This is a genomic window from Labilibaculum antarcticum (assembly GCF_002356295.1).
In the GTDB taxonomy this organism is placed as follows: Bacteria; Bacteroidota; Bacteroidia; order Bacteroidales; family Marinifilaceae; genus Labilibaculum; species Labilibaculum antarcticum.
This window is the reverse complement of record NZ_AP018042.1, coordinates 1,730,145-1,787,815: the sequence shown is the minus strand read 5'-3', so window position 1 is coordinate 1,787,815 and position 57,671 is coordinate 1,730,145. Positions and strand designations below refer to the sequence as shown.

The window sequence follows — 57,671 nt, the reverse complement described above, 5'->3', positions numbered from 1 at the left end:
GGGGTCTTTCGAAAAATCGGTCAGCTTAAGAACAACAATATTGTTTTTTGCAAAGCCAAGAGGTTTATCGAGCAGGTATGAGATTTGTTTGTTGACCAAAATTGCAGATGAAATGAGCACAATTACGATCATGATTTGAAAAATCATTAATGGTTGTAAAATGTGCCTGCCACTTAAAGATGTGTGGCCTTTAATAATATCACTGGTTGAATTATTGTTTAAAATAAAAAAGCGCACAAAAAGAATACTTAAAATCCCACTAAATAGTAGAACAGCCAATGCTGCCGTATAAATTATCGGTTCGGAATAGAAAACATCGAATTGAATTTCATAGAAATTATTAATGTAAGGTGTTATTATTTCAATCAGAAATAAGGAGATGATGACTGATAAGAAACAAAGAAGAAGTACTTCAATAAGAACCTGAGTCAATAAGTGTTTTCTGTGAGCTCCGATTGATGATTTCAGTCCAAATTCTTTTGACCTTTTGAAGAGGTTTACTGTGATTAAGCTAACAAAATTGATTAGTGAAATTAGTAATATAACCAGGGCAACTATTGTGAATAAATTGATGTTTATTTTTGTGTTGCTTTCTTTTAATTCAAATCTGAAATTGGATTTTAAGTGAATATCGGTAAGCTTTACAAGCTTGAATTTGTAATCTTTAGGTCCTCGGGTTTGTCTAAAGCTTGAATTATTGAATGTATTGAGGATTTTTTCTTCAACAATGGAAGGCGAAACTCCTTTTTTCAATTTTAGGTAGTTGTAAACCCATTGAGTTTTTCTTTCTGTTAAAGAGGTATAACGTTCTTCAAGGGAGCCTTTTTGAGAAAGTAGAATTTCGCAATTAAAATGAGTTTTGATGGGTGTGTTTTTAACGATACCAATAATTTCATATTTCCCAAAGTCTCTACCGTATTGCAAGCGCTCAACATCAATGTATTGTCCGATTGGGTTTTTATTTTCAAAATATTTTTTTGCAAATCGTTCTGAAATAAAGGCAACATTGGGTTTTGTAATTTCAGATAGGTTACCAATAAGGCTTTCAATACCAAATAGGTTCATGAAATTGGTATCGACCGATAAAATATCCTTTTGTGATACGATTTGTTCATGTATTTTAATGGTTCCTACTGGACAATGTGAAAATTGTGTTGCGTCTTCTACTTCCGGAAAATTGGAAGAGGCTTCCTTTATAAATCCTAAACTTCTAGCCCATGGATCATCTATGTGCGATGGGGTAGAAATTACCCTGTAAATATTCTGATGATCGTTGATATGCTTATCGTAGCTTTTTTCGTTTTGCACATGAATGAACAAGACAAAAAAGGAAGCAATTCCAATGCTGAGACCCAGTATGTTGGTTGCAGAAAAAGCTCTATTCTTAAGCAGGCGTAAAACGGATAATTTTAAATGATACCAAAGCATAATTTTCTTTTTTATTTATTCGTACCTCAAACTCTCCACAGGATTCCTTGTAGCCGCTCTCCACGATTGAAACGAAACGGTAAGCAGTGTAATTCCTATTGCAATGATTCCTGCCAAGGCAAATATCCACCAGCTGAGTTCTGTTTTGCACGTAAAATTTGGGGCTATAAAGAATGCTCACCCACCAAACTCTCTTCCATAACAACTTTTCCATCAAATAGATTAATGATTCGGTGGGCATAGCCGGCATCTTGAATGGAGTGAGTCACCATGATGATTGTTGTTCCTTCGCGGTTCAGTTCGGTAAGCAGTTCCATTACTTCCTGACCGTTTTTTGAGTCCAGATTACCTGTTGGCTCATCGGCAAGGATTAATCCTGGGTTGGAAACCACTGCACGGGCAATGGCCACACGTTGCTGCTGTCCACCTGATAGTTGCTGAGGATAATGTTTTGCACGGTGACTCATGTTCATGCGTTCCAACACTTTATTCACCATTTCTTTGCGGGTTTTGCTGCTGATGCGCTGATAAACCAAGGGCATTTCCACATTTTCGAATACATTCAACTCATCAATCAGGTTAAAACTTTGAAATACAAAACCAATGTTTCCTTTTCGTAAATCGGTTCGCTGACCTTCTTTTAAACCTGCCACTTCGGTGTTGTCGAAAGTGTATTGTCCTTCCGAAGGATTATCGAGCAAACCCAGAATGTTCATAAGGGTAGATTTCCCGCAACCCGATGGGCCCATAATGGCAACAAATTCGCCTTTGTTGATTTTCAGATTTACACTGTTAAGAGCCAAAGTTTCAATTTCATCGGTTCTAAATACTTTGCTTAGGTTTACTGTGTTAATCATAGCTATCTAATTTTTGAATTTATTTTTATGTGTAATTTACGCATTCGTTTTTTTAAGTTCAATACAGGAGCATTATTTAAAATCAATCCGCTCATTGTCTCCGAAAGTATCGTAGCTCGAAGTAATTACTTTCTCACCTGCCTGAAGACCTTCCAACACTTCGAAATATTGAGAATTTTGTCTGCCGATTTTAATGTTTCGCCTGGTGGCAAAGCGCCCCGATTCATCCAAAACAAATACCCATTGCCCGCCAGTGCTTTGGAAAAATCCTCCGTGTGTTAGGAGCAAGGCATCAGTCGGTTGTCCCAATTCCAGCTTGATGTGATAGGTTTGTCCGGTGCGTAATTTCTCCGGAGATTTTCCATCGAAAATCAGATCTACCTTAAAACGACCATCCCGAACCTCCGGATATACTTTTTTAGCTTTCAGAATAAACTCCTGATCGTGCCGCAGCAATGAAGCAGCTAAATTGCGGCGAACCCGGTCAATATAATGTTCGTCGACTTCGGCAGCCACCTTAAAATTGTTCAGAATATGAAGCTGTCCGATTCTCTCGCCCCGATCAATTGATTGACCGATTTCGATATCCAAACTTCCCAGCTGACCATCAGCCGGAGCTTTTATATTCAAATTCTCCAGTCGGTCCCGAACCATTTCAAGGTTCTGTTTCATATTATTTAGACTGCTGTTCATTTGTATTTTCTGATTCTCCCGAAAGATTGAATCCTGAATCATGCGCTGATATCGTAACTGACGATCTTGTAGGAGTAAGTCATAATCTTCCTTCGATCTTAGGTAGATTTCTTTCGAAACAAATCCTTTGTCGAAAAAGAGCAGGTTCTGTTCGTAATTCCTTTTTTGTCTGATGATATCGGTGTCGATGCTAAGTATTTGTTGTTTGTTGCTGATTTTCTGCTGTTCCATATTAATCAGCGTATTTCGCAACTCATTGGCCTGATAGGCAAGTGACGATTCGGTATTGAGAATTTGCAGTTTAAGATCGTTGTTGATCAGCCTAAGAATTACATCGCCTTTTTTCACCAATTCACCTTCGTCAATTAGTTTCTCAACAACTTTTCCACCTTCTTCAACATCCATGTAAATGGTCGTTTTAGGTTCAACGGTTCCAATAATCGAAATGTAATCCTTAAACTCAGCCTGCGATACTTCTGCGATGGTAAGTTTATCGAGCTCGGCACGATAGGTAGAGGTGGAACTGCTCAATAGCAACCACACTAAAAAACCAAGAAAGATGATCCCAATCAGGATATAAATATGTTTGGTTTTAAAACCTTTCTTCACTTCTATTTTACGATCCATTGACATTTTTAAGCGATTCTTTAAATTTATCAGAATAATAATATCTGTTATTTATTCATTCTATATCCAAACCTGTGCCAAGGCTTGTAAATGACATATTAATAGATGTTTGTGTTGTGGTGATGAAATTGGAGTGTAAAAAAAATGGACAATCGTTGTCTAATTTTTTGAAAAGCTTTCTACTTTAGATCTGAAAAGTAAATGAGTGAACTTGGATTGAGTAAATGAGTTTCTCATTTTAGATCTACTATCATTCCGGAAAAGTTTGGGGTATTTAAAGTTGAAAAGTGTAATCGGCTATAATACAACTAAATAATCGGTATGATTTCTAAATACTTTGTACTAATAACTAGTTACTCAAAAAAATATGAAAGAAGCCAAAATTTTAATTGTCGATGATAATAAAAGCATTCTGAGTGCTTTGGATTTGTTGTTGAATGGAAGCTGTAAAAAAGTGAAATGCTTATCGAGCCCAAATGCTTTGCTATCGGAGTTGAAAGAAGACAATTACGATGTTGTGCTTTTGGATATGAATTTTAAAGCAGGAATCAATACCGGAAATGAAGGAATTTATTGGTTGAATCAAATTTTGGAATACAATTCGGGAATGAGTGTTGTGATGATTACCGCTTACGGAGATGTTGAGTTGGCTGTAAAAGCAGTTCGCTCGGGAGCTGTCGATTTTGTATTGAAACCATGGGAGAACGAAAAAATGCTGACCACTATCGAGATGGCTTGGAAGCTAAGTCGTTCCCGAAAAGAGGTGAAGAATCTTCGTTTAAAGGAAAGTGAACTCATTGCTGAGATAAACCGAAACAAAAACCACATAATTGGCACATCATCAGCTTGGGAAAAAGTAATGGATATGGTTCGGAAAGTTGCCGTAACCAATGCGAATATCCTGATTACCGGAGAAAATGGAACCGGAAAGGAATTGGTTGCCAGGGAGATTCATCGCCTTTCAAACCGAAGCCAAAATGTGATGGTTACCGTCGATATGGGATCTATTGCTGAAAATTTGTTCGAGAGTGAATTGTTCGGTCACAAAAAAGGAGCATTCACCGATGCAGGAACAGATCGGATGGGAAAAATTGAAGCCGCAAATGAAGGCACACTCTTTCTTGACGAAATTGGAAATTTATCCATGCCAATGCAGGCGAAATTATTATCGGTCTTGGAGAACAGGGCACTAACCCGATTGGGTGAAAACTTGCCTGTTGATATTGATTTGAGATTGGTTTGTGCGACCAATTGCAATTTGGCAAAAATGATAGGAGAAGGCCGTTTCAGGGAGGATTTACTGTACCGGATAAATACCATTCAAATTGAATTACCACCCTTGCGCGATCGTATCGCTGATATTCCTGAACTGGTTGAGTTTTTTGTAAATCTGTATGTGGAAAAATACAATAAAAAGGGTTTAAGCATTTCGTCAGATGCAATTGCAAAACTACAAGCGTACCGGTGGCCCGGAAATGTACGTGAATTGCAGCATGCGATAGAAAAGGCTGTAATTCTTAGTGATACTCATCTGATTGGGACAAGAGATTTTGTTTTTAAAATGGATGAGTTTTCGGCTGTGGATGCTTATGGAGGAACACTGGAAGATATGGAGAAACAGGTGATTCTGGGGGCAATCGAAAAGCAAATGGGTAATTTGTCTGCTGTATCGGCTCAGTTAGGAGTAACACGTCAAACTTTATACAATAAAATTAAGAAGTATGGCTTATAGACATTACAATTCAGCTTTGTTTCTACGTCTTGGTTTTGTGATTTTTTTCGCAGTGCTAATTGGCTATTTTCTTTCACAGGCATCCTATTATATGGCTTTGCCAATTCTCTTGACCGAAATTGTTTTGGTATTCCAATTTGTGCGTTTTCTGAATAAAACGCACAGGCAGATGAACTATTTTGTTCAGGCCATAAAAAATGAAGACACCACCTTACGTTTTCCAATTAAAACAGGTAATGCGATTATTAACGAATTGCATCAAAGTTTGAATGAGCTCAATGGAATTTTGCAGGAGGTGCAGGTGAAAAGCAAAATTAAGGAGAAATATTTTGGAGAGATCCTTCAAAACATTGCAACCGGAGTTGTGGTACTTACCGGAGAGGGTTATGTTACCGATGTGAATTCGGCTGCTTTGGAATTGCTCGGATTAAAAACTTTTACTCATATTAAGCAGCTCAATCAAGTCGATTCAAAATTCACTTTAGGTCTTTCTGAGCTAAAAAACCGCCAGAAAAAAGTATTGGATTTGATCTTGAAAAAGGAAAGGATACAGGTAATTTCGAGATGTTCGGTAATTCGTCTGGAGAATGAAGATGTGAAGCTAATTACCTTACAGGATATCCGGGGAGAACTGGAACGAAAAGAAATTGATGCCTGGGTAAAATTGATTAGAGTACTGAGTCACGAAATAATGAATTCATTGGCTCCGGTTACTTCTATTTCTCAATCCTTACAAAGAATTTGGGAACAGAAATTGGGAGCCATATCTGATGTGTCGGAGGATATTCATGTAGAAAAAACCATTAACGGATTGGGTGTGATTACCGAAATGAGTGAAGCATTGATTCGATTTGTACAATCATATCGGGTATTGTCCAAAGCGCCGGACCCCAAGTTGGATACCATTGATGCACATTCTTTTTTCGACCGTTTGAATATTCTGTTATCACCCATAAGAGAGAGCTTTACCGGGAATCTGAAACTAATACCTCCAGCTAAAAATTATTCTTTTATTGCTGATGAACAAATGATGGTTCAGGTAATTATTAATCTGGTGAAAAATGCAGCTGAAGCTTTCAACGGACAAGCCTCTGATCTCAATGGCAACGCAAATATATCTGTGACCTCAATTAAAAAGGGTGAAATTACCGAAATCAGGGTAAGCGACAATGGCCATGGTATTGATGATGAAATTGCAGATGAAATCTTTATTCCCTTTTTTACCACAAAAGAAAATGGATCGGGTATTGGCTTGAGTTATTCCCGTCAAATAATGCGTGCCCATGGAGGAAGCCTGCTTTGCCGTTCGAAAGTGGGAGAGACCGTGTTTACGGTGAGGTGGTAGAAGAATGAAGAATTAGCTCAACCTATTGCCTTTGGCTTTAGCCAGAGGATTTGTAAGTAAGTATTTGATCATTTATTTTGTTTGAGAATTTTTGAGATGTTCAATTTCCCCAGTTAAAGCAGGAGACAAATGATGTTGTTTAAAGCGATGATTATTCATCCATTGCCTTTGGCTTTAGCCAGAGGATTTGTAGGAGTTTCATTATTTATTTTGTTTAAGGATTTTGAGATGTTCAATTGCCCCAGCTGAAGCAGGGGACAAATGATGTTGTTTAAAGCGATGATTATTCATTCATTGCCTTTAGCCATAGGATTTGTAAGCATTTGATCATTTATTTTGTTTACGGATTTTGAGCTGTTCAATTGCCCCAGCTAAAGCAGGGGACAAATGATGTTGTTCATAGCAATGATTATTCATCCATTGTCTTTGGCTTTAGCTAGAGGATTTGGAAGTAAGTATTTCATCATTTATTTTGTTTAAAGATTTTGAGCTGTTCAATTACCACAGCTGAAGCAGGGGACAAATGATGTTGTTTAAGCGATGATTATTCATCCATTGTCTTTGGCTTTAGTCAGAGGATTTGGAAGTAAGTATTTAATCATTTATTTTGTTTAAAGATTTTGAGATGTTCAATTGCCCCAGCTGAAGCAGGGGACAAATGATATTATTTAAAGCAATATTTTAATTATTAATTATCTCTGCTTTTAGGTAGAGTTTATTTAGAAAAAAGATGATCACACTAAAACCACTTACCCCCGAAAACCTCCCTCCATTTTACAAATGGATAAGAGATGAGGAAGCAATAATTTATTCCTTATCAATATTTCAGGGAATGAAAACCGATCAACAGATTAAAGATTGGTATCTGCAAGCAATAAGTGATAGCAGGAATAGTAATCATGGAATTTTTGTGGATGGTGTATTTGTGGGTTACGCAGGAATTTCAGGAATGTCGAAGATCAACAAATCGGGAGAATATTTCATTTTTATTGGTGATAAAAACTATTGGGGAAAGGGAATTGGTACCCAAGTAACCCAAATGATTGTGAAAATGGGTTTTGAAGAATTGGGATTGAACCGAATCATGCTGAGTGTTTCGGTACCCAATACTGCTGGCGTAAAAGCATACGAGCGGGCAGGTTTTGTTATGGAAGGTCGATATAGGGAAGCAGCGCTTCGCAATGGTGAGTATCATGACAAGTTTGTGATGTCGATACTGAAATCGGAATGGGAATCGTAGGGACATGCCATGGCGTGTCCGCAATTATATTGTCAATGTAATTATCATAGCAGATGAAACCAAAACAGTTAGTCGAAAATGGGTCGAATAAATAGCAGAATTCTATGATGAAGATGCTGTCAACCATCAGGTAACACAAGATCCGGTTGAAGGTAAGGAGGCCATTCGAGAAATGTTTGCCAGAGAATTTGCGCTTGCAGACATGACCTGTGTTGTTGAAAATATTTTTGAAGATGGGCAGTGGGCTATTTTAGAATGGAAAGATCCGCTGGGTTTGCGCGGTTGCAGTTTCTTTCATGTTATCGATGGGAAAATAAAATTTCAGCGTAGTTACTGGGATAAACTCACATTCCTTCGAATGCACAACTTATCAATCCATTAAAAACTCCATCGCAACCTTCCAAAGGCTACTTGACCAATATCCCCAAATTCACTTCCATCCTTGCCAAAAAATAATTGAGTTGTCAGCATTAGCTCTATGTTCTCGCTAAGAGAATAGCTAAACGTAGGATTGAGGTAATAGGAATGATCCGATGGATTGATAATCGTTGAAAAGCTGGCTGAAAAAAGAGGAGTTACCGGCAATGCGGCCTGCCCGAAAATAGAATACTTCGCTCTGGAAAGCATTTTTGCTGACAAGTTTTGGTCAAAAATAACATTTGAACCTAGCGCATCTTTTGTGCTTCCCTTGCTGTTGAACAGACCTTCAATCGAAAGGCTAAGGCTATTTTGCAGGGTGTAGTCGTAAGATAATGATGCTGCCGTTGCTTCTTTGGAGTTATTATGGGTTGAACGCGGGCTGAAGTAAGATATTTCACCACGAAATCCGCCACCCATTATATCTCCGGACCATCCGCCACCAAGCATGTAATCGTCGCCAACCCAGCCGGATAATAATTGGAAATCATAATTCCATTTCGAGAACCGGTACATTGCAGCCAAAGCCATTTCACTGGAATTGTCTGCCATTTTAAATACCAGTTCCATCGAAGACGTAACGCCCAAATAATGTCTGATATTGATAGCATCGCTGCCGGGACGTTCTTCGTAGTCAAAATCGAAATAAGAAAAGCTATTGAAAACATCATTGGGATTCCAAACCTTGCTGATTCCCCAATTGATTCTCTGACGCCCAATTCGAAACTGCCAATCGCCTTCGGTATAATCCATATAAGCCCTGTCGACTATCGAATGCAAAAACCATTTGTCAGAATAAGCACTTATCCACGATAAATCAGCATAGCCTTTATCCGTATCAACAGTTGATCTGTAATTGGGAATATCACTCACGATGTTCCCCATAATCAGCCGATTTCTCATGCCTGCGGTAAAGTTTATTTTATCGGTGGCAAACCAATTAAAATTTAACCGGTTGTGAATGGTATTTGAGTGAAAATTTGGAAGCTTTGGCCCTATTGGTGCCTGTTCGGGGTGATAAAACATATACAGATCTTTCACATAACCATCCAGATTCCACTTGCGTTCTTGCGAATAGGAAAGAATTGGAAGAAAAAAGAGAAGGATAAGGGCGCTTTTTTTCATGTTAAGGGGTACTATTTTATTGAATCAGACTCTTTTTATTTTTTACGTTCATCACTAATTATTTTTCCATCTTCAATTGTAATTATCCTGTGTGCCTTGTTCACAACTCTTTGATCGTGGGTTGAAAAGATAAATGTGATGTGCTCTTTTTTGTTCAGGTCTTCCATGATTTCCAAGAGATTCTCGGTCGATTTTGAATCCAGATTCGCAGTTGGTTCATCAGCCAAAACAAATTTTGGTTTCGATGCCAAGGCTCTTGCCACTGCCACACGCTGTTGCTGTCCGCCGGAAAGCTTATTCGGACGACTGTTTTCGCGCCCTTCTAAACCAACGGCACTTAATAACTCCATGGTTCTTTCTTCGCGTTCCATCTTTGGGCGATTTTGCAAATGCATGATGAATTCCACATTCTCCTTAGCCGTTAAAACCGGAATCAGGTTGTAAGACTGAAATACAAAACCAATGTTCTGCATTCTGAATTTAATCAAATCAGAAGATTTTAACTCACTTAAATCAGTATTGTCGATCAGTATTTTACCCTCGGTAGGTTCATCGAGACCACCAAGCATGTTTAGTAAAGTGGATTTCCCCGAGCCGGAAGGTCCAACAATAGCCGCAAATTCACCTTCTTCAAAACTAAGGCTAACATCGTTTACGGCATGTACTTTTACTTCAGAGTCGTTGTATATTTTATGCAGGTTGGTAATTTCTATGATATTCATTTCACGTTCTTTTAAAGTGTATATTAACCCAATTACTCAGTTCTTATCGCTTCAGCAGGATTGTATTTTAAAGCTTTTCTTGCTGGATATATAGAGGCAACAATTCCGGTAATTAGTACCAGAATGGCAATGGTAACCAGCGTTTCCAATTCAATTACCGGATAGATATGTGAACTGTATCCCATATCTTCGAGACCTGCTGCATAACTCGACAGGTCAATTCCTTTTTCCATTGTGGCGTACGAGGCAGCCAGGCCAATAAGAATACCTGTAAATCCTCCTGTGAAAGTAAGCAGAACGGTTTCCAGCATTAACATGCCAAATATTCGGGCCTTACTCATTCCTATTGCCATTAGCATCCCCAGTTCTTTTATGCGTTCAAGAATTACCATGAGCATGGTGTTAACAATTCCAAATCCCAAAGCCAACAGGATGATGATGACAAAAATATAGATATACAGATTCCCAATTTCATTGATATAACCCAATTCGGGCATGGATTCTTTCCAGGTCTGAACCAATAAATTTTTATGCTTGTTCTTTAGCAGCAGGCTTTGCTGATCGATCAGTTCCGTATCATCCAAATGCACCAGTATTTCGTGCGACACACTACTCTCAAGATCCAAGAGTCGGGCCAAATCAGTTTTGCGTACAAAAACATTTGTTTCTTCGAACATACCACTGGTAATATCGAATATGCCACATACTCTAAACGCTCCTCCTGTAATATTTCCCGATGCATCCTGAACGGTAATTACGACCTTCGACCTCATTTTCACCTTCAGTTTTTTAGCCAATTTGGCTCCAATTAGGATCGGATTTCTCTTCACTCCTTCGAAGTATTTTCCTTCGGATAATTTAGAGTGCAGATTGGTAACGGTTTTTTCCTTTTCCGGATCGATTCCAATAATTTTAACACCCGTTCCTGTTTCGGCTGAGGCAACCATCGATTGAATCACAATTCGCGGACTGATTCCGTTAACGTGATCCAATTTAGAAATCTCATTCACTACCAATTCGCTGTTCGGAATGGACTCTTTCAAATCGTAATTCTCTCCAAATTTGGGCTGTTGAATTCGTATGTGCGAAGCCTCGGTCTCAACCCCTGCTTCGAGTCGCTGATTCATCCACCCTTTGGTAAAAGCTGTGGTAAAAACACCTGCCGACATGCCAACACTTATTGCAGCAATAATGATTCCTGAACGAAGCGGACTGCGCCATATATTTCTCCATGCTACTGATCTGATCATATCTTTCTGGTCCTTGTTAATTAGTTCCTATTTATCAACTAACGTATTAATTATCATTTATTACTTTCGACCGTTCGACCGTTCGACCGTTCGACTGTTTCACTGTTTGACTTTCCGACCGTTTGACCGTTCGACTGTTTTCCCTGTCCTAAGCTTTCAAGGCATCTATTACTTTAAATCGGAATATCGAAATTACCGGATAAATGGCAATTATCAGGGTAATGACAGATACACTAATGGCTTGCTGGCTAAATACGTGCCACGAGGTTGAGAAGAACATGTAGGGTTCAAAACCGAATTCTTCCATCAGTTGAGCTGCTTGTCCGGTAAGAGGTATCGGATTGGCACTTTGCAGCAGCAATAAAGGATAGCTGACCAGCAAACCGGAAAGTATGCCTAATAGACCAATAAAAAGAGTCTCGAAAAAAATGACACTTGCCAATTTGCCTTTTCGCATCCCAATGGCAACCATAACACCAAATTCGCGTCTTCTTTCCATGATCATCATCATGATGGTACCTAAAATTCCAAATGCAATAACGATGTACAGTATTGCTTTCATGATTACACCGCCGGCACGATCACTTTCAATTTGTTGTACTACCTCAGGCTGCATTTCTTCCCAACTCATAATAGAGTAGGGCGCTTTTATTTTCTTTTTCAGATCATGAAAAGCACGTTTCATTACATCATTGTTGGCCACATTAATTACCAGGGAACTCAGGCGATCTTCAGCGCTAAAAAAATCCTGACATTTCGCCAGACTCATGTACACAATTGTTTTATTCAGCTCGGGCGATACATGTTTAATAATGCCACGGATTGGGAATTTTTCTGCCGCACTCACTCCGTGGTATCCCTGACTGATGATCACCAAAGTGTCGTTTACACTTAGCTGTAAATACTTCGCCAGGCCATCACCCATCAATACTCCCTCATCTTTTGCTTCCAAATATTTTCCTGACCTGACTTTATCGGCAATTTTGGTTAGCTGATTTTCGCCCAATGGATCGATGCCAAAAATCAGGGCCCCTTTTGTCAGTTCTTTTGATGAGGCCAGACCAAAAGATTCCAATCTTGGAAAAACAAATTCAACATCTTTGTTGGCGAGCAGCTCGTCTACCAATTCCTGATTGTATTCGAAGGTGTTGTTAATGCTTTTGTTTTCCCAATAATCCTCATGATGCACCTGCATGTATCCCGAGTAAAATTTCACCACAATATCAACCATTTTCGTATACGAACCCTCTTGCATCGAGGTCATATAGGCCGATAGCATAACCCCAAAAAAGATAGAGGCTACAGTAATTAAGGTTCTCCTTCTGTTTCGCCAAAGATTTCGCCAGGCCAGTTTTAAATTTGTTCTCATATTTCGATTGATCAAGCCTTCTGAACTATCTAATTCGTTTCATGTTTTGAATAGAGAAAAACGATTCCTTCAGTGGAATATCAAATTCGGTTTCGCCATAAATCAGAATTGTTTTCTGATTCTCCTCATCCGCAGGAATCATCTCCAAACGGGTAGGCATTTCTCTGTCGTCAACCATTTTTATATCCGACAAGACTTCATATTTCACTAATGTTTCATCTTCATCGTAATATTCAGCCCGCAGCCAGTGTTTTTCTTTTTTGCTGATCCACATGTAAATTTTACTCCAAACAACCGGAGCATCTTCAGTAGGAATCAATTCAATCTTATAACAATCAAAACCTTGTTGTTGTTCTTCAGCAAGCAGTTTGTGAGTATAGTCTTTTGCCAGCGACGATTCTTTTACCAAATCATCATTGGTGAAATCCGATCCCATCCATGATTGCATCATCATCGAAGGCGGAATTTTCACCATCCGCTCAATGCTGGGAATCCAGTTCCACATTTCATTAGCACGTTTCAGAAAAACCTGTCCTTTTTCCTTGGCCGGAGATACGATGTACATTAGAGAATAGTCATTGCCAATGCTCCAGGCCTTCATTTCGATGGTTCGCGACCACGATTTTCTTTGAATGGTCATGCTGAAATTAGACTTGCTCGACGTACCTCTCATTTTTTCATCGGCTTCCTGCACCCATTTTTTCACATCCAGTTCCTGGGTAAATCCCGATAAGGAGAACAAAGCAAGAAGGATTGATATTACTATTTTATTCATGCCTGTTGATTTGTATTTAAAATTAGATTGAAAACCTGATAATTGATTGAATACTTGACTAATAAACCTAAGGAGAAATACGATAAAATCAAAAAAAAATATTCTATTTTCCAATGGTTTAGTGTTGGTATGATGTGCCTTACAGGAATTGGGAGGGATGGGACGTAGATGTGTGTTAGCCCCAGCTAAAGCAGGGGACAATAGATGAATTTGGATCATCTGTAAATTCATCCATTGCCTCTGGCTTTAGCCAGAGGATTTTGAAGCATTTTTAGATATTTGTTTGCTTGCCCCAGCTGAAGCAGGGGACAAAAAATCATGAGAATCATTGTATCCATATTTTGTGATGATTCTTTGATGTTTCTAAGCATTGCCTCATTCTTTGCCTCTGGCTTTAGGCAGAGGATTTTTAAATTTCATCATCTATTTTCATCCAGAGGATATTGAATTCTATTGATTGTCCAATTTTGAATATTTTTGGATGCCCCAGCTAAAGCAGGGGACAATAGATGAATCCAGATCATTTGTAAATTCATTCTTTGCCTATGGTTTCAACCTGAGTATTTGAAAAATAAGAATGCATTGCCTGAAGGGCATATACAAAACAGCCCAGGGCAACGCCCTGGGATTGATTCGTTAATGGGAATCCGTCGCGTTAGATTGGTTGATAGGAGGAGGAATGTTATTCCGCGACGAAAAATATCAGATTCAATTTGCGAAAATTAAAGGATTTAAAAGATGCACTGAATGCATTGCCCCAGCTGAATCAGGGGACAAATGATGAATCCAGATCATTTGTAAGTTCATCCATTGCCTCTGGCTTTAGCCAGAGGATTTTAAATTTTATTGATTGTCTAATTTTGAGATATTTGTTTGCTTGCCCCAGCTAAAGCAGGGGACAAAAAATCATGAGAATCATTGTATCCATATTTTGTGATGATTCTTTGATGTTTCTAAGCATTGCCTCATTCTTTGCCTCTGGCTTTAGGCAGAGGATTTTTAAATTTCATCATCTGTTTTTATCCAGAGGATTTTAAATTTTATTGATTGTTTAATTTTTAGATATTTGTTTGCTTGCCCCAGCTAAAGCAGGGGACAATTGATGAATCCAGATCATTTGTAAATTCATCCTTTGCCTTTGGCTTTAGCCAGAGGATTTGTAAGAAGCCCATCATTTGTTTTCATTCAGAGGATTTTTAAATTTCATCATCTGTTTTTATCCAGAGGATATTGAATTCTATTGATTGTCCAATTTTGAGATATTTGTTCGATTGCCCCAGCTAAAGCAGGGGACAATAGATGAATTTGGATCATTTGTAAATTCATTCTTTGCCTCTGGCTTTAGGCAGAGGATTTCGAAGCCCATTATTCGGAGGATTAAAAAAAACTTGTTTTGTTTATTAAAAAGATGTAATTTTTTTATTGACCAAAACAGCAAGCATATGCCACATGTTAAAGTGTATATCCATTTTGTATGGAGCACAAAATATCGAGAGCCATTTCTAAAATCAAGTTTGATAAGAAAAAAAGTGTGGAAACACATTAAGGAAAATGCTGCAGAAAAAGGCATTGATATGGATTTTATAAATGGATATTACGATCATTGTCATTGTTTGGTAAGGCTTCAGCCAGATCAGACCATAAGTGAGTTGATGCAACTGATTAAAGGGGAATCTTCCTTCTGGATCAATAAAAATAAGCTGTATAAAGATAATTTCGAGTGGCAGAACGATTATTATGCCGTGTCGGTTGGTGAATCAGCTTTGCAACGAGTCCGCACTTACATCAAAAATCAAGAATTTCACCACCAATTTCAATCATTTGAGCAAGAGGAAGAGGTGATGATTGAGAAATATGGATTTATAAAAATAGTTCCCCCTTTAAAAACAGAGGGCAAATGATATTTGATTGCCGCAGCTAAAGCAGGGGACAATTGATGAATCCAGATCATTTGTAAATTCATTCTTTGCCTCTGGCTTCAGCCAGAGGATTTTAAATTCCATCATTTATTTTCATCTAGAGGATATTGAATTCTATTGATTGTCCAATTTTGAATATTTTTGGATGCCCCAGCTAAAGCAGGGGACAAATGATGAACCTAGATCATCTGTAAATTCATCCATTGCCTTTGGTTTCAACCAAAGGATTTTAGAGAAATATTTTGATGTCAGCATTTATTATTCAAAGGTGCAGATTCTTCGTCCCGATGACAATCGGGATCAGAATGACAATAGAATTTTATGGGACTCATAAAGCAGGGGATAAATGATTAGGATCATATGCAATGATTATTCATTCATTGCCTTTGGTTTCAACCAAAGGATTCTGAAATTTTGATTGTCCAATTTTGAATGCCCCGGCTAAAGCAGGGGACAATGGATGGCGTCCTATACAATGATTATTCATGCTTTGCCTCGGGTTTCAACCCGAGGATGTAAAGAGAAATATTGAACAAATCTTACAAATCGTATCCAATTTTATCCGAAGAAGAAATCACGAAGGTGCTGTTGAATCGGGTAATGTATTCTAAAGTAGAAAGTTTCTCCTGAAGAAAGAATTGAAAAGCATGCATGTCTTTCACCATTATTTTCATCATGGCATCGAAACTTCCGGAGGTAATGTAAAATTCCATAACCTCTGGCAGTGCGAGAGCATCATTTCGCAGTTGTTCTACTACATCGCGTGTGTGTTTAGTTATTGAAACAGAGATAAAAACCACCATGCTTTTATCGATTTTTTCGGGGTCGAGTACCGCCACATAGTTTTTAATAATTCCGTTACGTTCCAGTTTTTTAACCCTTTCGTACACAGGCGTGTTGCTTAGGTATAGTTTCTCCGAAAGTTCCTTAATGGTAATGCGGCAATCCTGCTGCAGCAGTTGTAAAATTTTACGATCGGTTTGGTCCAGTTTATCCATGAGAAGAAAATTTATCTGCCATTGTCATCTATATGGCTGTTGCAAAGATATAAATTCTTTCGAAATGCCGTTTGGTAGATCAGTTTACTGTATTTATTCTCTTTACTAGTAAAATTTTACTGCAATATGTATATTTACAGGGTATTTTAACAGGAATTTTAAATACGGATTTTCACAAAAATCACAACATACAACAACAAACACAAAATGGCTCCGATTCGCGTCGGGGCCATTAAGCAAAACAACAACAAACAAAATTTAGATAGATGAAAGAAATCAGATGGCATGGAAGAGGAGGACAAGGTGGTTTTACCGCTTCTCGTTTGCTGGGCATTGCTGCCAGTGTTCACGGAAGCAAACATGCTTTGGCGTTCCCATCTTTCGGTCCTGAAAGAAGAGGTGCTCCGGTTTTGGCTTTCACCAAAATAGACGACACCAAAATTCACGATCGCAGCGAAGTTCAGAACAGCGACTACGTGGTGGTAATGGATGAGACTTTAATCACTCCCGGTTTCGAAAAAGGAATCAGACCTGGTGCTACCATTTTAGTAAACACCGAAAAGGTAGAAGTGTACCAAAAAGCATTACCCGCTTTCAAACTAATTGGCATTGATGCTTCGACCTTAGCCATGGAATTATTGGGACGGCCAATTACCAACACAGCCATGTACGGAGCATTAGCTGCCGCATCGGGATTGGTAAGCTTAGAGGCAGCCGTTGCCAGCATCCGAACCGAAATGAAGCCAAAACTGGCCGAATTGAATGTGAAGATTGTAGAAAGAGCCTTTGAATTAATTAACAATTAGTAATTATTAATTAATAATTGAAAAAAATGAACCGTCCAAAAAAACAGGAATTTAAATTTCCTACACACATAGATGAATATCCTACCGGCCCGCAGTACAAGGCTGGTTTTCTGCCGGAGATCAATGCAGGATGGAGATCAGTCCGTCCGGTTATCGATCACGAAGCATGTGTTTTCTGTCTTCGTTGCTACCTGCTTTGTCCGGATGGCACCATCTTAAAAGAAAACGGCAAAATCGAATTCGACATGGATTATTGCAAAGGCTGTGGTGTTTGTGCACACGAATGCCCAACGGATGCAATTAAAATGGTAAAAGAGTAGGGACACGCCATGGCGTGTCCAACGAAAGGGATTTACAAAAACATCCCCCTGAATCCCCCTTGAAAGGGGGACTTTTAGCGGCTTGCCAAATTCCCTCCCGATAACTATCGAGGATTGAGAGGGGACAAAGTATTAAGAAGAACTTTCAAGCACAACTCTTTTAAAGGCTAACAACTAATACCTAATAGCTTTTAGCTTGTTCAATTAATGTAAACAGTTAATGAACTGAAACAGAAAATTAGAAAAATGACTACAAATAATAAGATTTTCATATCAGGTGATGAGGCAGTGGCTCAGGGCGTAAAGTTATGCCGTCCGCATGTAATTGCTGCTTATCCAATCACCCCGCAAACCATCACCGTTGAGCGACTATCTGAAATGGTAGAAGCAGGCGAGATGGAAGGTATATACATGCACGTTGAATCGGAGCATTCTGCTATTTCAGCAGCTATGGGAGCCTGCGCAGTAGGTGCCAGAACATTTACAGCATCATCATCCCAGGGTTTGTTATACATGGCCGAAGGATTGCACTACTGTAGTGGTGGTCGTTGGCCGGTGGTAATGATGAATGCCAACCGTTCGGTGGCTTTGCCTTGGAGTATCTACGGCGATCAGCGCGATTCATTGTCATTACTGGATTGCGGATGGATTCAGGTTTATGTTGAAGATGCACAGGAGGCTTTGGACATGATTATTCAGGCTTACAAAATTGCTGAGCACAAAGATGTATTGACCCCAATGATGGTGAATTTGGATGGTTTCATCCTGACTCATACTTACGAGTTGGTGGCTATTCCAGAGCAAAAAATGGTAGATGAATTTCTTCCGGTTTTCGAGACTCCAAACAAAATGTCTTTCGAAGAGCCTAAAAATTTAGGATTCAGCTCTAAGCCCGATGACAATACCGAATTCAAATATCAGCAAAACGAAGCCATGTTTAATGCTATTGATGTAATTCGCGATGTGGATCAGGAATTTGCAGAAAAATTTGGTCGTAAGTACTACGATATGGTGGAAGAGTACCAGTGCGAAGATGCCGAAGTGGTATTGGTGGCCTTGGGAAGTGTTTGCGGAACCATTCGTGTGGTGGTCGATAAGATGCGTGCCGAAGGCAAGAAAGTTGGATTGCTTAAGATTCGTTACATGCGTCCCTTCCCCGAAGCAGAAGTGAAAAATTTGGCCCGTCGTGTAAATGCGATCGGAGTTATCGATAAAGATATTTCTTTCGGATACGAGGGAACTGTTTATACCAATGTGAATTCAGCAATTTCGAAAATTGACAAGTACGTTTACAAGAGCAATTTTGTAGGTGGCCTTGGCGGACGGGATATCACCAAAGCTGAGATTGAAGAGATGTTCGATAAGCTGTTTTTCGGAGTGGCAAATAAGAGTGAAGAGAAAGTAGAATTTTTTAGCCTAAACGTAGAAACCAATGACTAATCTAGTAGATATCCCAAAAGTGAATGCGAAAAACATGACCGAGAAGGAATTTTTCTATGGTCATAAGGCTTGCGCCGGATGTGGTGGAAGTGTTGCTGTTCGTTTGGCACTAAAAGTTTTGGGTGAGCGCACCTATACAGCATTACCAGCCGGATGCATGTCGGCGGTAGGATTTATTTTTCCTCAAATGGCATTCAATACCAATGCCTTGATCACCACATTTCCGGGCGCTGCTAGTATGGCATCAGGAATTGCTGCCGGAGCCAAAGCTTTGGGGCAAAAAGATGTGAAAACAGTTGTGTTTGCCGGCGACGGTGGAACTGCTGATATTGGATTTCAGGCTCTTTCAGGAATGATTGATCGTAACGATGATGTTTTGTATATCTGCTACGACAACGAAGCTTATATGAACACCGGTATTCAGAAAAGTGGACTGACTCCTTACGGAACAAAAACTACAACTACGCCTGCTGGTGAGAACCTGCCGGGAAGCATTACTCACAAAAAGAATATGTTTGAGATTATTGCTGCGCATGATATTGCTTACGCTGCAACGGCTAGTATTGGCTATCCTCAGGATTATTTGAATAAGGTGAACAAAGCCAAGCACATTAAAGGCGCCACCTTTATTCACGTGTATGCATCCTGTCCAACAGGCTGGGGAACCCCAACCGAAACATCTATCGAAATTGCAAAAGAAGCTGTAGACTGTGGTCTGATTTTCTTGGCAGAATATGAGGATGGCGAGTACAAATTGAACCGCAACCCGAAAGAATTTGCTTCGGTAAAAGATTATCTGAAAAAGCAGGGCCGGTTCAAGCACCTGAATGATGAGAATATTCAATGCATAACAGAGCATCGCGACAAAAAATGGTTACGCATGCGCAAAAATTGGTTATAAAATACTGTAGGGACACGCCATGGCATGTCCTGATCTGAATACAATATTTGTCCCATTTTAATTTAAAATCACCCATTCGCCTGTCGGCACTACCCCTTAAAAGGTGGAAGATTCCAAAATTGGAATAGGATGATGAATTTAAGTTTCTCCCTTCTTGAGGGGAGATGTCCGGAGGACAGAGGGGTGTCTTTATATCACCCGGTTTTAATAAAAGGGATTTACAAAACATCCCCCTCAGTCCCCCTTCAAAGGGGGAGTTTAGGACAGTATTTCAAATTCCCTCCCGATCACCATCGGGATTGAGAGGGGATTAAGGGGAGTGTTCTAAATTTATAGAAAAGGCTTAAACAAAAACAACAAACAGAACTAAAATAAACAATCATGATCAGCGATTTAAAAGGAACCTTTTCTCAAATCAGCAATAATAACAAACGATCAGCCATTCGTGAAATTTTGAAATTGACTCAAAATCCGGAAATCATCTCTTTTGCAGGCGGATTGCCGGCACCAGAATCTTTTCCCGTAGATGCGTTGGACAGCATTGTTTCGAAAATGTTGCGTGAAGAGGGAGCAGCCGTATTACAGTACGATGCAACCGAAGGGGTTACTGAGCTAAGAGAATTGCTTTTGAAAAAGTATCAGGATGAAGGCATTCAATGTTCCTTGGATAACATGATTATTACAACTGGATCGCAGCAAGGATTGGATTTGGTAGGCAAAGTTTTTGTAAACCAAGGTGATGTTGTGATATGTGGTCTGCCATCTTACTTAGGAGGTATTGGCGCATTTCAGGCTTACGGTGCAAAAATGGCAGGTGTACCAATGGATGAGAACGGCATGAGTGCTGAACTTTTGGAAGCCAAGCTGGAGGAACTAAAGCAGCAGGGCATTAAAGCAAAGTTTATTTATGTGATTCCTGATTTTCAAAATCCAACAGGAATTACCATGCCTGAATCGCGCCGTATGGAAATTATCGCATTGGCTCATAAGTACGATGTATTAATTGTTGAAGATTGTCCGTATCGTGAAGTTCGTTTCGAAGGAAAACCTCAGCGTTTGATGTATGAGTTGGACAATGACGATCATGTACTCACTTTAGGTACTTTCTCGAAGATTTTTGCACCAGGATTCCGTATTGGATGGGTTTTGGGACCCAAAGATGTTAATGAGAAAATTGTTGTTGCCAAGCAATCGGCTGATTTGTGTACACCAACATTCGTACAGAAAATTGCCATTGGCTATATGAAATCGGGTTTGTTCGAAACCAACCTTCAAAAAACTATCGATCTGTATCATCAGCGCAGAGATGTGATGCTGGCAGAATTGGAAAAGCACATGCCCGAGGGTGTGACATGGACTCATCCAGAAGGTGGCATGTTCCTATTTATTACTTTGCCGGAGCATATGAATGCTTTGGATTTGTTCCACAAAGCGATCGAAAAAAAGGTAGCCTTCGTTAGCGGAAATGTTTTCTATTGCGATGGCAGCGGAACAAACACGATACGATTGAACTTCTCATATGTGAACAACGAAAAGGCAATTGAAGGTGTAAAACGTTTGTGCGAGATTGTTACAGCAGAAATTCTTGTTGAGGCTTGATAAAAACCCCAGCTAAAGCAGGGGGTATAGGACATGAGAATCATTGTATCCATATTTTGTGATGATTCTTTGATGTTTCTAGGTATTGCCTCATGCATTGCCTCTGGCTTTAGGCAGAGGATTTTAAAAATGGATTGCCCCAGCTAAAGCAGAGGACAAAGGACATGAGAATCATTGTGTCCTTTTTTGATGATGATTCTTTGATGTTTCTATGCATTGCCTCATGCATTGCCTCTGGCTTTAGGCAGAGGATTTTAAAATGTGAATACATTGCCTGAAGGGCATATACAATACAGCCCAGGGCAACGCCCTGGGTTTGATTCGGTAACGGGAATCCGTCGCGTTAGATTGATTAATTGGAGGAGGAATGTTATTCCGCGACGAAAAATATTTCATTTTGTTTATGTATTGCCTCTGGTTTTAGGCAGAGGGTTATTAGATGTCCTTGATCTAAGGTTTTCATCAATTTTTTGAGTAATTTTTCGCCAAATTTAATGATCCATTCTCATGAAGTTAATATCCTCTGCTTGTCCGCGAAATTGCTACAGTACATGTAGTATAAAAGTTCGGGTAGAAAACAATAGGGTTACCGGTATTGAACCCCATGCTGAAAATCGGGCAACACCCGAAGGTCCTTGTATTAAAGGCCTTGCTTATGTCGAGCGGGCAAATTCCAAATCTAGAATTTTATATCCGCAAAAGCGAGTGGCAGAAGGAAAATATGAACGAATTTCCTGGGATGAGGCTTTGGATACCATTGCTGAAAAACTAACTCATTGCAAAGAAAATTTCGGTCCTCATTCTATCTTGTATTTTGCATCAAGCGGCATGTCGGGATTGTTGAATGGGATTAGTACAAACTTCTGGAAACTATTCGGAGGAGCTACAACCACTTATGGCAATCTTTGCTGGCCTGCCGGATTGGAAGCTGCCCGATTGACAATGGGAGCTAACAAACACAATGCGCCCTGGGATTTGGAACACGCTAAGCTGATTGTTTTATGGGGGAAAAATCCTGCCGAGACGAACATTCAGGAGATGATTCCTGTCGAAAAGGCACAGGCGAATGGAGCGCAATTAGTAGTTGTTGATCCAAGAAGAACACCATCTACCGAACGGGCAAACTCTTTGTTTCAGGTAAAATCGGGAACTGATGCCGCATTGGCATTGGGATTGGCACGGGAAATCATCAAAAATGATTGGATCGATCATGAGTTTATAGAGAAGAACGTATTGGGTTTCGAGCCGTTCAAAGAGCGGGTAGAAGCCTACACCATAGAAAATGTATCGCAGATTTGCCGGATTTCTGAAGAGGCCATTCGCAACTTAGCCAAGCAGATTGGAACCATTAAACCCATGACTTTGATTCCAGGTTACGGACTGCAACGATACGAAAATGGCGGTCAGACAACCAGATGTCTTTTGGCCCTTTCGGTGATAACAGGAAATATTGGTAAGAAAGGTGCATGTTGGCATTATGCCAATCTTCAAAGCTATGTTTTCGATGATTTAAAAGAGCCGGAATCTTACTTTCCAGGTTGTGAGCATCCTAGTTTCCGTAGAAAAATATCCGTAGCCAAATTGGGCGAAGATTTACTAAACATCAAAGATCCGGAAGTGAAATTCATTTGGGTGGAGAGAGGAAATCCTCTTTCGCAAAATCCGGATACCAATTCCATTCGCAAGGCATTTCGCAAAGCGGATTTTCGTGTGGTGGTAGAACAATTCATGACCGATACGGCTTACGAGGCAGACATTGTTTTGCCAGCCAAAAACATGTTCGAGCAATCGGATATCATTGGTTCGTATTGGAATCCGTATGTGCAGTTGAAACAAAAGGTTTTGGAACCTGCCGGAGAAGTAAAGCCTGAATCAGAAATATATTATCTGTTGGCCAAACGTTTGGGTATGGATGAGGCTGAAATCAGTAAAAATATTCCGGAACCAACGGATGAAGCAATTGAAGAATATCTGAATGGATTCCTGAAAGAATTTCCAGAATTGAGTTTGGAAGCTTTGAAAAAGGGACCGCAATTGGCGAATTCTTTCGAGGAGATTCCATTCGCAGATCATCAGTTCTCGACTCCATCGGGTAAAATAGAATTGTATAGTAAACAAGCCAAGGAGTTGTGGGGAATTGATGCCTTGCCGGAATATGTGCCATTGCCTTTTCAAAAGGAGTTTCCTTTGCAGTTGATTTCACCCAATTCAAAAAACAGAATTCATTCTCAGTTTGGAAATTTGGAGGTCATCAAACAATTCGAACCGGAAGCCTATTTGTACGTTCATCCATTGGATGCCGAAGCAAAAGGAATATTGAATTTGGAAATGGTTGAGATTTATAATCACCAGGGCAAATCGGAAGTAAGAGTACAATTCGATTTGGGCTTGCGACAAGGAAATGTAGTTCTCACCAACGGTCATTGGGCTATAAATGGTGCCGCACCAAACCTATTCACCACAGGGAAAGAAACAGACATTGGGCACGGAACGGCCTTTCACAATACATGGGTTGAGATAAGAAAAATTAAGAATTAGTAATTAAGAATTAAGAATAAAGAAAAGCATCGCTTAATCCGGCTAGAGGATAATGATAAATTATAAGTTTGACTTGTGAGTCAACTTTAAGAACTAATTTTAAAGGATTGTGGAAAAAAATGCATTCATATTTAACACGAATAAATGTGTTGGCTGTATGGCTTGTGTTGCCGGTTGTAGTATTGAGAACGGCACCGATTTAGAGGTGAATTGGCGCGAGGTAAACTGCCACAACAATTTAAAGCATCCCAGCTTGCCGGTCTTTCATTTTTCTTTGGCCTGCAATCATTGCGAAGATGCCCCGTGCATGAAAAATTGTCCGGCGCTGGCTTATACCCGCGATGAAAAGACCGGAGCCATCATTCATCATGCCGAAGCTTGTATTGGCTGTAAATATTGCACTTGGGCTTGTCCGTACGATGCCCCAAAATTTAATGAGAACACCAAGATTGTTGAGAAATGCAATTTTTGTGTCGATAGAATTTCTGAGGGGAAACGTCCGGCTTGCGTTGAGGCTTGTCCTGTTGGCGCCTTGGAATTCGGACAGAAAGAAATTACAGAAGAAGATCTTATTACGCCGGGTTTTGTCAATATCGGCATTAAACCATCCATTCAGCTGATTCCATTGCGCGAAGAGCATACAACACCAGCAATCGAAAATTTAGATGCGGTGGAAATTAGTATCGAAAAACTGGAAAGCTATCTGCCAAAAGCGGAATCGAAAGTGTCTCTTGATAAAGAATGGACCTTGGTACTCTTTACTTTGGCTGTTGCCGGATTGGTGAGTTGGCAGGCATCATTCCTGTTTGGCTTTCTGGAAATGAAATTGATGCCTTTTGCGATTGTTTCAGTATTGGCAATTGCGCTAACATCCCTTCACATTGGTAAGAAATTACGCATGTGGCGATTCATTTTGAATCTGAAAGGATCGTGGCTGAGTCGTGAAATTTTCTCCTTTTCAGCATTTCTTGGAGTAACGGGTCTGCAAATTATCACCGACAATCAGATGATTGGCTTTGTTGCTATGGCTTTTGGCATATTCAGTCTGATATCGGTAGATAGGGTCTACAAATTCCTCAAAAGAAAGGATGGATTAGTATTGCATTCGGGAATGGTAAGTTTAACAGGAATTCTGTTTTTTGCCTGTTTGGCCGATTTCCCTATCCTGATTGGTTTGCTAATTCTGCTGAAAGGAAGTTTGTACATTGGGAGAAAAATAATCTTCCTAAAAAAAGGAATTGGCTATTTCTTACTCCTTTCCGGTATCAGAATTCTTTGTCTGTTTTTGCCTTTCTTTTTTTACAATTTGTCGGGAGAATTGGCCGCCACAATTTCATTCCTGATTATTTTTACAGGAGAAATTATCGACAGGGCTGAATTCTATTCCGAATCGGATGTGATCACACCAGAGAAAGAATTGAATGAATTGCCCTTAATTAAGCCGTGATTTTACCCCAAACCCCTAAAGGGGCTTAAAAAGAATTACTGCTAAATTGGCTGTATGTACTGAAAAGTCCTCTTCAGGGGATTTAGGGGTGTTTGCAGGAGTCGATGATAGAATAAAAAAATGCAAGTTGAATTCTCCATTTTTAAGGGGAGATCCTGACAGGGAGAGGGTGTCTTAAAAATTTAAAACTAAGATTCAAATGCAAAAGATTTACAAAACATCCCCCTCAATCCCCCTTCAAAGGGGGAGTTTAGGACAGCATTTCAAATTCCCCTCTTGAGAGGGGATTAAGGGGAGTGTTAAAAAATTAAATAAAGAGATTAACCATACATAAGGATACGACCATGAAAAAAATCAATGCATCGCACACGCCGCTTTACCGCGAAGCAGGCTTTAACCTACAAAATTCGAAACGAGCGAAAGCAGCTTTTACTGCCGAAGCGGAAAACAATCACGAACCAGATGATTATATCTATTCCAGATATCGTAACCCAACTGTTGTAGCGGTCGAGAAGCAGATTATGGAATTGGAAGGATGCAATTGGGCATTGTTGGTGGAAACAGGAATGGCGGCGATTGATGTTGCTGTATCAGTTTTTCAGAAAGGAGCAGAAACCCGCCCTTGGCTATTCTTTAATGAGATTTACGGAGGAACGAATTCATTTATAGATACGGTGTTGATCAAGCGCCGTAATTTGGATGTGCACCGCTTTTATGCGAAAGAGGGTTTGTACGATTTTGAGGAATTGGAGCGCATGCTCAAAGAAATTCAACCTGAATTTTTGTATTTCGAAGCCGTTTCGAATCCAATGTTGATTGTTGCTGATGTAAAACGCATCATGGAATTGGCCAAGCAATACAAGACTAAAATAATTGTCGACAATACTTTTGGAACGCCTTACTTGTGGAAACCACTCTTAGATGGTGCCGATTTGGTGATTCATTCGGTAACCAAATATTTGAGCGGACATGGAAACATTACCGCAGGAGTTGTTTGTGGAAACGATAAGGAACTACTGAAAGAGGCACTCGAATACCGAAAATGGGCGGGTCATTTCTTAAGTCCTGATGATGCCTACCGATTGGGAACACAGCTGAAAAGTTTCGAATTGCGGTTTCAGAAGCATTGCGATAATGCAACGGAATTGGCTGAATACATGGAGAATCATCCAGAAATAGAGGAGGTTTTATATCCTGGACTGGAATCTCATCCAACTCGAAAAGAAGCAGTGGCTTTGTTTGGCGATAAGGGTTTCGGTGGGATGATCACCTTCGATATCAAAGGAAACTCCGATGAGGACAAAAGAGAGAAATGCAATCGCTTTATCGCAGTTTTAGAAGAAACAATTCCATTGGTTCCTACTTTGGGAGAAGTAGATACTATTTTATTACCTGTGGAACCTGTTTGGGGCGCAAAATATCCATTGCCAGGGGTCATTCGATTATCTGTGGGTATTGAAAATATCAATAAGCTAAAAGGCTTGATTGGCGAGGCCTTGGCGAATATGTAATTTGTAGGGACACGCCATGGTGTGTCCTTCTTTAAATATTATTGCAAAAAAAGGGTCACGACATGTCGTGACCCTTTTTTAACGGACACAGCTTGTTGTGTCCCTACGTTTTGAAATATTATTCTACAATTGCTTCCGTATCGTTCATTTTGTCGATTAAAGTTTGCGGCAATCTCTTTTTCACCTTGGCACCCAATTCGCGGATATTCTCAGCGCGTCGAACCATGTTTCCGCTGCCATCGTACAGTTTTTTCATGGCATCCTGATAGCTGCTTTTCGAGGTGTCCATTTGTTTGCCCAGCTTAATCATATCCTCAACAAATCCAACAAACTTGTCATATAGCAAACCACCTTGTTTGGCAATTTCCTTTACATTGTGGTTTTGTTGCTCCTGTTTCCAGATGGAAGCAATGGTGCGCAATGTGGCCAATAAGGTAGAAGGGCTCACAATTACTATTTTGTTATCCCAAGCGAAGTTAAACAGTTCCTGATCGTACTGAACAGCCATGGCAAAGGATGATTCTATTGGCATAAACATTAATACAAAATCCGGAGAGTTCAAAGAACTCGAACTTTGGTAATGTTTATCAGCTAATTCTTTTACGTGCGCTTTCATGGAAACAATATGTTCCTTTTGAAATTTCTCCGCATCAACATCACCAATTGAATTTACATATCGCTCGTATGCAACCAGTGATACTTTGGAATCTACTATGACATGTTTTTCTTCCGGTAAACGAATAATTACATCAGGACGAATGGTTTGTCCTTCGCTGTTTTTCATCACTACCTCACGGTCGTATTCCTGACCTTTGGTCAAACCAGATCGCTCCAATATTCTTTCTAATACTACTTCGCCCCAATTTCCTTGCTTCTTCACATCACCTTTTAAAGCTTTGGTAAGGTTGTTGGCTTCATCACTAATTTTTGAATTCAGTTCGTAAAGCTTTTTCACCTCTTCCTTCAGGCTGATTTTATCGCGAAGTTCACGATCGTATGTTTCCTCTACCTTTTTTTCAAACGACATCAATTTTTCTTTGATAGGCGCCATGATATCACTCATGTTCTTTTGATTCGAGCTGGTAAATTCTTTGGTGTTATCCTTTAGTATTTTGATGGCAATATTTTCGAATTCGCTTGTGAATTTCTTTTGAAGATCTGCCAACTCTTGCTTTTGATTTGTTAAGCGTTCTTCCAAGTTTTTTCGCTCGGTGGCGGATATAGAAACAGAGCGCGTCAAATTCTCATTCTTCATACGCTCCGCACTCACAGCTTCATTTATATATGTTTTCTCTTGTAGCAGATTAGTAGTTCGTTCTTCCAGCACGGAAAGCTTGTGCGAAAGTTCACTCTTTTCGTTGATAAAAGAATTTTCCTGTTTCAACAATTCTTCACGATGCAGAGCTGACTGTTGACCCGATTTTCTGCGGTAGATAAACCAGGCTATAATTAATCCTTTAGCTATTCCAATTGCGATATATAATATTTCCATGTTTTATATTCTATCTTGTAGTAACGTCGTGTGCTACGTTTTTACATTGGTTTCTATGGTGAAGAGGAGAGTGTCTTTTTTTAAACCTTTTTTTTTGTTATCCATAAAGGGAGAAGTATTTCTTTGTGTTACTTCGTGAAAACCCTTTGTGTCCTCAGTGGTTACTCTTTAGTTTTTTTGTTCCTTCTTTTCCACAAAGGATGATGTGTCCTTAGTGGTTAACTTTTTGTTTTCCTTAGCAGCCAATCGTTGGTTTTTCGTATTCTTTAACTTCCATATTTTCTCCATCGAATACTGCGTAGGTAAAATGAGTTACCCAATCACCGGTATTGATATATCGACTTTTTCCATTCAAATCCACATTACAAGGCATGTGCCGGTGTCCAAATACAAAATAATCGTAATGTTCCTTCTTCAGTTCATCTTGTGCGAAAAGCACCAACCATTCTTTGTCGTCACCACGGTAATCGTCAGCTTCCACTTTTCCATCTCTTAATCTGCTGTGTCCCGACCATTTATGGGCCAGCCAAATGGATAAATTAGGATGGATACGAGCAAATGACCATTGTAAAAAGGAGCTTGTGAAAATTTTCTTTAATATTTTGTAATTCCTGTCGAATGGTCCCAGTCCATCTCCATGACCTAAGAAAAACTTTTTCCCTTTAATCTCAGTTTTTACGATGTCCCGATGAACAATTACTCCAATCTCAGTGGGTAAATAATCGAACACCCAAATGTCGTGGTTTCCAGTAAAGAAATGTACGGGAATACCAGAGTCTGTAATTTCAGCAATCTTGCCTAAAACACGTGTAAATCCTCTCGGAACAGCACGTTTGTATTCAAACCAGAAATCAAAAATATCCCCCATTAAATAAATGCATTCCGCATCATCTTTAACCTGATCAAGCCACTTTACAAACAATTTCTCGCGTTCGCGATTATTCTGTAAGGCAGGGGCACCAAGATGTACGTCTGATGCAAAGTATATATTTTTTTTCTCGATCATTACTGTCTGAGACAAGTTTGTAAATGTCATTTTCCCTTCCCTTTAGGAGAAGAGTTTGGGTCATGAGGTCTTGTGCAGGTCTACTTAACGTATTGTGCTATTTTCTCTTCAAGTGCCAAACCAAAAAGATTTTTTCCAACAATATCACCTTTCTGATCCAACAAATAGTTTGATGGTACAGATTGAATGTTGTAAAGTCTTGTAGCATTTACGCTTCCGGTTTTTGTATCGCACACATTAGTCCAGTTTAATTGATCATCCTGAATGGCTTTAGTCCATAATTTCTCATCCTGATCAATAGAAACCTGATAAATTTCCAATCCTTTTTTATTGAATTTTTCGTAAATCCTCTTTAAATCTCTGTTTTGTTTGCGAGAGTTTACATCTTGAGAAGCCCAGAAACTTAAAATAATAAACTTTCCTTTTAATGAGGTAAGACTAATTTCTTTTCCCTTTTGGTTGGGAAGCTTGATATCAGGGAAATTGGTTCCTTTATCTGCAATTAATTTGGCAACCTTAGCATTATTGTACTTCTTTTGTAAAACTTTCAAATTACCCAAAATAGCTTTGGTGTAATCATGCTCAGGATACAAGGCTTTCATCGAGGAAGCAACGATTTTAACATACTTAATGTCTTCGTTCTCGTTCAAAGTATAGGTGTTGTCGTCTAATTTTTGATACAAAGCCATATAGCTTGATAATGAAGTTGCATTTTTCATGATAAAATCAATCGAAAACTCTCTTTGATTTTGAAGTGCTTTCACGTAATCAGCTAATAGGTTTTGCGAAATATTGGAATAGTTGGGATCACTTTTCTTCGATTCTAAATCTTTACGAATAGTAGCAAGGTGATCTTTGGTTTCGTTAAGTTTGTCGTTCAATTCTTTCACTAACTTAGAGCCTTTAGAACCTTCAACGGTATAATCTTTCCCCATATCTACTCCCTTAATAGAAACGATAAGACTTTCATTTGCTTCAGCTAATAAGGTAATTAATTGACCGTTAGAAAGGCGTAATAAATAAAATTCAGGTTTGGTGTTTTTCACCTTAAATTCAAATCGACCGTCTTCCTCAATTGTGACAGAGTCTATTACTTCTGCACCTGTTGTATTTAATCTGTCAAAGTACAATACTTTGCCTTTAGCATTATCAATTTTACCTTCAACATTAACAAGGTCTTTCTGACTACAAGCCCACAATAAAAGGATTGGAAGGGCTAATAATAATTTTTTCATATGAATAGTTTTCTTTGTTTGCGTTCAATAGTTTTTAGTTTGTTCTCCGGATACATTAAAGCAGTCACATTAGCATATGATTCTCATTCTATTACTATACAAAAACGAAAAGAAATTTATTATTTTTCGTTTATATTCGGAAACTAAGCGTGAAATTTACTAATAATTTCCTGTATAATCATTATTATTTCTTTTCCGGATTTAATTTGTGCTGTGTAAATGGAATGTCATTTACCTGCCTCTTGAGCTGATCGTTTTTTTTCATCATTCGCCATAAATTTACTTCGTTTGGTTTAAGTCGGAGTTTGTTCCTGAAATTTTCATATTTTTGCATCAGTAAATCAAGATGTATTCTCAATTGATTGGATAGAATGGCTGCAGTGAGATGGGAATAAAAAGGGAACCATTTTGATAGAATAATTTAGGTTGGCACATGAAAATATATACGGATTTAAAAGATTTTTCCGCAATTAATCCAGTTGTAACCATCGGTACTTTTGATGGCGTGCATCTTGGGCACCGCAAAGTGATTCGTCGTTTACAGGAATTGGCTCAAAAAGTGAAGGGTGAAACAGTGATATTTACTTTTTATCCTCACCCAAGACTGGTTTTAAATCCCGAGGACAATGGCTTGCGTTTAATCAATACATTGGAAGAAAAAAAGGTGCTGCTCGAGGCTGCCGGAATTGATCATTTAGTTGTTTACCCGTTTACAAAAGAATTTTCGAAATTGACCTACGTCGAATTCGTTGAGCAGATTTTGGTGAAGCAGTTGGGCATGAAATATCTGGTGGTTGGTTACGATCATCGTTTTGGACACAATCGTGAAGGCAAATATGAGGATTTAAAGATGTTTGCCGATAAGTTAAACTTCAAAATCGAACGTCAGGATGTTCTAAATATGGATGCTATTAATGTGAGCTCTACGAAAGTTCGCACTGCGATCTCAGAAGGTGATATCCAAATGGCAAATAAATATTTGGGCTATCGTTTTTTTATTAAAGGAGATGTTATCGATGGAAAAAAACTGGGGCACACCATAGGATTTCCTACTGCTAACATCGATCCTCAGGAGAGCTATAAATTGGTTCCCAAAGATGGAGTGTATGCCGTAAAGGTTGATGTGGATGATAAAATATACTTGGGAATGCTGAATATTGGTGTTCGACCAACCGTAAATAATCAACTCGACAATCGTTCCATCGAGGTTCATATACTGGATTTTAATCAAGATATCTACTACAAAAATATCACGATTCATTTTTATCAACGCATTCGAAACGAGCAATTTTTCGCCTCTCTCGATGAGTTGAAAGCGCAGTTGGCGAAAGATCGATTGAAAGTTTTAAGCCTGTTGGGATAAAATATTCATCATGGCAAAAAAGAACCCCGAAGAAATTCTCCGGGGTTTTGTATTTTAATGAAATAACTATTTTCTCGTTTTGCCAGCTACATTCACTTTTAGTGGATCTTGATGATTACTTCCCATTTGTGTTTCCTCATGTATGATCTGAGGATTGGGCGTTTTTACTTCCTTTGCCGGAATTCTCATTCCGTAGAAAGAACGGTATACGAAGTACAATCCAACTGCTAAGAAAACAACTCCAATGTAAGGGGCGTAATTCATTTCTCCGGTTCTATCCGACTGAACGATTAATTCAATAGCAATTTCGGCTGCCAATAATCCAAATAAAGTAGAGAATTTAATAATTGGATTTAAGGCTACCGATGAAGTGTCCTTGTATGGATCACCAACAGTATCACCAATAATTGTTGCATCGTGTAAAGGAGTGTTTTTCTCTTTTAAATCAACTTCAACTACTTTTTTTGCATTGTCCCATGCACCACCGGCATTGGCCATATACATAGCCTGAAACAAACCGAAAATGGCAATGGAAATTAGGTAAGCAACAAAGAAGTTCGGACTAAAAAACGCAAATGCCAATGTCAGACAAAGAATTACAGCAAAAATATTCCACATTCCTGTTTGTGCATATTGAGTACAAATCTTCACAACATTTTTAGAGTCTTCAAGATCAGCTTCCGTTTTGTCCAAATCGATGTTCTCTTTAATATATTCAACCGCACGATAAGCACCTGTTGTAACAGCTTGCATCGATGCGCCCGAGAACCAGAATATCACGGCACCACCGGTAATTAAACCCAGAATAACCGATGGATCGGTTAATTGAATTTGCAGTAATGATTCACCATTCAAGAGAATCGTTTTCTTAAGCAGGAGAATAATCGCAAATATCATTGTAGTTGCTCCAATAACTGCAGTACCAATTAATACTGGTTTTGCTGTGGCTTTAAAAGTATTTCCTGCAGAATCATTCTCTTCCAAATTGTGTTTCCCAGTTACAAAATTCGGTTCAAATCCAAAATCCCTAAGAATCTCTTCCTTAATATTCGGAATTTTTTCGATCTGAGATAGTTCGAAAACCGATTGAGCATTATCGGTTACTGGGCCATAACTATCAACTGCGATAGTAACAGGTCCCATACCTAAGAAACCAAATGCTACTAATCCAAAGGCAAAAATTCCTGGGTAATCGCCAAAAATCGCAATGTCCTGAACGGTGTAAAATGCGGTTGCCATCAACGCCATCATCACCATACCTTTCCAAAAAGCTGAGAAATTACCGGCTACCATCCCCGAAAGAATAGTTAAAGATGCACCGCCTTCACGTGAAGCAATTACAATTTCTTGCACATGGCGGGAGCTTGAACTGGTAAACGCTTTGGTCAATTCCGGAATCACTGCTGCCGCTAAAGTTCCACAGGAGATTATTGTTGAGAGTTTCCACCATAATTCTTCAGGAAGATCCTTAATAAGGATATAGCTTAAAGCATAAGTCACAATAATGGAAATAATAGATGTAATCCATACTAAAGAAGTTAGAGGAGACTCGAAATTGAAACGATCAACCTGACTATATCTGGCTTTAGCAATGGCTTGATTAATTAGGTAAGCAAATACCGAAGTGAAAATCATCAGTACACGCATAGCAAAAATCCAAACAATAAGTGTCGATGCAAAACCGACATTAGGCATTAAACCTGTTTCGCCAAACATTAAAATGATAAAGGTTATTAATGCAACTCCCGTAACACCGTAAGTTTCAAACCCATCGGCAGTAGGACCTACACTATCCCCTGCATTATCACCCGTACAATCGGCAATAACTCCAGGGTTTCTTGGATCATCTTCACCAATTTTGAAAACAAGTTTCATTAAATCGGCACCAATATCTGCAATCTTGGTAAAGATACCACCAGCAATTCGTAAGGCTGCAGCACCCAATGATTCACCAATTGCAAATCCTACAAAACAAGCTCCGGCACTTTCGCCAGGTATAAAAAGCAAAATTGAGATCATCATTATTAATTCAACGCAAATCAAAAGAAGTCCTACGCTCATTCCTGCTCGTAAAGGAATCGACATTACATCGAAAGGCTTTTGCTTAAGAGCAGCAAAAGAGGTACGACTGTTTGCATAGGTATTTATCCTGATTCCAAACCAGGCTACACCATACGATCCTAATATCCCCAGTACAGTCCAAAGAAGAATAAGCATGGTTTTCGGAATGGAAACATGTGCCAAACCAATAAAATAGTAGGAAATAGCAGTACCAATTATAAGAAAGAGAATAATTAGAAATTTACCTTGTTGCAACAGGTATATTTTGCAGGTTTCGTAAATAATATTGGAAACTTTTGCCATTGAATGATGCACTGGCAGTTTTTTAATTCTCTTAAACTGAATCATTCCGAATAACAGACCCAGAACAATAACTATAATGCCATAAAATAACAAGTCCCAACCATTAATGCCACCCAGTCCGTCAAAAACACTCTGTCTTAAATCCGGAACAACTAAGTCTGCTTCACTGGCAAAACTTGCGAAAGGAGTGAGAAATACCCCGAACACTAGTAGTAATAATGCTTTTTTCATAGGATAGAAATTAATTTAATTAGGTGAATTCCTCATTAAATTATGCATTATCGTAAAGTGAAACAAGACTTTAAATGATTAAAATTTTTAAAAGTAAACTTTATTGTATTTTGATTGTATGCTTATTTTCTTATTTTTAACCTGTGAAGATTAGTTCCTTAGGTAGGTGAGTAGTTTTTTCGTGATTAATTTAATTGCGAACTTTTAGCGTATTGGTACTAGAGGAGTAAGTGTTGCTGTATTCTTTTAATTTGTGAATAGCAACAGATCCGTTAAAGGGGTAACCATCGCCCAGAATATTAAATTTACTTTCGCAAACAGGACATTCTACAAAAACACCATCAAGTTCGACATGTTCTTCAGAATCTTTATCATTCGTACAACTTGCGTCAAATACGTCAAATTCATAAGTGCCGGTTCGAACTACAATAAATCCATGCCCATTATATCCAACAGATGCTCCTATTTCATCGAAATACAGTGCGTTCCCCGGGGAATTTAACTCACTGTAAAAATCAAGATATATAGTTCCCTTAACATAGGTATATGGGATTATTTCATCCACATTAGTATCCTTACTGCACGAACAAAAAGTAATGTTTATCAGGAGGAAAAGGAAAAAATATTGTAAATTTAATTTATTGTGACTCATCATAGTTTATTTAACGCTTTAAATAATGTAATTGTTGCATGTATTTGGTGTAAAACGAAACAAAATTAAGCTTTTAAATCAATTTCAGGAGTGTTTTTTTAACCAATATCTAAACCTCCAAATGCATTCGAATCACTTTTTGACACCTTGTTGGGCAATGAAATATCTAAATCTCACGTTAACTTATTGAAGATCTAAGTCCGGAGTGATAGGAATCAATTATAGAGGGCGTAAAATTATAAAAATTAAAAGCCGAGGCTCACTCAAAGAAAAAGGATATTGTGTTTTCGGACTTTAGTCAATAATTAAGAGATGATGAACTGATTGAGGCGGAAAAGGAAGAGTTTAGAAGAAAATGATTTGCGACAGGCAATTATTTGCAAGTAATTTTGGACAGGAAGTGCAATTAACGCAAAAAAAGCCTACTTTTATTAGTTCCTGTTAATCTGAGCAGGAAAGGGTGTTTTTACATGAAATTTGTATCTTTACATCCGGAAGAGTTTCGAATTATCGAAATTCTTTTTGTTTTTTAGATCGTTCTCGATCAAATAGATTAGAAATTATAAGAATTAAAATAGGAGGGATTATGTCTGGTTATGCGTATGTTACAGCCGAAGGACTAAAAAAATTAAGAGCAGAAGTCGAACAACTGGAACGGATTGAACGTCCAAGTATTTCCAGACAAATCGGTGAAGCAATCGACAAAGGTGATTTGTCGGAAAATGCTGAATACGATGCTGCCAAAGAAGCACAAGGTTTATTGGAGGCTAAAATTTCACGATTACGAGGGATTCTTGCTAATAGTCGAATAATTGATGAGACTAAAATTGATACCTCTAAAGTGCAGATGATGAATAAGGTTACCATTAAGAATCAAAAGAATGGTGCTGTAATGACTTATACTTTGGTATCGGAAACTGAAGCTGATTTTAAGCAAGGAAAATTATCAATTAACACTCCAATAGCTAAAGGCTTAATGGGTAAGCTTGTTGGTGATGTTGTTGAAATTCAGGTTCCTAATGGGTTAATTCCATTCGAAATTGTTGATATTTCATTGTAATTTCAGGAGTATAAAATTAGAAAACATGAATAAATGGCTTCAATTTTCACAAAAATAATAAATAGCGAAATTCCTTGCCACAAAATAGCTGAAGATGATAATTATTTTGCCTTTTTGGATATAAGTCCTTTGGCATTAGGTCATACTTTAGTGATTCCAAAGCAGGAGGTCGATTATATTTTTGATTTGGACGATGATGTTTTAAGTGGATTACATCTTTTCGCTAAGCGTGTGGCTAAGGCCATCGAGAAGACAATTGTGTGCAAGCGAATTGGTATTGCTGTCATTGGCATAGAGGTTCCTCATACTCACATTCATTTGGTGCCATTGAATAATATTGGCGATTTAAATTTTGCGAATCCAAAAGTAGAGGTAACGACTGAGCAATTGGCCGAAATAGCAACTAATATTAGAGGAAATTTTAAATAGAATATTTTTATTCCAAAAGATATGAAAGCCACTTAAATAAGTGGCTTTTTTTATTGAGAAATCTTATGCCATTTTAGAGGCTAATCGGTTTTACTTAACTCGGTCTGGATTCTTTTTTACAAAATCAGCCCATGATTTTGGTTTGCTTTTGGTGGCAATTGCATTTCCTTGAAAAAAATGACACATCGCAATTGCAATTGCATCCGTCTCATCCATATTTTGAGGAAATTCTTTCAGATTAAAGAAACGCTGAAGAATGGTTGCCAATTGTTCTTTCGAGGCTAATCCAGTGCCGGAAATCGCAAGTTTAATTTTTTTAGGTGCATATTCAAAAATAGGAATGTTTCGATGCAAAGCGGCTGATATTGCTACGCCTTGCGCTCGTCCTAATTTCAGCATCGACTGAACATTTTTGCCGAAAAACTGCGATTCAATGGCTAGTTCATCAGGTTTGTATTCATCGATTACCTGCAGAGTACGTTGAAAAATTTTCTGGAGTTTAATGTAGGGATCCGTAATTTTTTTGAGATCTAAGACACCCGAAACCAAGATTTGTGGTTTTTTGTCTACAATTCTGATTAGTCCGTAGCCCATTAAGTTGGTGCCAGGATCGATTCCCATAATTATTCTGTCGTTACTCAATTGAATTGGATTTTTTAATAAATTTTTGCAATACGATTCCTAAAATAATAAGAACCAGACCTGCAAGAGTACTAAGATAGATAGATTCTCCGATTATAAGATGTACGAATAGCAGGGAAATAAAGGGGCTCAAAAAAACCAGATTACTTATTTTATCCGTCGAACTTGTAATTTTTAATGCTTTTAACCAGAAAACATAGGCAATTCCACATTCTACGATTCCAATATATATTGCAGCCAATATACTTTTGTTATCAGGCATTCTAAAGTCTGAAAACAGCAATATGGATATCAGAATATATAAAAACCCGAATACAAAGTTAAGAAATAGCTTTTGCTTTTCTTCCCTGGCATCGCGAACATTGAATAGCCAAAAAAGAGCCCAGAACAACGAGCTGGACAGAGCTAATACAACACCATATGTATTTGGAGTTTCAATAGATGTAAAGGAACCTTTGTTTGCGATAATCAGTACACCCGAAAAACTAACCAATATGCACAAGAGACTCTTCCATCCAATCTTTTGTTTTAACAGTGGAATAGAGAGTAGAACCAAAGTTATTGGCCAGATATAGTTCAAACTCAATGCAAATTGTGCCGGTAGTATCGAATAGGCTTTTAAAAGCACTAAATAATAAAGAAATGGATTTAAAAATCCCAATCCTGCTGATCGGATATAATCCATTTTATTCCCGGTAAAAGCCTTTTGTAGTTGAGAAGTAAACAAAAGCAAACTTCCCAAAAAAAGCATTGCAACTCCTGATGAGATCAGCAGAAGGTGAAGAAAATTCATCCCATTTAATGCAATCTTAAATGCAGTAGCCACTGTCGACCAGCAAAGAATTGCGGATAGGGCGAAAATGTATGCTTTCTTTTGAGTATTCAATTTTTATGAGTTAAGCTTCTTCTAATAAGGTTGAAAAAGTCATTACGTCAGTTTTGTATTTTGCTTGAAAAACAGCCTTTGTTCTTGGCTCGAAACTGCAGAGGTATTTTGTGAACAGATCTTTGTTTTTAAACAGAAGCTGAAGGGAATACGTCAATCCATCATCTTCGGTTGCAACCATTACTTTGCAAAAATAACTGGACGAGAAAGTTCCGGTTTCTTTTAGTAAAGGAATAAATTTTGCTTTCATCCATTCACAAAAATCTTTCTCCATCGAATTTTCGATCAAATAGCTGGTATTGTAAATAATCATTGCTTGTTTCTTTAGTTTTAGAAAAGGTATTTAAATTTTACTTTCTTAGCTCACTTAGTTTTTTACGGGCTTCAATAGAGTAAATGCTATCGGGATATTCAGTCACCAGAATTTTGTAATTCTCCATCGCCTGTTCGGCCTTGTTTCCTTTTTCGAATAATTCACCTTGTGTGAATAAAGCCTTTGCAGCCAATATTTCGTAAGGATGTTCTTCAATAATTTTGGACAATGAAAGAATTGCCTGCTCGGTTTTATTCGCCTCACTGTAAATTTTAAATTTCAAGAAATAAACTTCATCTGTAAGTGAATGTCCTGGATGGTTTTTAAGCAATTCATCCAATTTAAGAATCGCTAACGAATCCTTTCTTTGATACACTAGAAATTCTGCTTCAGCAAAAGTTCTCATTGCCGTGTAACTTGTGTCTAGGGTAGAATTGTCACTTATTAATTGAGACAGATAAATTGCATCGTTAGCAATTAATTTTGATGTGCTGCCTTTTAGCGCATCAAGTTGAGCTTTTGCCCATTTTAATTCGCCCATAAAGTAGGATACTTTGGCTTTCCTAAATTTGGCTTCGAAGCCGATAGAATTGTTTTTTTCTGATTTTTCTATTTGTGAATACAATAAAATTGCATCCCATTTTTCGTCTGCAAATAGCTTTATATCTGCTAGCTCAAGTTTTAGTTTCGACTTGTTTTGTGGATTTATTCCCGAGCTTCCTAATGCTTTTTCTAAAAGCTCAATTGATTTTGCTGAATTATTCAATTCAAAAGAATTGATGTGAGCGTATTGAATTATCGCATTGCTGGTTACAACTGGGTTATTCTCTTCAGCAAAGAATTTTTGATATTGTTCTGAAAGTTCTATCCATTCCAATTTGGAGGCCGGCTTATGTTTTTGGAGCATCAAATATTGAGTTTCCAAGTCTCCCATACGGGCATTTATATAATTAGGCGATGCCGATCCTTTATTTATAACTAGTTGATAGCATTTAAGAGCTGTTTCGAAATCATCATTAGTACTTGATGCAATAGCCAATGAGAGCAATCGAAATCCATCCTCTTTGCCAATTAAATCTATTGATCTTGCCTGAGTGAATGCTGCGTTGAATTGCTTTTTCTGCATAAAATACCATTGCAACAATTCCTTGAATTGTAAATTTTCGGTTTCTGTTTGTATTTTATGTAATAATTGATTCTTTAGAATGGGATCTAAACTTGAATTGATATCTTGAAAGAGAGCAGACTGCAAATGATTTTGCACCAATTTTAATTGTGTTGGATCAATGGTGAGTGCTAATAAATATTCCGATACCATCTTTTCAAAATCTCTCTGTGATAGAAAAATATTTGCCATTTCCAGGTGGAAGAGATGCTCTTGATTAATCAGTACTCGACCCTTTTCGTAAGTTTTAATCGCAAAATCATATTCTCGTTTGCTCATGAAAGCATTTGCGATGTTGGTAATTTCACTTTTAACAGGAATTAGTTGATCTAAGACGTTATTGTACTCGTCCAAACTTTTTTCACTTTCTCCTGCGGTTTTGTAAACATATCCCAGATCAATCAAAAAACTTCTGTCGTCAGGATTTTTCTTTATTTCCTTTTTAATCGCTTTTTCTGCTTCCTGAAAATTTTCCAGCTGAATTAAACAGTCAATATAGTAGTTGAAGTAGGTTCTTGAGCGCGTAATCTTATGTAGATTATAGAATAGTGAAGATGCTGGTCTATATTCTTTATCACGAAAGTAGTTAAAAGCCAACTGACTGTCAGTTTGGATACTTTGTTGGGAATAGGCATATTCAGACCCTAAGAAGGATATCAGAATAAGTATGCTTACGATAATTTTTTTCAAAATAGGCAGTTTAAAAATGAGACTCCACTCAAAAATATAAAAAAAGCCCGGTTGTTTAGAACCAGGCCATCAATATTAAGTAAATATCTTTTAGTCGATTAGCTCGAAGCCTGTGTAAGGAACTAAAGCTTTCGGAATTCTAATTCCTTCAGGAGTCTGATTGTTTTCCAATAAAGCAGCAACAATTCTAGGCAATGCCAATGCACTTCCATTCAAAGTATGCGCTAATTCAGGTTTTTTCATGTCCTTACCTTTGTATCTTAATTTTAAACGATTCGATTGGTAGGCCTCAAAATTAGAAACCGAACTTACTTCCAGCCATTTGTCTTGAGCTGCAGAAAATACTTCGAAATCGAAGGTAAGTGCCGCAGTAAAACTAGTGTCACCACCACATAAGCGAAGCAAGCGGTAAGGAAGTTCCAATTTCTTAATAAGACCTTCTACATGAGCTACCATTCCTTCAAGAGCCTCGTATGATTTCTCAGGATGTTGTAGCTGAACAATTTCAACTTTATCGAATTGATGTAAACGATTCAATCCACGCACATCTTTTCCGTATGATCCGGCTTCTCTTCTGAAACAAGCAGAGTAAGCAGTATTTTTTACAGGGAAATCTTCTTCTTTCAAAATAACATCGCGGTAAATGTTCGTTACCGGAACTTCAGCGGTAGGAATTAAATACAGATTATCTTCAGTTACATGATACATCTGACCTTCTTTGTCAGGCAATTGTCCTGTTCCGTATGCCGAAGCTTCATTAACAACCAAAGGCGGAATAACTTCTTCGTATCCAGCTTTGCGGTTTTCATCCAAAAAGAAATTGATTAAAGCTCTCTGGAGAATTGCACCTTTCCCTCTGTACAAAGGAAAACCAGCTCCAGTAATTTTATTGCCTAACTCAAAATCTATAATATTATATTTTTTTGCTAATTCCCAGTGTGGAATTGCTTGGTCGTGAAGCTTTGGAATAGTTCCACAAGTTTTTTCAATAACGTTTTCTTCTTCACCTTTACCTGCAGGAACAGATGGGTGTGGAATGTTCGGAATTTGAAGTAGTAATTCGGTTAATTGCTGAACTGTACTGTTTTGAATTGCAGTTAATTCGGCAATAGAATCTTTCAGTTCGCCTGTTTTTTCTTTAGCAGCATTTGCCTCATCAGCTTTCCCACTTTTAAAAAGCATTCCGATTTCTTTCGATAAACCGTTCATCTCAGCCAAATTAGCATCTAATTTTACTTGGCTTGCTTTTCTTTTTTCGTCAAGAACAATAATGTTTCCGATGATTTCTGTTGCATCGAAATTCTTTATTTTTAAGGCCTTAATGGCTTCATCCTTGTTTTCCTGTATGTATTTGAGGCTTAGCATCCGTATCTTTTATAAATAATTATATCTGTCTAAAACTTTCCGGCTACAAAAATAAAAAAATCTCCTGTCTTTATACGAAATAAAGCAGGAGATTGTAATATTTTAAGGCTAAATAATTTATTCAGCTACTAAAGGTGCAATAGAAACATAAGATCTATCATCTCTTTTCTTTTTGAAAACTACAGTTCCAGGAATAAGTGCAAAAAGAGTATGATCTTTACCCATACCTACATTTTCTCCAGGATTATGTCTTGTACCTCTTTGACGAATAAGGATACTTCCAGCTTTAGCAAATTGCCCACCGTAAATCTTAACTCCTAATCGCTTACTTTCTGACTCTCTACCGTTTCTAGAACTACCGGCTCCTTTTTTATGTGCCATTTTATTATATTTTTAAGGATTAAGCTACAATTTCTTCAATTTGAATCTGTGTAAGGTCCTGACGGTGTCCGTTCAGTTTTCGGTATCCTTTTCTTCTTTTCTTCTTGAATACCAATACCTTATCACCTCTTAGGTGAGATAACACTTTTGCCGTTACCTTAGCTCCTTCAACTGTTGGAGCTCCAACTACGATTTCACCATCGTTATCCACTAAAAGTACTTTAGGGAATTCAACTTGTCCGCCTTCTTCTGCAGATAGTCTGTGAACGAAAATCTTTTGGTCTTTTTCAACTTTGAATTGCTGACCAGCGATTTCTACAATTACGTACATTATTTCTAATTTTACGGTTTGTTCCAGGGGGTGGGCCATTTTAATCTTTAAATTTACCTCTTGGTGAACCCCCGAAGAATTTTATTTCGGAATGCAAAAATAAAAAAGATTAATCTATAAACAAAGTTTTCTTCCTATAAATGAATCATTTCCCATCTTTTTTTTTAATTTTCAAATATGTTCTGCTCGATTTGATTGGAAAATTACTGAAGTGATAAAGTTTCCATCCTTACGCTTGGATTTCTTTGGCTATAATATGTATCTTCATAGGAAAGATCAGAATGACAACAATTAGTATTGTTGAAAATGAATTAAAATTAACAAATCGAGTGGTTTATTGAAGATTTTGTTTTCTAGGCTGAAGTAATTTTGTGGGTATTATCAATTTGGAGAATGGCTCAGTTTATTGTTGATTGTCTATTAAAAACAATTCTTATATTTGTTAGTTAATAGCTGAAAAAAAAGAGAAGTTTCTATGGGGAAGATAAAACTTAATGTTTTAGGATTGTCGTACAGTCAGACACAAACAGGAGCTTATGCTCTCGTCTTGTCTGAAGAGGGTGGAGATCGAAGGATTCCTATAATAATAGGTGGTGTAGAGGCCCAGTCGATTGCAATTCAATTGGAGGAGTTGGAACCTCCGCGACCATTAACCCATGATCTTTTTAAGAGTTTTGCTGAAGCATTTGCAGTGAATGTTGTAGAGGTAAATATTTACCGATTGGAGGAGGGCATTTTTTATTCTGAATTAATCTGTGAAAAGGGGCTGGATCGCATTCGGATTGATTCCCGAACATCAGATGCTGTTGCTATCGCATTACGTTTTAGATGTCCTATTTTTACAACCGAGGATATCATTGAAAAGGCAGGTATTGTACTAAGTCTTGAGAGAGACCATGAAGAACCTTTAAGCTCCGGTCAGCAAGAAGTGGAGAGTTCTGTGCCCGAAAAAAGAAATCAGTTTACAGATTATTCATTAACTCAACTTAAAGGCATGCTTGATGATGCAGTTCGTGATGAGGATTACGAACGGGCTTCGCTAATTCGTGATGAAATTGGTCGAAGAGAAGAATCCAGTTAATTTTATATCACAAAGTGATTTATAGATATAAAAAAATGGCAAGTTTCCACTTGCCATTTTTTGTGTTTTATAAATTTGATTTAATGATTAAAACCAGCCAATTCTTTCGGGTCATGTTTGTGCTTAAACAGGAATGCAAAGAATACTGTAATCACCAATGAATAGATCGCAAATGAATTCCAAATGTTCATCCATTCGAAGCCACCTTGGGAATCTGTGAAGAATGTTCCAATGATAATACCACTAAGCCAAGAACCTAGAATAGCACCAAAACCATTGGTCATCATCATAAATAATCCTTGAGCACTGGCTCGCATGCTTGAATCGCACTGGGTTTCAACAAATAATGAACCCGAAATATTGAAAAAATCGAATGCCATTCCGTAAACAATACACGAAAGAATAATCATCCATAGTCCACCTTCTGGATCACCATATGCGAACAGTGCAAATCGTAATACCCAAGCGATCATCGAAATAAGCATTACTTGCTTGATGCCAAATCGCTTAAGAAAGAATGGGATTGCTAGAATAAACAAGGTTTCTGATATCTGAGAAATCGACATAATTATGGTTGAATATCGAACTACAAATGAATCTGCATATTCCGGAATTCTCTCGAATTCAGAAAGGAAACGATCGCCATACATGTTTGTTAATTGCAAAGCTGCGCCCAAAAACATTGAAAAGACAAAGAACAATGCCATTTTGTAGTTCTTAAATAATTTGAAGGCATTTAAGCCAAGAGTTTCTGTAAGAGAACCGCTTTTCTGTCCTTGATTTTGTGGTTTGCATTGTGGCAGGGTAAATGCATAAATTGCTAACAATACAGAAACAAACGCGGCTATATAGAATTGATTTGCAGAAGCCTTGAATCCTGTTAAATTGACAATCCACATCGCAGCAATAAAACCGATTGTACCCCAAACACGAATAGGAGGGAATACCTTTATTACATCGTAATTGTTGTTTTTAAGAATGGTATACGAGATCGAATTCATTAAAGCAATTGTCGGCATATAACAAATCATGGCAACCAATATTACTGAAATGAAAATCGTTGGATCATCAACTTGAGGTAAGTAAGCTAGCGCACCAGCTCCTAATAAATGAAGAATACCATATAGTTTTTCAGCATTGATCCACCTATCAGCAATAATTCCTGTAAGAGTTGGCATGAAGAGTGACGCGATACCTAGGGTTGAAAATACTGCACCAAACTCTTCAGGAGACCAATGTTTTGTTCCAAACCAGTAATTTGCGATTGTTATCAACCAAGAACCCCAAATAAAGAATTGTAAAAAATTCAGTATGGTCAAACGATTTTTTATACCCATAACGATGTTTTAAAAAAATAGATTAGTGAATACTATGTTTTACTAGTTACTGGTTGTTTGAGTAGTATTAATTCGAAATTCATTCGATGATTTGATAATAAACATCAAAATCAGTGCGCTTGTAAATATCAAAGGCCTCAAAACTAACTAAAAAAATAGATTCTTAAAACATCGGCATTGTCTTTTTATGACAATTAAAAGTGATATAAAAACATTCTGCATAAAGAAGCTCCTGTTTTAATGAAGTGAAATTTGATTGAAAAAAGTATTTTTGCATTTCATTCAGTTCGATTAAAATGATAACGGGAAATTCTATAAAGACAAAAAATCAATCTGTCAAGTCAAAATTGATCGATGCAGTTCGAGAATCTATACCAAAAGCCTATTCTGCATCAAAATGGTTGTTGAGTATAATGATTCCTGTGTCATTTGGCGTTTTGTTACTGAACTATACTGGGATTCTGGGGCAAGTTTCGTCTTATTTGGCTCCATTATTCGAATATTTAGGACTTCCAGGTGAATCCGCATTTGTATTGTTGACGAGTATTTTCACCAATATTTATACGGCCATTGCCGTAATTACCAGCCTTGAATTGGAAGGCAGGGTAGTTACAATTTTGGCTGCGATGTGTTTGGTGGCTCATGGTTTTATAATTGAAACTGCAGTCTTGAAAAAAACAGGGTCTTCAATGCTTCGAATGATTTTGCTGCGATTAACAGGTAGTTTTGTACTTGGGCTCTTTTTAAATTGGGCTTTGCCTGCAGATTCATTTCAGGCTCAGGCAGGAGTCATTGTTCAACAAGAGAGTTTTGGTATCCTATTTATGGCTTGGCTGGGAGCTACGCTTTCTTTAAGTTTTAAAGTTGTGATATTAATAACCTTATTAATGATATTGCAACGAATTCTTGAAGTTTTTGGTGTTATCAAATGGTTATCCAAAATACTGGCTCCATTACAAACCATTATGGGATTGCCTGCTTCTACTTCATTTTCATGGATTGTTGCGAATACTTTAGGCTTGGCCTACGGATCAGCCATCATGATAGAACAGGTGGAAAATGGACAGATGAGCAAATCGGAAGCTGATTTATTAAATCATCATATCGCTGTATCGCATTCACAATTAGAAGATCCACTCTTATTTGCTGCCATTGGTGTGCCATTGGTGTGGCTGATAATACCTCGCTTACTATTAGGAATTATTGTGGTCTGGTTATATCGGCTTGAATTATTGATGAGGAAATCGTTAAATAGTTTTATCTTTAAAAATTAAAATTTGACAATTAGTTATGCAACAATATCTTCACTTATTAGAAAGAGTTCTCGAAGAAGGGAATAACAAAGAGGACAGAACAGGAACAGGAACAGTAAGCCTTTTTGGTCATCAAATGCGTTTTGATTTATCCAAAGGTTTTCCTCTGTTAACGACGAAGAAACTTCACCTAAAATCAATAATTCACGAATTATTGTGGTTTTTAGATGGTGATACCAACGTAAAATATCTTCAGGATAATGGCGTTCGAATCTGGAACGAGTGGGCTGATAAAAATGGAGAGTTGGGACATGTGTATGGATACCAGTGGAGATCCTGGCCAAAAAGCAATGGTGAATCATTGGATCAGATTAAGCAGGTTGTTCACGATATAAAAAATAATCCTAATTCGCGAAGATTAATTGTGAGTGCATGGAATGCCGGAGATATTGAAAATATGGCTTTGCCACCCTGTCATGCCTTGTTTCAGTTTTATGTAGCAAATGGTAAGCTTTCCTGTCAGTTGTATCAGCGAAGTGCTGATATTTTTCTTGGAGTACCATTTAATATCGCTTCCTATGCTATTTTAACAATGATGATGGCTCAGGTTTGTGATTTGGAACCGGGAGAATTTGTCCATACATTAGGTGATGCTCATATTTACATGAACCATATGGATCAGGTAAAATTACAATTGTCAAGAGTACCGAAAGAGCTTCCTGTGTTAAAGATAAATCCGGAAGTCACAAGTATATTCGATTTTAAATTTGAAGATTTTAGTTTGGAAAACTACGATCCACATCCTCATATTAAAGGAGCAATTTCCATTTAAAACTAAACATTATGAATGTATCAATTATTGTTGCCGTTTCCCGAAATCTGGTAATCGGAAAAGATAATCAATTAATATGGAAGCTTTCTGCCGATTTAAAAAGGTTTAAAGCCCTAACAACTGGCCATACTGTTATTATGGGAAGAAAAACTTTTGATTCCATTGGTAAGCCATTACCTAATCGAACATCAATCGTTGTTACCCGCCAAAAAGATTATGAAATAGAAGGATGCATTGTTGTTAATTCTTTGGAAGAGGCTTTTGAGAAAGCAGCAGATCAGGAGGAAGTTTTCGTTATTGGAGGAGGTGCAATTTACGAAGAGGCGCTAGCTAAGGCTAATAAAGTTTATTATACAAAGGTTCATAAGAATTTTGAAGGAGATACTTTTTTCCCAGTTCTTGATTTAAAAGAGTGGGAGTCTGTTAAAAGAGAGGATTGTTATCCTGATGAAAAAAATGAAGTGCCTTATTCATTTATCGAGTACAAAAGAAAATAACAATACATATGAGTCGTAGCATTTCAGGTCTTATACTTTTTATTTGCATTCTATTTACTGGGAATTCATGCTCTACAGGAGCAGATCCTGAAGGAGTTATTTTAGATGCATTTTATGTCCCAGCTGAGGTCGCATTGCAAATTACTAATATATTCAACGATTTAGCCATGGATGTGAATGGCATCGCCATGCATAATTTGGATTTTGAAGAGGATACGATCACTAAAAATGTAGCATCTTGTATTGAACCTGTGGTCTATCAAAACTCAACAACCTTATTACTGGATTCAATCGTATTGAATTATGGAACTACAAACTGTACTTCAAATGGTGCCAGTTTTAAAGGAAAAGTAATTGTTAGTCCGAAAGATGAAAATCTAAAATTATTTGATATTCAATTAAAAGAATTTTCTTCACAGGGATTTGATATAACAGGTACGATAGAGTTTCAGATTACAGGAGATACCGATGGTAATGATTTTTTGATTAGCATGGAAAATGCGGAATTTTTAATTGCAGGAACAGATGAAACGGTTTATACATTTTTAGTATCTACTATTAACAGTTCTTATACTTTTAGTAAGAATGAGGATGGCAGTTCTACTTATATAGATGATGTTTTTGAATTCACAACGAGTATTTCCGGAGAAACTCCTGATGGAGCTTTGTTTACTTTAGAAAGTGTTAGTGACTTAACGTACGCTTATTCTTGTAAGAATATCATTGGAGGTAGAGCTGATTTTACTCTAACTGATGTTGGAGATGGAGAAGTCAATTTTGGCGGAGGAGATCCGGATGAAGATTGTGATGCTCAGGTAATTCTTAGTACATCAGGAGCAGATGTTACAATAACACTATAAAGAAAAAAGCCGGATATTATCCGGCTTTTTCTATGCGACTTTTAAACGCTTGAGGTTTATTTTTTCAAGTTTCTCACTTGCGTATTTTCTGTTAATATCAATTTTCTTCTGATCGCTTGTTGGTAATTCAAACATGGCATCAATCATGATGGCTTCGCAAATGGATCTTAATCCACGGGCTCCAAGTTTAAATTCCAATGCTTTATCTACAACATATTCCAAGGCATCGTCTTCAAATGTCAATTCTATGTCGTCAATTTTAAATAGCTTGGTGTATTGTTTTAAAATTGCATTTTTTGGCTCTGTCAGAATGCTTCTCAATGCTTTTCTGTCCAAAGGTTCCAAGTAAGTAAGAACAGGTAAACGACCAATAATCTCAGGAATTAAACCAAAAGATTTTAAATCCTGTGGAGCGATGTATTGCAATAAGTTATCCTGATCAATTTGTTCTTTCTCTTTATTGGCATTGAATCCAACAATTTGAGTATTTAATCGTTGTGCAATTTTTCTTTGAATACCATCAAATGCACCACCACAAATAAATAGAACGTTTTTGGTATTTACCGGTATCATTTTCTGATCAGGATGTTTTCTTCCTCCTTGTGGTGGAACATTAACAACTGATCCTTCCAGTAGTTTAAGCAATCCTTGCTGAACACCTTCACCCGAAACTCGGGTAATAGAAGGATTGTCGCTTTTTCTGGCAATCTTATCTATTTCATCAATAAATACAATTCCTTTTTCAGCGGCAGCAACATCATAATCCGATGCCTGCAGTAGCCTTGTTAAGATCGATTCGATATCTTCACCAACATAACCAGCTTCGGTTAGCACCGTGGCATCCACAATTGTGAATGGCACATGAAGCATTTTGGCAATAGTTCTAGCCAATAAGGTTTTACCTGTTCCAGTTTCACCAACAAGAATAATATTTGATTTTTCAATCTCGATATCCTCATCATCTTTTTCCTGAAGTAATCTTTTGTAATGGTTATAAACAGCAACCGCAAGATATTTTTTCGCATCATCTTGTCCAATAACATATTGGTCAAGAAATGTCTTAATTTCTGTTGGTTTTAATAATTGAATCTCTTTTAGGTTGAGATCAGTACGATTCTTTAATTCCTCCTGTACAATAGCATAGGCTTGTTCGATACAGCTGTCGCAAATATGACCGCTGATTCCAGCAATTAGAAGATTCGTGTCTTTCTTTTCTCTCCCACAAAACGAGCATTTATCCATGATTCTTAATTTGTTATACTAAAAATGCAAAGTTAAGAATTTTACGCTTAACTCTGCATTTTGTGATTCTGATTTCTATTTGATTATCTTATTGCTCACGCATAAGTACTTCGTCAATCATTCCATACTCCTTTGCTTCCGCAGCTGTCATCCAATAATCACGATCTGAGTTTTGTTCAACTTTTTCGAAAGTATTTCCAGAATGATCAGCAATAATAGTGTACAGTTCTTTTTTTAATTTCATAATTTCACGAGCCGTAATTTCGATATCCGATGCTTGTCCTTGAGCACCACCCATTGGCTGGTGAATCATTACACGTGAATGTTTAAGTGCTGAACGTTTTCCTTTTGTTCCTGCAGTTAACAAAACTGCTCCCATTGATGCAGCCATTCCGGTGCAAATGGTCGCAATATCACACTTAATGTATTGCATTGTGTCGTATATCCCTAAACCTGCATGCACTGAACCTCCAGGAGTGTTAAAATAAATCTGGATATCCTTCGATGGATCAGTTGATTCTAAAAACAACAATTGTGCCATGATAATATTGGCTACATAATCATCAATCGGAATACCCAGGAAGATGATTCGGTCCATCATAAGACGAGAAAACACATCCATTGAGGCAACATTTAATTGTCTCTCCTCAATAATAGTAGGAGAGATGTAGCTGTTATGAATTGAAGTATATTTATCTAGATTTAGGCTGCTTATGCCCATGTGCTTTGTAGCAAATTTATTGAATTCATCTTTTGGTACCATAATGATATGATTTTAAATTTCGTAGACCTAAATTAGTTAAATTTTCTCCATTTGAAAAGAATGGCTTAACAAATTCTGAACTTTAAGACAAAAAGAAAACCACGTTTTTTTAAAGCGTGGTTTTAATGGTTTATTGAGTTGCCTACTTATTCAAACATTTTGTTGAATTCTTCAGTAGTAAGCTCTTTTTCTTCTAGTTTAATTTTTTCTTTTAAGAATTCAACTACTTTTTCATCAGCCTTACGCTCATAAATTTTTCTTTGCTCATCTTGATTTTGCATCATTTGTTGAGCGTAGTTGTTTAAGTACTCTTCAGGTACATCCATCATTCCGTATTGTTGGAATTGCATCAAGGCTTGTTTCTTAGCGAATTCTAAAACTTCTTCCTGACTAACTGATAAGTCATTCTCTTGAATCAATCTGTTTTTGATTAACTGCCATTTGAATTCATCAGAATAGTTTGCAAAATCAGTTTCAACTTGCTCAACAGTCATGTCTTTGTTTGTTGCAACAATCCAGCGCTTCAAGAATGCTTCAGGAAGTTCAATTTTTGCCTTTTTCACCAATTTAGCTTTGGCATCTATCAAGAATTTATAGTCGCTATCGTTAATCAATTGCTTTTCGATATCTTCTTTAATTTTATTCTTGAATTCTTCTTCAGAAGAAACAGTTCCTTCGCCAAATACTTTATCGAATAATTCTTGATTCAATTCAGCATTAATAAATTTGGTTATTTCTGTAATTGTAAATTGGAAATCAGCATCTATTGTTTCAGCTTCCTCTTTCGAGATGTTCAGCATAGAAGCGATATCAGATTTGTTTGTAAAAGCTTTCGCAGGATTGAAAACAACAACATCATCTTTCTTTGCTCCAACGAATTTTTTCTTAGAGTCTTCATCTTTCATGTACTCTAAAGACAACGCAACATTTTCGCTGACAATTCCTTCTTCAACTAACTTACCATCTGGGTCAACTTGAGCAAAGTTACCTTTTAAAAGTTCTTTGTCTTCAATTACATCAGCAGGATCGTTTGAACCGAAGCGACGAGCGTGCATGTCAACACCGTTGGCAATCATTTTCTCGTCAACTATAATTTTATAGAATTCGATTTTATCTTTTTTGCTTAGGTTAAGCGTATATTCAGGGCTTAGGGCAATGTCGAAAATGAATTCGAATTCAGTGTCTTTTTCCCAGTCGATTACTTTTTGATCAGCTTCGTTTGGAAGAGGCTCACCCATGATGTTTAATTCGCTTTCACGAATATATTTTGTTAGCTCTTCGCTAAGAATTTTGTTGATTTCTTCAGCTAAAACAGGAGTCCCATACATTTTCTTGATTACGCCCATAGGTACTTTACCTGCACGAAAACCATTTATATTTGCTTTTTTACGATAGTCCTTCAACAAATTGTTTACTCGGGTCTCATAATCTTCTTTAACGATCTGTAATTTGATTACAGCGTTTAAATCATCAATGTTGGTTTTTGTAATGTTCATTTTTCAGCTATTAGAGATAAAACCTTTTTAATTGAAAAAAAACCGCCTCACCATCGATACATGTATGTATCGTAAAGTACGGGCGGTTTAAGATTATTCTTTTTATTGTGCGGATGAAGGGACTCGAACCCCCACGCCTCTCGGCACTAGATCCTAAGTCTAGCGCGGCTACCAATTACGCCACATCCGCGGGTTAATTGCGGTGCAAATATATGGCTGTTTTTTATAATTTGCAATACCTTTTCAAAAATAAATGAAGTTTTTTTTAATAATAAATTATGGCTGATTTTTATTCTAATTTTTAAATTGTTCAATTGGTCTAACACTCAGCTATTTTACTGGTTTTCGAAGCTCAAAATTCTTGCCTAAATAAACTCTTCGCACGTCTTCATCAGCAGCAAGTTCTTGGGCAGTTCCCGATTTTAGAATATTACCTTCAAACAAAAGATAAGCTCTTTCGGTAATGGAAAGCGTTTCTTGTACGTTATGGTCGGTAATTAAAATGCCAATATTTTTATCTTTTAAATGGCGAACAATGTTTTGAATGTCTTCCACTGCAATTGGATCAACTCCAGCGAATGGTTCATCCAAAAGAATAAATTTAGGTTTGATCGACAAAGCTCTGGCAATTTCAGTTCGTCTTCTTTCGCCACCAGATAGTTGTATCCCAAGGCTTTTTCGGATTTTCTGTAAGCTAAATTCATTCAACATTTCTTCCAATCGTTCTTTTTGGTATTCTTTTGAGAAGTCAGACATTTCAAGAATAGCCTTGATATTATCTTCTACACTAAGTTTCCTGAAAACGGAGGCTTCCTGAGCCAGGTAGCCAACTCCTAATTGGGCTCTTTTGTAAACCGGCTCATGTGTAATTTCTCTATCATCTAAAAAGATTTTCCCTCCGTTTGGCTGAATCAATCCAACAATCATGTAAAATGAAGTCGTTTTTCCTGCACCGTTTGGTCCAAGTAAACCTACAATTTCACCTTGTCTAACTTCAACAGAAACACCTTTAACTACAGTTCGGGTTTTGTATCTTTTTATTAAATTTTCAGCTCTTAAAATCATCGTGATTCAATATGTTTAACGATCGGAATGATGCAAATATAGAAAAGATCTGTGAGAATTAAACTCTGCACAGAAGTTCACTATGGATGTGTAATTTGATCTGATTATTAAAAAGTAAATTGGAACATGGCTCGTATTCCGAAATTTTCAAAATCCTGATATGGATTATCCTCCAAATGGTTCAATCGCCACATGGCATCAATTCGAATAAATTTAAATATGTTTTCAATTCCTACACTTGCTTCAAAATATGGTTTACTCACATCTGATAGTCCATCAGGGAAAATCATTTTTGCTTGTGTGTTAGGCAAAGAACCATTGTTTTTGTCGCTTAAACTTCCAATTAATCCTTTCCCGGAAACAACGGTTCTCCAGTTTAATTTTCTGAATAATGGAATTCTATTAAGAATGAGCCCGTTAAAATGATGCTCAACAAATAAACTAACGTACTGATCGCTTGTGAATTCGTAATAGTTCATCATGTTAAATGCGTAAGGGTCGAAAGCATAGGTTTCATTTCCCTCGTGCAGATGAAGAAGAGGATATGGAACTTTGCCAAATAATTTTCCCGCACTAAGCAGAAAGTATAAATTACCCAAAGGAGGTAGTTCAACTGTGTGTTCGATGCTTAAATCTATTTTTTGATATTCATGATTAGAACCGAATACATTTTTCATGCCCATGGTAAGATAAAGGTTGAATATAGGGAATGGTCCACCCAGATGGACTCTTTCAAATTCACCCATTATTACCCTTTCGTTTCTTGTGAATCTTGTCCTTAGCTCAATTTCGGAAGATGTTATTCCTGAAACAGGTATGCCTTCGCTTACATCAGGAGCTTTAAATGGAACATATTCGGTTGGAGTAATATCACGATATCGAAATTTCAGAGTGTTGGAAAATCCTTGAGACCATTCTTTTTCGTAATGAGTTTCTAGTTGATTTACCATGGTCAACTTATTGTTTGGGTTTCGTTTTAAAAGAGAGGATAGAATATTCCCTTCGGTAAATGCATTTGGACTTTTTCCTAATTGTTGGATGTCATGCTTGTATTGCACTCCGAAAGTTTCTCTCGGTAGCTTATTAATCATGTAAAGAAAGCCCAATCCATATTTGAGCTTATTGTCTTTATCACCGTAAGCTAAATGCCCGTTAAACATTATCTTGGTGCTGAATTCGTTTGAAGTTCTTCCTCCAAACATGAATCTGTTTCCCTCAATTTCGTTAAAGCTATAAAGTTTGTAATAGGGCCCGTATTCAAATTTTCCTTTCACGTAATAGCCTGTGACAAATGTTTGGATGACATCAATTATATTTCTGTATAAGGGCACGTTTTGGATGGAGTCAACCATAGAGTATATGTTTGATTCCCGTTCTGATAATGTAAAGGGACGTGCGTTATCCCAATAGGTTTTAGATTGTGTGAGGGCCGTTTCTTCAACAATAACATTATTGTCAAGCTTAATAACTTCTTCTTTTAAAGGTTGGTTTAGTATTACATTTTTGTAAGAAATCGTTTTTCTTCCAAAAAAGCCCATTTGTTTGGTCGAATCTTTTTCGCTGATCATGAAATCAACAAAAAGGTTTTGTTTTTTTAAGAACCAGGTGCTATCGTTTAGCTTTTGATATTCGTTATTGCTAACCAAATCTTTTACCCAGTTTAAATTAACGTCTTTTGCAATACGCATTTGCATGTTCTGAATGGCAAAAGTCGTATCGGCCACCCAAAAATCGCCAACGAAAGTTGGTTCCTGTTTTCTTTTCGGCTTATATGACATATGATAGCACCAATTACCATCCCTGTATGCACTGTCGGTTAGGTAGTACTTGTAATATCGAAGGCCTCCATCTGCAATAGGACTTACAAAACCCATATTGAAAAGATCAATAAAATTGTCGTAAATATTCACGTTTTGATGAAGTTTTCCTGTAAACTGTGCCAAGCTTGCATTGTCTTTTATCCCCGACATTTGGGAGGCTTTTATTACTTCCCTTTCCATTTTTGGCTTTTTCTGAAAATAGTAATCAGAAAGGGATTCTGTGATGAAAACAGGAAGGTAAGCTTTTCCGGTTATCACCGAAGTGTCCATGTAGTTAAAGACGAATTGAAATGGACGCATGATTTTTTTATTTTTAAAATCATCTTTGATGTTGTTCAAATCCATTTCCATTTTTGTGTAAGATTCATATTGGTACGAATCAAAACGAGATGGATTGTTGTCCTCCTTTTTAGCGATAATTTTTCGAAGAAGGATGTGAGCTGGATTTTCACCAGGAGTAACAATAATTTCTTCCAAGTCAAAAGCTTCAGGTTTTAATTCCACATTTAAGGTTTGAAAGCTTTCTTTTTGAATGATAAATGCTTGCTCCTTATATCCAACAAAAGAGATGTGTAGTGAATCTGATGGAGTCCTGGTTTCTAAAAAATACTGACCATCAAAATCTGATGTTGTTCCTATTGTGGTTCCTTTAAAGGCAATATTTACAAATGGCAGGGGTTCTTTCGTTTCCGAATCAGTTATCCTGCCTCTTATCTTGGTAACTTGTGCCAAGCTAGAGTAACCAAAACCTGAAAACACAAGAATGGCAAGCAATAAATATCCCTTTTTTAAATTCGGTATCATAAGTATACAATCGTGATAGCTCGGATTAATTGATCAGAACTTGAGCTGAGTGATAATAAAAATAAACTGCGTAATTGTTTACTCCAAATTAGCCAGTTGGTTTTTTTGAACTCGCTTTGAGATTTTAATTCCAATTTCGTAAAGCAACAGCAGTGGTAGACAAACCAATACCTGACTGAAAATATCAGGTGGGGTGATTATTGCAGAAAGAATAAGAATTAAAACCACTGAATGTTTCCTGTGTTTTTTTAAAAACTCAGGGGAAACCAATCCTATTTTGCTTAAAAAGAAAATAAGAACTGGTAGCTCAAAAATGACTCCTCCTGCCAAAACAATTGAAGTGATAGATGAAATGTAGGATGTTAGGTTAATTTGATTCAAAACCTGATCGCTTACACTGTAAGATCCCAAGAAATGAACGGATAGTGGGGTTATTATATAGTAGCCAAATAGAATTCCAAGTGCAAACAAAAATGAGGTGTAAAAAATTGATCCTCTTGCGTGTTTCTTTTCGTTATCGTACAATGCTGGTTTTAAAAAACTCCAGAATTCATAAAAGATATATGGGAAGCTGGCAATTATTCCAATTACTAATGAAACACTAATGTGTGTTGCAAATTGCCCGGCCATGTTAATATTTATAATCTGAAATGGATGTCTGTTAATTTTCAGAGACTCAACTCCTGTGTATTCAGATAAGATGAAAAACATTTTATTGGTGAAGAATTCGGGGTTTTTAGGTGCCAGAATTAGAACATTGAAAATAAAATCATAAAAGATAAAAGCACCTATAGCAAAAACCATTACAGCAATAACGGATCGCATTAAATGCCATCTTAGTTCTTCTAAATGTTCCAGAAAACTCATTTGGTTTTCTTCTTTCGTTGCTTCTTTATCTGAATCTGACATAGTTATAATTTTCTAATTTTGCCAAGTTAGACAATTCCTTCTTTTAAGATGTCATGTAGATGAATCATACCCACATATTTTTTGTTTTGAATAACAGCAAGCTGAGTGATGTTGTTGTCTTCCATTAGATGAAATGCATTAATGGCAAGTGAGTCAGGATCGATTGTCTTTGGCTTTAAAGACATAATGTCACGAGCAATTAATTTACTCACATCCTCATTTTGTTCCAGCATTCTACGAAGGTCACCATCTGTGATTATTCCAACAAGTTCATCATCTTTATTTACTACAGCAGTAGCTCCCATTCTTTTAGAAGATATTTCAAGAATGATTGGACGAATACTTTCTTCTTCGGATACTTTTGGAGGGAGCTCCTTTCCGTAAAGGTCATTTACTCTTAAATATAGTTTTTTGCCAAGTGCTCCACCCGGGTGATATTTCGCAAAATCCTGACTGGTAAATTGTCTGCATTCTAATAATGAAACAGCCAAAGCATCGCCAAGGACTAATTGTGCAGTTGTTGAATTTGTTGGTGCCAGATTATTTGGGTCGGCTTCTTTTTCAACAACAGCTTTCAAAACATAGTCGGCTTCTTTTGCAAGGAAAGAATCCAATCCCGACACCATTGCAATTAGGGTATTCCCCATGTTTTTGATGAGTGGTACTAAAACTTTGATTTCAGGAGTGCTTCCGCTTTTTGATATGCAGATGATGATGTCATCTGGTAGAATCATCCCTAAATCCCCATGAATAGCATCAGCAGCATGCATGAATAAAGCAGGTGTGCCTGTTGAGTTTAATGTTGCTACTATTTTATTTGCAATGTTTGCACTCTTGCCAATCCCTGTAATTATAACTCTTCCTTTGCTTTTTAGGATTAGTTCAACGGCATTAACGAAATCTCCATCAATATAGTTTTTTAGCTGACCAATGGTTTTTTCCTCTTCAGAAATCGTATTTATTGCAATTTGTTTAATATCGTATGTAGGCTTCAAATCTTGTGTTTTTTATTGAATGAGCAAAGCTAGTTAAACTCAGATAAATGAAT

Annotated in this window: 51 protein-coding genes and 1 tRNA gene (1 of these 52 only partly in view); 22 read left to right on the top strand and 30 right to left on the bottom strand. The window is 37.5% G+C overall.

The annotated features are described in order from the left end of the window. From ALGA_RS06955 to ALGA_RS06945, 3 genes are all read right to left on the bottom strand, one after another. On the bottom strand, nucleotides 1–1,428 hold the 5' portion of the coding sequence (locus ALGA_RS06955) for an ABC transporter permease (RefSeq protein WP_096428640.1). Its footprint begins 957 nt before the window's first position; the window shows 1,428 of its 2,385 coding nt (coding positions 1–1,428); its start codon is at nucleotides 1,426–1,428; the stop codon falls past the left edge of the window. A gap of 164 nt (nucleotides 1,429–1,592) precedes the next feature. Continuing rightward, nucleotides 1,593–2,285 carry an ABC transporter ATP-binding protein gene (locus tag ALGA_RS06950; RefSeq protein ID WP_096428639.1) on the bottom strand — a complete coding sequence of 231 codons (693 nt, stop codon included), beginning with the start codon at nucleotides 2,283–2,285 and terminating at the stop codon, nucleotides 1,593–1,595. Nucleotides 2,286–2,357: 72 nt separating this feature from the next. Next, nucleotides 2,358–3,605: an efflux RND transporter periplasmic adaptor subunit gene (locus tag ALGA_RS06945; RefSeq protein WP_096433480.1), complete on the bottom strand. Its 1,248-nt coding sequence runs from the start codon at nucleotides 3,603–3,605 to the stop codon at nucleotides 2,358–2,360. A 367-nt stretch (nucleotides 3,606–3,972) separates the two neighbouring features. Between ALGA_RS06945 and ALGA_RS06940 the strand changes: the two genes are divergently transcribed. The 4 genes from ALGA_RS06940 to ALGA_RS06925 all read left to right on the top strand — a co-directional run bounded on the left by ALGA_RS06940 (nucleotide 3,973) and on the right by ALGA_RS06925 (nucleotide 8,304). Then, nucleotides 3,973–5,337 (top strand): sigma-54-dependent transcriptional regulator, encoded by a 1,365-nt coding sequence (locus ALGA_RS06940; protein WP_096428638.1) that lies wholly within the window; start codon nucleotides 3,973–3,975, stop codon nucleotides 5,335–5,337. Next, nucleotides 5,327–6,682, top strand: a complete 1,356-nt coding sequence (locus tag ALGA_RS06935) for a sensor histidine kinase (protein ID WP_096428637.1) — start codon at nucleotides 5,327–5,329, stop codon at nucleotides 6,680–6,682. Before ALGA_RS06940 ends, ALGA_RS06935 begins: the two co-directional genes overlap by 11 nt. 730 nt (nucleotides 6,683–7,412) lie before the next feature. Next, on the top strand, nucleotides 7,413–7,922 hold the full coding sequence (locus ALGA_RS06930; protein WP_096428636.1) for a GNAT family N-acetyltransferase: 510 nt from the start codon (nucleotides 7,413–7,415) through the stop codon (nucleotides 7,920–7,922). 91 nt (nucleotides 7,923–8,013) lie between these two features. Beyond that, entirely contained in the window at nucleotides 8,014–8,304 is a 291-nt protein-coding gene (locus ALGA_RS06925; protein WP_162845525.1) for a nuclear transport factor 2 family protein, read from the top strand. Here ALGA_RS06925 and ALGA_RS06920 read toward each other — a convergent pair. The 5 genes from ALGA_RS06920 to ALGA_RS06900 form a co-directional block, all read right to left on the bottom strand. Beyond that, nucleotides 8,301–9,464, bottom strand: coding sequence for a hypothetical protein (locus ALGA_RS06920; RefSeq protein ID WP_096428635.1), 1,164 nt, complete (start codon nucleotides 9,462–9,464; stop codon nucleotides 8,301–8,303). The genes ALGA_RS06925 and ALGA_RS06920 overlap by 4 nt on opposite strands. A 35-nt stretch (nucleotides 9,465–9,499) precedes the next feature. Beyond that, on the bottom strand, nucleotides 9,500–10,186 hold the full coding sequence (locus tag ALGA_RS06915; protein ID WP_096428634.1) for an ABC transporter ATP-binding protein: 687 nt from the start codon (nucleotides 10,184–10,186) through the stop codon (nucleotides 9,500–9,502). Nucleotides 10,187–10,218: 32 nt separating this feature from the next. After that, a complete protein-coding gene (locus ALGA_RS06910) occupies nucleotides 10,219–11,436 on the bottom strand; it encodes an ABC transporter permease (RefSeq protein WP_096428633.1) in 1,218 nt (405 codons plus the stop codon). Between the two features lie 148 nt (nucleotides 11,437–11,584). Then, a complete protein-coding gene (locus ALGA_RS06905) occupies nucleotides 11,585–12,805 on the bottom strand; it encodes an ABC transporter permease (RefSeq protein ID WP_096428632.1) in 1,221 nt (406 codons plus the stop codon). A gap of 25 nt (nucleotides 12,806–12,830) precedes the next feature. Then, on the bottom strand, nucleotides 12,831–13,580 hold the full coding sequence (locus ALGA_RS06900) for an outer membrane lipoprotein-sorting protein (RefSeq protein ID WP_197705720.1): 750 nt from the start codon (nucleotides 13,578–13,580) through the stop codon (nucleotides 12,831–12,833). Nucleotides 13,581–15,022: 1,442 nt separating this feature from the next. Here ALGA_RS06900 and tnpA point away from each other — a divergent pair. Continuing rightward, nucleotides 15,023–15,481 (top strand): IS200/IS605 family transposase, encoded by a 459-nt coding sequence (tnpA, locus tag ALGA_RS06895; RefSeq protein WP_096428631.1) that lies wholly within the window; start codon nucleotides 15,023–15,025, stop codon nucleotides 15,479–15,481. A 163-nt stretch (nucleotides 15,482–15,644) separates the two neighbouring features. Beyond that, nucleotides 15,645–15,833, top strand: a complete 189-nt coding sequence (locus tag ALGA_RS22745; RefSeq protein ID WP_145957578.1) for a hypothetical protein — start codon at nucleotides 15,645–15,647, stop codon at nucleotides 15,831–15,833. A gap of 205 nt (nucleotides 15,834–16,038) precedes the next feature. On the opposite strand, the gene ALGA_RS06890 is transcribed toward ALGA_RS22745, so the two are convergent. Beyond that, nucleotides 16,039–16,497 (bottom strand): Lrp/AsnC family transcriptional regulator, encoded by a 459-nt coding sequence (locus ALGA_RS06890; RefSeq protein ID WP_096428630.1) that lies wholly within the window; start codon nucleotides 16,495–16,497, stop codon nucleotides 16,039–16,041. Between the two features lie 266 nt (nucleotides 16,498–16,763). Between ALGA_RS06890 and ALGA_RS06885 the strand changes: the two genes are divergently transcribed. The 8 genes from ALGA_RS06885 (at nucleotide 16,764) to ALGA_RS06850 (ending at nucleotide 27,059) form a co-directional block, all read left to right on the top strand. Then, the gene (locus ALGA_RS06885) at nucleotides 16,764–17,303 is read left to right on the top strand and encodes a 2-oxoacid:acceptor oxidoreductase family protein (protein WP_096428629.1); all 540 of its coding nucleotides are present in this window, start codon (nucleotides 16,764–16,766) and stop codon (nucleotides 17,301–17,303) included. A gap of 26 nt (nucleotides 17,304–17,329) precedes the next feature. Beyond that, nucleotides 17,330–17,623 (top strand): 4Fe-4S binding protein, encoded by a 294-nt coding sequence (locus ALGA_RS06880; protein WP_096428628.1) that lies wholly within the window; start codon nucleotides 17,330–17,332, stop codon nucleotides 17,621–17,623. A gap of 246 nt (nucleotides 17,624–17,869) precedes the next feature. Next, the gene (locus tag ALGA_RS06875) at nucleotides 17,870–19,063 is read left to right on the top strand and encodes a transketolase C-terminal domain-containing protein (RefSeq protein WP_096428627.1); all 1,194 of its coding nucleotides are present in this window, start codon (nucleotides 17,870–17,872) and stop codon (nucleotides 19,061–19,063) included. After that, nucleotides 19,056–19,964, top strand: coding sequence for a thiamine pyrophosphate-dependent enzyme (locus tag ALGA_RS06870; RefSeq protein WP_096428626.1), 909 nt, complete (start codon nucleotides 19,056–19,058; stop codon nucleotides 19,962–19,964). The genes ALGA_RS06875 and ALGA_RS06870 overlap by 8 nt, the downstream gene beginning before the upstream one ends. A 381-nt stretch (nucleotides 19,965–20,345) precedes the next feature. Next, the gene (locus tag ALGA_RS06865) at nucleotides 20,346–21,563 is read left to right on the top strand and encodes an aminotransferase-like domain-containing protein (protein WP_096428625.1); all 1,218 of its coding nucleotides are present in this window, start codon (nucleotides 20,346–20,348) and stop codon (nucleotides 21,561–21,563) included. Between the two features lie 507 nt (nucleotides 21,564–22,070). Beyond that, a complete protein-coding gene (locus ALGA_RS06860) occupies nucleotides 22,071–24,101 on the top strand; it encodes a molybdopterin-containing oxidoreductase family protein (protein ID WP_096428624.1) in 2,031 nt (676 codons plus the stop codon). A 109-nt stretch (nucleotides 24,102–24,210) separates the two neighbouring features. Beyond that, nucleotides 24,211–25,548: a 4Fe-4S dicluster domain-containing protein gene (locus ALGA_RS06855; protein ID WP_145957577.1), complete on the top strand. Its 1,338-nt coding sequence runs from the start codon at nucleotides 24,211–24,213 to the stop codon at nucleotides 25,546–25,548. Nucleotides 25,549–25,859: 311 nt separating this feature from the next. Further along, nucleotides 25,860–27,059, top strand: coding sequence for a trans-sulfuration enzyme family protein (locus ALGA_RS06850; protein ID WP_317044273.1), 1,200 nt, complete (start codon nucleotides 25,860–25,862; stop codon nucleotides 27,057–27,059). Nucleotides 27,060–27,177: 118 nt separating this feature from the next. On the opposite strand, the gene rmuC is transcribed toward ALGA_RS06850, so the two are convergent. The 3 genes from rmuC to ALGA_RS06835 form a co-directional block, all read right to left on the bottom strand. After that, nucleotides 27,178–28,551 carry a DNA recombination protein RmuC gene (rmuC, locus tag ALGA_RS06845; protein ID WP_096428621.1) on the bottom strand — a complete coding sequence of 458 codons (1,374 nt, stop codon included), beginning with the start codon at nucleotides 28,549–28,551 and terminating at the stop codon, nucleotides 27,178–27,180. Between the two features lie 235 nt (nucleotides 28,552–28,786). Then, nucleotides 28,787–29,587, bottom strand: coding sequence for a UDP-2,3-diacylglucosamine diphosphatase (locus tag ALGA_RS06840; RefSeq protein ID WP_231706077.1), 801 nt, complete (start codon nucleotides 29,585–29,587; stop codon nucleotides 28,787–28,789). Nucleotides 29,588–29,637: 50 nt separating this feature from the next. Further along, nucleotides 29,638–30,792 (bottom strand): TlpA disulfide reductase family protein, encoded by a 1,155-nt coding sequence (locus tag ALGA_RS06835; RefSeq protein WP_096428620.1) that lies wholly within the window; start codon nucleotides 30,790–30,792, stop codon nucleotides 29,638–29,640. Nucleotides 30,793–31,225: 433 nt separating this feature from the next. Between ALGA_RS06835 and ALGA_RS06830 the strand changes: the two genes are divergently transcribed. Next, on the top strand, nucleotides 31,226–32,155 hold the full coding sequence (locus tag ALGA_RS06830) for a bifunctional riboflavin kinase/FAD synthetase (protein ID WP_096428619.1): 930 nt from the start codon (nucleotides 31,226–31,228) through the stop codon (nucleotides 32,153–32,155). Nucleotides 32,156–32,221: 66 nt separating this feature from the next. Here ALGA_RS06830 and ALGA_RS06825 read toward each other — a convergent pair whose 3' ends face one another. Both ALGA_RS06825 and ALGA_RS06820 read right to left on the bottom strand, forming a co-directional pair. Then, nucleotides 32,222–34,750: a sodium-translocating pyrophosphatase gene (locus ALGA_RS06825; RefSeq protein WP_096428618.1), complete on the bottom strand. Its 2,529-nt coding sequence runs from the start codon at nucleotides 34,748–34,750 to the stop codon at nucleotides 32,222–32,224. Between the two features lie 190 nt (nucleotides 34,751–34,940). Then, nucleotides 34,941–35,402 carry a hypothetical protein gene (locus ALGA_RS06820; protein WP_096428617.1) on the bottom strand — a complete coding sequence of 154 codons (462 nt, stop codon included), beginning with the start codon at nucleotides 35,400–35,402 and terminating at the stop codon, nucleotides 34,941–34,943. Between the two features lie 586 nt (nucleotides 35,403–35,988). Between ALGA_RS06820 and greA the strand changes: the two genes are divergently transcribed. Together greA and ALGA_RS06810 are read left to right on the top strand one after the other, a co-directional pair. Then, on the top strand, nucleotides 35,989–36,462 hold the full coding sequence (greA, locus tag ALGA_RS06815; protein ID WP_096428616.1) for a transcription elongation factor GreA: 474 nt from the start codon (nucleotides 35,989–35,991) through the stop codon (nucleotides 36,460–36,462). A 33-nt stretch (nucleotides 36,463–36,495) separates the two neighbouring features. After that, the gene (locus ALGA_RS06810) at nucleotides 36,496–36,891 is read left to right on the top strand and encodes an HIT family protein (RefSeq protein WP_096428615.1); all 396 of its coding nucleotides are present in this window, start codon (nucleotides 36,496–36,498) and stop codon (nucleotides 36,889–36,891) included. A gap of 90 nt (nucleotides 36,892–36,981) precedes the next feature. On the opposite strand, the gene ruvC is transcribed toward ALGA_RS06810, so the two are convergent. From ruvC to rplU, 7 genes are all read right to left on the bottom strand, one after another. Further along, complete coding sequence (gene ruvC / locus ALGA_RS06805) at nucleotides 36,982–37,533, bottom strand: crossover junction endodeoxyribonuclease RuvC (RefSeq protein ID WP_231706075.1); 552 nt, start codon at nucleotides 37,531–37,533, stop codon at nucleotides 36,982–36,984. Further along, entirely contained in the window at nucleotides 37,526–38,419 is an 894-nt protein-coding gene (locus ALGA_RS06800; protein ID WP_096428613.1) for a DMT family transporter, read from the bottom strand. The genes ruvC and ALGA_RS06800 overlap by 8 nt, the downstream gene beginning before the upstream one ends. A gap of 10 nt (nucleotides 38,420–38,429) precedes the next feature. After that, on the bottom strand, nucleotides 38,430–38,732 hold the full coding sequence (locus tag ALGA_RS06795; RefSeq protein ID WP_096428612.1) for a DUF4286 family protein: 303 nt from the start codon (nucleotides 38,730–38,732) through the stop codon (nucleotides 38,430–38,432). Nucleotides 38,733–38,769: 37 nt separating this feature from the next. Further along, a complete protein-coding gene (locus tag ALGA_RS06790) occupies nucleotides 38,770–40,587 on the bottom strand; it encodes a tetratricopeptide repeat protein (RefSeq protein WP_096428611.1) in 1,818 nt (605 codons plus the stop codon). A 90-nt stretch (nucleotides 40,588–40,677) separates the two neighbouring features. After that, complete coding sequence (gene serS / locus ALGA_RS06785) at nucleotides 40,678–41,952, bottom strand: serine--tRNA ligase (protein WP_096428610.1); 1,275 nt, start codon at nucleotides 41,950–41,952, stop codon at nucleotides 40,678–40,680. A 117-nt stretch (nucleotides 41,953–42,069) separates the two neighbouring features. Continuing rightward, on the bottom strand, nucleotides 42,070–42,333 hold the full coding sequence (gene rpmA / locus ALGA_RS06780) for a 50S ribosomal protein L27 (RefSeq protein WP_096428609.1): 264 nt from the start codon (nucleotides 42,331–42,333) through the stop codon (nucleotides 42,070–42,072). A 19-nt stretch (nucleotides 42,334–42,352) separates the two neighbouring features. Then, nucleotides 42,353–42,664, bottom strand: coding sequence for a 50S ribosomal protein L21 (rplU, locus tag ALGA_RS06775; RefSeq protein ID WP_096433474.1), 312 nt, complete (start codon nucleotides 42,662–42,664; stop codon nucleotides 42,353–42,355). 475 nt (nucleotides 42,665–43,139) lie between these two features. Between rplU and ALGA_RS06770 the strand changes: the two genes are divergently transcribed. Next, the gene (locus ALGA_RS06770; RefSeq protein WP_096428608.1) at nucleotides 43,140–43,745 is read left to right on the top strand and encodes a bifunctional nuclease domain-containing protein; all 606 of its coding nucleotides are present in this window, start codon (nucleotides 43,140–43,142) and stop codon (nucleotides 43,743–43,745) included. A gap of 80 nt (nucleotides 43,746–43,825) precedes the next feature. Here ALGA_RS06770 and ALGA_RS06765 read toward each other — a convergent pair whose 3' ends face one another. Beyond that, on the bottom strand, nucleotides 43,826–45,082 hold the full coding sequence (locus ALGA_RS06765; protein ID WP_096428607.1) for a nucleoside permease: 1,257 nt from the start codon (nucleotides 45,080–45,082) through the stop codon (nucleotides 43,826–43,828). Nucleotides 45,083–45,378: 296 nt separating this feature from the next. On the opposite strand from ALGA_RS06765, the gene ALGA_RS06760 reads away from it, so the two are divergent. The 4 genes from ALGA_RS06760 to ALGA_RS06745 are packed head-to-tail and all read left to right on the top strand — an operon-like array spanning nucleotide 45,379 to nucleotide 48,524. Then, complete coding sequence (locus tag ALGA_RS06760; RefSeq protein WP_096428606.1) at nucleotides 45,379–46,356, top strand: nucleoside recognition domain-containing protein; 978 nt, start codon at nucleotides 45,379–45,381, stop codon at nucleotides 46,354–46,356. A gap of 16 nt (nucleotides 46,357–46,372) precedes the next feature. Beyond that, on the top strand, nucleotides 46,373–47,167 hold the full coding sequence (locus ALGA_RS06755) for a thymidylate synthase (RefSeq protein ID WP_096428605.1): 795 nt from the start codon (nucleotides 46,373–46,375) through the stop codon (nucleotides 47,165–47,167). An 11-nt stretch (nucleotides 47,168–47,178) separates the two neighbouring features. Next, nucleotides 47,179–47,664: a dihydrofolate reductase gene (locus tag ALGA_RS06750; protein WP_096428604.1), complete on the top strand. Its 486-nt coding sequence runs from the start codon at nucleotides 47,179–47,181 to the stop codon at nucleotides 47,662–47,664. Nucleotides 47,665–47,672: 8 nt separating this feature from the next. Next, entirely contained in the window at nucleotides 47,673–48,524 is an 852-nt protein-coding gene (locus ALGA_RS06745) for a hypothetical protein (protein ID WP_096428603.1), read from the top strand. A gap of 30 nt (nucleotides 48,525–48,554) precedes the next feature. Here ALGA_RS06745 and clpX read toward each other — a convergent pair whose 3' ends face one another. The 8 genes from clpX to ALGA_RS06705 form a co-directional block, all read right to left on the bottom strand. Then, on the bottom strand, nucleotides 48,555–49,766 hold the full coding sequence (gene clpX, locus ALGA_RS06740; RefSeq protein WP_096428602.1) for an ATP-dependent Clp protease ATP-binding subunit ClpX: 1,212 nt from the start codon (nucleotides 49,764–49,766) through the stop codon (nucleotides 48,555–48,557). Nucleotides 49,767–49,854: 88 nt separating this feature from the next. Beyond that, a complete protein-coding gene (gene clpP, locus ALGA_RS06735; RefSeq protein ID WP_096428601.1) occupies nucleotides 49,855–50,529 on the bottom strand; it encodes an ATP-dependent Clp endopeptidase proteolytic subunit ClpP in 675 nt (224 codons plus the stop codon). Between the two features lie 146 nt (nucleotides 50,530–50,675). Continuing rightward, the gene (tig, locus tag ALGA_RS06730; protein ID WP_096428600.1) at nucleotides 50,676–52,025 is read right to left on the bottom strand and encodes a trigger factor; all 1,350 of its coding nucleotides are present in this window, start codon (nucleotides 52,023–52,025) and stop codon (nucleotides 50,676–50,678) included. A 108-nt stretch (nucleotides 52,026–52,133) separates the two neighbouring features. Next, nucleotides 52,134–52,215 (bottom strand) — tRNA-Leu (locus ALGA_RS06725). A gap of 140 nt (nucleotides 52,216–52,355) precedes the next feature. Beyond that, entirely contained in the window at nucleotides 52,356–53,090 is a 735-nt protein-coding gene (lptB, locus tag ALGA_RS06720) for an LPS export ABC transporter ATP-binding protein (protein WP_096428599.1), read from the bottom strand. A 107-nt stretch (nucleotides 53,091–53,197) separates the two neighbouring features. Next, complete coding sequence (locus ALGA_RS06715) at nucleotides 53,198–55,714, bottom strand: DUF5686 and carboxypeptidase-like regulatory domain-containing protein (protein WP_096428598.1); 2,517 nt, start codon at nucleotides 55,712–55,714, stop codon at nucleotides 53,198–53,200. Nucleotides 55,715–55,792: 78 nt separating this feature from the next. Beyond that, nucleotides 55,793–56,623, bottom strand: a complete 831-nt coding sequence (gene tatC / locus ALGA_RS06710; RefSeq protein ID WP_197705719.1) for a twin-arginine translocase subunit TatC — start codon at nucleotides 56,621–56,623, stop codon at nucleotides 55,793–55,795. Between the two features lie 26 nt (nucleotides 56,624–56,649). After that, nucleotides 56,650–57,618, bottom strand: coding sequence for a KpsF/GutQ family sugar-phosphate isomerase (locus ALGA_RS06705; protein ID WP_096428597.1), 969 nt, complete (start codon nucleotides 57,616–57,618; stop codon nucleotides 56,650–56,652). Nucleotides 57,619–57,671: the final 53 nt, after the last annotated feature.

What these genes read in the sequence shown, in the direction of transcription:
- ALGA_RS06950 (WP_096428639.1), bottom strand. Translation starts at nt 2,285, where the DNA reads ATGATTAACACAGTAAACCTAAGCAAAGTATTTAGAACCGATGAAATT.
- ALGA_RS06945 (WP_096433480.1), bottom strand. Translation starts at nt 3,605, where the DNA reads ATGGATCGTAAAATAGAAGTGAAGAAAGGTTTTAAAACCAAACATATT.
- ALGA_RS06940 (WP_096428638.1), top strand. Translation starts at nt 3,973, where the DNA reads ATGAAAGAAGCCAAAATTTTAATTGTCGATGATAATAAAAGCATTCTG.
- ALGA_RS06935 (WP_096428637.1), top strand. Translation starts at nt 5,327, where the DNA reads ATGGCTTATAGACATTACAATTCAGCTTTGTTTCTACGTCTTGGTTTT.
- ALGA_RS06930 (WP_096428636.1), top strand. Translation starts at nt 7,413, where the DNA reads ATGATCACACTAAAACCACTTACCCCCGAAAACCTCCCTCCATTTTAC.
- ALGA_RS06920 (WP_096428635.1), bottom strand. Translation starts at nt 9,464, where the DNA reads ATGAAAAAAAGCGCCCTTATCCTTCTCTTTTTTCTTCCAATTCTTTCC.
- ALGA_RS06915 (WP_096428634.1), bottom strand. Translation starts at nt 10,186, where the DNA reads ATGAATATCATAGAAATTACCAACCTGCATAAAATATACAACGACTCT.
- ALGA_RS06910 (WP_096428633.1), bottom strand. Translation starts at nt 11,436, where the DNA reads ATGATCAGATCAGTAGCATGGAGAAATATATGGCGCAGTCCGCTTCGT.
- ALGA_RS06905 (WP_096428632.1), bottom strand. Translation starts at nt 12,805, where the DNA reads ATGAGAACAAATTTAAAACTGGCCTGGCGAAATCTTTGGCGAAACAGA.
- ALGA_RS06900 (WP_197705720.1), bottom strand. Translation starts at nt 13,580, where the DNA reads ATGAATAAAATAGTAATATCAATCCTTCTTGCTTTGTTCTCCTTATCG.
- tnpA (WP_096428631.1), top strand. Translation starts at nt 15,023, where the DNA reads ATGCCACATGTTAAAGTGTATATCCATTTTGTATGGAGCACAAAATAT.
- ALGA_RS22745 (WP_145957578.1), top strand. Translation starts at nt 15,645, where the DNA reads ATGCCCCAGCTAAAGCAGGGGACAAATGATGAACCTAGATCATCTGTA.
- ALGA_RS06890 (WP_096428630.1), bottom strand. Translation starts at nt 16,497, where the DNA reads ATGGATAAACTGGACCAAACCGATCGTAAAATTTTACAACTGCTGCAG.
- ALGA_RS06885 (WP_096428629.1), top strand. Translation starts at nt 16,764, where the DNA reads ATGAAAGAAATCAGATGGCATGGAAGAGGAGGACAAGGTGGTTTTACC.
- ALGA_RS06880 (WP_096428628.1), top strand. Translation starts at nt 17,330, where the DNA reads ATGAACCGTCCAAAAAAACAGGAATTTAAATTTCCTACACACATAGAT.
- ALGA_RS06875 (WP_096428627.1), top strand. Translation starts at nt 17,870, where the DNA reads ATGACTACAAATAATAAGATTTTCATATCAGGTGATGAGGCAGTGGCT.
- ALGA_RS06870 (WP_096428626.1), top strand. Translation starts at nt 19,056, where the DNA reads ATGACTAATCTAGTAGATATCCCAAAAGTGAATGCGAAAAACATGACC.
- ALGA_RS06865 (WP_096428625.1), top strand. Translation starts at nt 20,346, where the DNA reads ATGATCAGCGATTTAAAAGGAACCTTTTCTCAAATCAGCAATAATAAC.
- ALGA_RS06860 (WP_096428624.1), top strand. Translation starts at nt 22,071, where the DNA reads ATGAAGTTAATATCCTCTGCTTGTCCGCGAAATTGCTACAGTACATGT.
- rmuC (WP_096428621.1), bottom strand. Translation starts at nt 28,551, where the DNA reads ATGGAAATATTATATATCGCAATTGGAATAGCTAAAGGATTAATTATA.
- ALGA_RS06840 (WP_231706077.1), bottom strand. Translation starts at nt 29,587, where the DNA reads ATGACATTTACAAACTTGTCTCAGACAGTAATGATCGAGAAAAAAAAT.
- ALGA_RS06835 (WP_096428620.1), bottom strand. Translation starts at nt 30,792, where the DNA reads ATGAAAAAATTATTATTAGCCCTTCCAATCCTTTTATTGTGGGCTTGT.
- ALGA_RS06830 (WP_096428619.1), top strand. Translation starts at nt 31,226, where the DNA reads ATGAAAATATATACGGATTTAAAAGATTTTTCCGCAATTAATCCAGTT.
- ALGA_RS06825 (WP_096428618.1), bottom strand. Translation starts at nt 34,750, where the DNA reads ATGAAAAAAGCATTATTACTACTAGTGTTCGGGGTATTTCTCACTCCT.
- ALGA_RS06820 (WP_096428617.1), bottom strand. Translation starts at nt 35,402, where the DNA reads ATGAGTCACAATAAATTAAATTTACAATATTTTTTCCTTTTCCTCCTG.
- greA (WP_096428616.1), top strand. Translation starts at nt 35,989, where the DNA reads ATGTCTGGTTATGCGTATGTTACAGCCGAAGGACTAAAAAAATTAAGA.
- ALGA_RS06810 (WP_096428615.1), top strand. Translation starts at nt 36,496, where the DNA reads ATGGCTTCAATTTTCACAAAAATAATAAATAGCGAAATTCCTTGCCAC.
- ALGA_RS06795 (WP_096428612.1), bottom strand. Translation starts at nt 38,732, where the DNA reads ATGATTATTTACAATACCAGCTATTTGATCGAAAATTCGATGGAGAAA.
- serS (WP_096428610.1), bottom strand. Translation starts at nt 41,952, where the DNA reads ATGCTAAGCCTCAAATACATACAGGAAAACAAGGATGAAGCCATTAAG.
- rpmA (WP_096428609.1), bottom strand. Translation starts at nt 42,333, where the DNA reads ATGGCACATAAAAAAGGAGCCGGTAGTTCTAGAAACGGTAGAGAGTCA.
- rplU (WP_096433474.1), bottom strand. Translation starts at nt 42,664, where the DNA reads ATGTACGTAATTGTAGAAATCGCTGGTCAGCAATTCAAAGTTGAAAAA.
- ALGA_RS06770 (WP_096428608.1), top strand. Translation starts at nt 43,140, where the DNA reads ATGGGGAAGATAAAACTTAATGTTTTAGGATTGTCGTACAGTCAGACA.
- ALGA_RS06765 (WP_096428607.1), bottom strand. Translation starts at nt 45,082, where the DNA reads ATGGGTATAAAAAATCGTTTGACCATACTGAATTTTTTACAATTCTTT.
- ALGA_RS06760 (WP_096428606.1), top strand. Translation starts at nt 45,379, where the DNA reads ATGATAACGGGAAATTCTATAAAGACAAAAAATCAATCTGTCAAGTCA.
- ALGA_RS06755 (WP_096428605.1), top strand. Translation starts at nt 46,373, where the DNA reads ATGCAACAATATCTTCACTTATTAGAAAGAGTTCTCGAAGAAGGGAAT.
- ALGA_RS06750 (WP_096428604.1), top strand. Translation starts at nt 47,179, where the DNA reads ATGAATGTATCAATTATTGTTGCCGTTTCCCGAAATCTGGTAATCGGA.
- ALGA_RS06745 (WP_096428603.1), top strand. Translation starts at nt 47,673, where the DNA reads ATGAGTCGTAGCATTTCAGGTCTTATACTTTTTATTTGCATTCTATTT.
- clpX (WP_096428602.1), bottom strand. Translation starts at nt 49,766, where the DNA reads ATGGATAAATGCTCGTTTTGTGGGAGAGAAAAGAAAGACACGAATCTT.
- clpP (WP_096428601.1), bottom strand. Translation starts at nt 50,529, where the DNA reads ATGGTACCAAAAGATGAATTCAATAAATTTGCTACAAAGCACATGGGC.
- tig (WP_096428600.1), bottom strand. Translation starts at nt 52,025, where the DNA reads ATGAACATTACAAAAACCAACATTGATGATTTAAACGCTGTAATCAAA.
- lptB (WP_096428599.1), bottom strand. Translation starts at nt 53,090, where the DNA reads ATGATTTTAAGAGCTGAAAATTTAATAAAAAGATACAAAACCCGAACT.
- ALGA_RS06715 (WP_096428598.1), bottom strand. Translation starts at nt 55,714, where the DNA reads ATGATACCGAATTTAAAAAAGGGATATTTATTGCTTGCCATTCTTGTG.
- tatC (WP_197705719.1), bottom strand. Translation starts at nt 56,623, where the DNA reads ATGTCAGATTCAGATAAAGAAGCAACGAAAGAAGAAAACCAAATGAGT.